At 53.1% G+C, this 54,670-nt stretch carries 67 protein-coding genes, 1 pseudogene and 1 CRISPR repeat array (1 of these 69 cut by a window edge); of the genes and pseudogenes, 39 read left to right on the forward strand and 29 right to left on the reverse strand.

Annotation, left to right across the window (positions count from 1 at the left end):
* Positions 1-21: 21 nt before the first annotated feature.
* From csx2 to MW898_RS22475, 8 genes are all read left to right on the forward strand, one after another.
* Positions 22-1,236, forward strand: coding sequence for a TIGR02221 family CRISPR-associated protein (gene csx2 / locus MW898_RS22440; RefSeq protein WP_248910487.1), 1,215 nt, complete (start codon positions 22-24; stop codon positions 1,234-1,236).
* Positions 1,233-3,662 carry a type III-A CRISPR-associated protein Cas10/Csm1 gene (gene cas10, locus MW898_RS22445; RefSeq protein WP_248910488.1) on the forward strand — a complete coding sequence of 810 codons (2,430 nt, stop codon included), beginning with the start codon at positions 1,233-1,235 and terminating at the stop codon, positions 3,660-3,662. Before csx2 ends, cas10 begins: the two co-directional genes overlap by 4 nt.
* Positions 3,663-3,669: 7 nt before the next feature.
* A complete protein-coding gene (csm2, locus tag MW898_RS22450) occupies positions 3,670-4,044 on the forward strand; it encodes a type III-A CRISPR-associated protein Csm2 (protein WP_248910489.1) in 375 nt (124 codons plus the stop codon).
* Positions 4,044-4,781 (forward strand): type III-A CRISPR-associated RAMP protein Csm3, encoded by a 738-nt coding sequence (gene csm3 / locus MW898_RS22455; RefSeq protein WP_248910490.1) that lies wholly within the window; start codon positions 4,044-4,046, stop codon positions 4,779-4,781. Before csm2 ends, csm3 begins: the two co-directional genes overlap by 1 nt.
* A gap of 6 nt (positions 4,782-4,787) precedes the next feature.
* Positions 4,788-5,900 carry a type III-A CRISPR-associated RAMP protein Csm4 gene (gene csm4 / locus MW898_RS22460; protein WP_248910491.1) on the forward strand — a complete coding sequence of 371 codons (1,113 nt, stop codon included), beginning with the start codon at positions 4,788-4,790 and terminating at the stop codon, positions 5,898-5,900.
* A complete protein-coding gene (gene csm5, locus MW898_RS22465) occupies positions 5,897-7,024 on the forward strand; it encodes a type III-A CRISPR-associated RAMP protein Csm5 (RefSeq protein ID WP_248910492.1) in 1,128 nt (375 codons plus the stop codon). Before csm4 ends, csm5 begins: the two co-directional genes overlap by 4 nt.
* Before the next feature lie 91 nt (positions 7,025-7,115).
* A CRISPR array of direct repeats spans positions 7,116-7,735; the repeat unit is 37 nt; unit sequence ATTTCAACTGTGCCAGAGCGGTCGAAGGCATTGAAAC.
* Between the two features lie 441 nt (positions 7,736-8,176).
* Positions 8,177-8,344, forward strand: coding sequence for a hypothetical protein (locus MW898_RS22470; protein WP_248910493.1), 168 nt, complete (start codon positions 8,177-8,179; stop codon positions 8,342-8,344).
* 47 nt (positions 8,345-8,391) lie between these two features.
* Positions 8,392-9,609, forward strand: a complete 1,218-nt coding sequence (locus MW898_RS22475; RefSeq protein WP_248910494.1) for an SAVED domain-containing protein — start codon at positions 8,392-8,394, stop codon at positions 9,607-9,609.
* A gap of 205 nt (positions 9,610-9,814) precedes the next feature.
* Here the strand turns inward: MW898_RS22475 and MW898_RS22480 are convergent, their stop codons facing one another.
* The 6 genes from MW898_RS22480 to MW898_RS22500 all read right to left on the reverse strand — a co-directional run bounded on the left by MW898_RS22480 (position 9,815) and on the right by MW898_RS22500 (position 12,657).
* On the reverse strand, positions 9,815-10,255 hold the full coding sequence (locus MW898_RS22480; RefSeq protein WP_248910495.1) for a DUF4231 domain-containing protein: 441 nt from the start codon (positions 10,253-10,255) through the stop codon (positions 9,815-9,817).
* Between the two features lie 384 nt (positions 10,256-10,639).
* Positions 10,640-10,933 (reverse strand): hypothetical protein, encoded by a 294-nt coding sequence (locus MW898_RS22485; RefSeq protein ID WP_248910496.1) that lies wholly within the window; start codon positions 10,931-10,933, stop codon positions 10,640-10,642.
* Positions 10,934-11,517: 584 nt separating this feature from the next.
* Complete coding sequence (locus tag MW898_RS22490; RefSeq protein ID WP_248910497.1) at positions 11,518-11,856, reverse strand: hypothetical protein; 339 nt, start codon at positions 11,854-11,856, stop codon at positions 11,518-11,520.
* On the reverse strand, positions 11,849-11,977 hold the full coding sequence (locus MW898_RS25845; RefSeq protein WP_264556818.1) for a hypothetical protein: 129 nt from the start codon (positions 11,975-11,977) through the stop codon (positions 11,849-11,851). Before MW898_RS25845 ends, MW898_RS22490 begins: the two co-directional genes overlap by 8 nt.
* Positions 11,978-12,064: 87 nt before the next feature.
* A complete protein-coding gene (locus tag MW898_RS22495; protein WP_248910498.1) occupies positions 12,065-12,232 on the reverse strand; it encodes a hypothetical protein in 168 nt (55 codons plus the stop codon).
* A 2-nt stretch (positions 12,233-12,234) separates the two neighbouring features.
* Positions 12,235-12,657, reverse strand: a complete 423-nt coding sequence (locus MW898_RS22500; RefSeq protein WP_248910499.1) for a type II toxin-antitoxin system death-on-curing family toxin — start codon at positions 12,655-12,657, stop codon at positions 12,235-12,237.
* Between the two features lie 53 nt (positions 12,658-12,710).
* Here MW898_RS22500 and MW898_RS22505 point away from each other — a divergent pair, with 53 nt between their 5' ends.
* On the forward strand, positions 12,711-12,875 hold the full coding sequence (locus tag MW898_RS22505) for a DUF1931 domain-containing protein (RefSeq protein ID WP_248910500.1): 165 nt from the start codon (positions 12,711-12,713) through the stop codon (positions 12,873-12,875).
* Between the two features lie 77 nt (positions 12,876-12,952).
* Here MW898_RS22505 and MW898_RS22510 read toward each other — a convergent pair whose 3' ends face one another.
* Together MW898_RS22510 and MW898_RS22515 are read right to left on the reverse strand one after the other, a co-directional pair.
* Positions 12,953-13,402, reverse strand: a complete 450-nt coding sequence (locus tag MW898_RS22510) for a type II toxin-antitoxin system VapC family toxin (protein ID WP_248910501.1) — start codon at positions 13,400-13,402, stop codon at positions 12,953-12,955.
* Positions 13,399-13,779, reverse strand: a complete 381-nt coding sequence (locus MW898_RS22515) for a helix-turn-helix domain-containing protein (protein WP_248910502.1) — start codon at positions 13,777-13,779, stop codon at positions 13,399-13,401. Before MW898_RS22515 ends, MW898_RS22510 begins: the two co-directional genes overlap by 4 nt.
* 180 nt (positions 13,780-13,959) lie before the next feature.
* Between MW898_RS22515 and MW898_RS22520 the strand changes: the two genes are divergently transcribed.
* Positions 13,960-14,286, forward strand: a complete 327-nt coding sequence (locus tag MW898_RS22520) for a hypothetical protein (protein WP_248910503.1) — start codon at positions 13,960-13,962, stop codon at positions 14,284-14,286.
* Here MW898_RS22520 and MW898_RS22525 read toward each other — a convergent pair.
* Entirely contained in the window at positions 14,267-14,620 is a 354-nt protein-coding gene (locus tag MW898_RS22525; RefSeq protein WP_248910504.1) for a hypothetical protein, read from the reverse strand. The two genes, MW898_RS22520 and MW898_RS22525, sit on opposite strands and share 20 nt — an antisense overlap.
* 205 nt (positions 14,621-14,825) lie before the next feature.
* Positions 14,826-15,269: a DUF7124 domain-containing protein gene (locus MW898_RS22530; RefSeq protein WP_248910505.1), complete on the reverse strand. Its 444-nt coding sequence runs from the start codon at positions 15,267-15,269 to the stop codon at positions 14,826-14,828.
* Between the two features lie 136 nt (positions 15,270-15,405).
* Here MW898_RS22530 and MW898_RS22535 point away from each other — a divergent pair, with 136 nt between their 5' ends.
* Positions 15,406-15,897 carry a cupin domain-containing protein gene (locus tag MW898_RS22535; protein ID WP_248910506.1) on the forward strand — a complete coding sequence of 164 codons (492 nt, stop codon included), beginning with the start codon at positions 15,406-15,408 and terminating at the stop codon, positions 15,895-15,897.
* 324 nt (positions 15,898-16,221) lie between these two features.
* On the opposite strand, the gene MW898_RS22540 is transcribed toward MW898_RS22535, so the two are convergent.
* The 4 genes from MW898_RS22540 to MW898_RS26130 all read right to left on the reverse strand — a co-directional run bounded on the left by MW898_RS22540 (position 16,222) and on the right by MW898_RS26130 (position 17,729).
* Positions 16,222-16,536, reverse strand: coding sequence for a transcriptional regulator (locus MW898_RS22540; protein WP_248910507.1), 315 nt, complete (start codon positions 16,534-16,536; stop codon positions 16,222-16,224).
* Between the two features lie 173 nt (positions 16,537-16,709).
* Positions 16,710-17,165 (reverse strand): type II toxin-antitoxin system VapC family toxin, encoded by a 456-nt coding sequence (locus MW898_RS22545; RefSeq protein WP_248910508.1) that lies wholly within the window; start codon positions 17,163-17,165, stop codon positions 16,710-16,712.
* Positions 17,158-17,466 carry a type II toxin-antitoxin system HicB family antitoxin gene (locus MW898_RS22550; protein WP_248910509.1) on the reverse strand — a complete coding sequence of 103 codons (309 nt, stop codon included), beginning with the start codon at positions 17,464-17,466 and terminating at the stop codon, positions 17,158-17,160. Before MW898_RS22550 ends, MW898_RS22545 begins: the two co-directional genes overlap by 8 nt.
* Before the next feature lie 11 nt (positions 17,467-17,477).
* Complete coding sequence (locus MW898_RS26130; RefSeq protein WP_248910510.1) at positions 17,478-17,729, reverse strand: FaeA/PapI family transcriptional regulator; 252 nt, start codon at positions 17,727-17,729, stop codon at positions 17,478-17,480.
* Between the two features lie 180 nt (positions 17,730-17,909).
* Here MW898_RS26130 and MW898_RS22560 point away from each other — a divergent pair, with 180 nt between their 5' ends.
* The 8 genes from MW898_RS22560 to MW898_RS22590 all read left to right on the forward strand — a co-directional run bounded on the left by MW898_RS22560 (position 17,910) and on the right by MW898_RS22590 (position 20,148).
* Positions 17,910-18,233, forward strand: coding sequence for a hypothetical protein (locus MW898_RS22560; protein WP_248910511.1), 324 nt, complete (start codon positions 17,910-17,912; stop codon positions 18,231-18,233).
* A complete protein-coding gene (locus MW898_RS22565) occupies positions 18,233-18,478 on the forward strand; it encodes a hypothetical protein (protein WP_248910512.1) in 246 nt (81 codons plus the stop codon). Before MW898_RS22560 ends, MW898_RS22565 begins: the two co-directional genes overlap by 1 nt.
* Positions 18,475-18,651 carry a hypothetical protein gene (locus tag MW898_RS22570; protein WP_248910513.1) on the forward strand — a complete coding sequence of 59 codons (177 nt, stop codon included), beginning with the start codon at positions 18,475-18,477 and terminating at the stop codon, positions 18,649-18,651. The genes MW898_RS22565 and MW898_RS22570 overlap by 4 nt, the downstream gene beginning before the upstream one ends.
* Positions 18,648-18,782 carry a hypothetical protein gene (locus tag MW898_RS25855; protein ID WP_277999976.1) on the forward strand — a complete coding sequence of 45 codons (135 nt, stop codon included), beginning with the start codon at positions 18,648-18,650 and terminating at the stop codon, positions 18,780-18,782. Before MW898_RS22570 ends, MW898_RS25855 begins: the two co-directional genes overlap by 4 nt.
* Entirely contained in the window at positions 18,779-18,919 is a 141-nt protein-coding gene (locus tag MW898_RS22575; RefSeq protein WP_248910514.1) for a hypothetical protein, read from the forward strand. Before MW898_RS25855 ends, MW898_RS22575 begins: the two co-directional genes overlap by 4 nt.
* Positions 18,920-19,171: 252 nt before the next feature.
* The gene (locus MW898_RS22580) at positions 19,172-19,462 is read left to right on the forward strand and encodes a DUF433 domain-containing protein (RefSeq protein ID WP_248910515.1); all 291 of its coding nucleotides are present in this window, start codon (positions 19,172-19,174) and stop codon (positions 19,460-19,462) included.
* Positions 19,459-19,800 carry a DUF5615 family PIN-like protein gene (locus MW898_RS22585; RefSeq protein ID WP_248910516.1) on the forward strand — a complete coding sequence of 114 codons (342 nt, stop codon included), beginning with the start codon at positions 19,459-19,461 and terminating at the stop codon, positions 19,798-19,800. Before MW898_RS22580 ends, MW898_RS22585 begins: the two co-directional genes overlap by 4 nt.
* A 66-nt stretch (positions 19,801-19,866) precedes the next feature.
* The gene (locus MW898_RS22590; protein ID WP_248910517.1) at positions 19,867-20,148 is read left to right on the forward strand and encodes a hypothetical protein; all 282 of its coding nucleotides are present in this window, start codon (positions 19,867-19,869) and stop codon (positions 20,146-20,148) included.
* A gap of 25 nt (positions 20,149-20,173) precedes the next feature.
* On the opposite strand, the gene MW898_RS22595 is transcribed toward MW898_RS22590, so the two are convergent.
* Complete coding sequence (locus tag MW898_RS22595) at positions 20,174-20,653, reverse strand: hypothetical protein (RefSeq protein ID WP_248910518.1); 480 nt, start codon at positions 20,651-20,653, stop codon at positions 20,174-20,176.
* Between the two features lie 475 nt (positions 20,654-21,128).
* On the opposite strand from MW898_RS22595, the gene MW898_RS22600 reads away from it, so the two are divergent.
* The 4 genes and pseudogenes from MW898_RS22600 to MW898_RS22615 all read left to right on the forward strand — a co-directional run.
* Positions 21,129-21,407 (forward strand): hypothetical protein, encoded by a 279-nt coding sequence (locus MW898_RS22600; protein WP_248910519.1) that lies wholly within the window; start codon positions 21,129-21,131, stop codon positions 21,405-21,407.
* Positions 21,397-22,179 carry a M14 family metallopeptidase gene (locus MW898_RS22605; protein WP_248910520.1) on the forward strand — a complete coding sequence of 261 codons (783 nt, stop codon included), beginning with the start codon at positions 21,397-21,399 and terminating at the stop codon, positions 22,177-22,179. The genes MW898_RS22600 and MW898_RS22605 overlap by 11 nt, the downstream gene beginning before the upstream one ends.
* Positions 22,173-22,733, forward strand: coding sequence for a PadR family transcriptional regulator (locus MW898_RS22610; RefSeq protein WP_248910521.1), 561 nt, complete (start codon positions 22,173-22,175; stop codon positions 22,731-22,733). Before MW898_RS22605 ends, MW898_RS22610 begins: the two co-directional genes overlap by 7 nt.
* Positions 22,726-23,226 (forward strand): annotated as a pseudogene (locus MW898_RS22615) (Gfo/Idh/MocA family protein); the annotation flags it as partial. The gene MW898_RS22610 and the pseudogene MW898_RS22615, both read left to right, overlap by 8 nt.
* A 123-nt stretch (positions 23,227-23,349) precedes the next feature.
* Here MW898_RS22615 and MW898_RS22620 read toward each other — a convergent pair.
* Positions 23,350-24,732, reverse strand: a complete 1,383-nt coding sequence (locus tag MW898_RS22620; protein WP_248910523.1) for an ATP-binding protein — start codon at positions 24,730-24,732, stop codon at positions 23,350-23,352.
* Positions 24,733-25,000: 268 nt separating this feature from the next.
* Between MW898_RS22620 and MW898_RS22625 the strand changes: the two genes are divergently transcribed.
* Positions 25,001-25,168 (forward strand): hypothetical protein, encoded by a 168-nt coding sequence (locus MW898_RS22625; protein ID WP_248910524.1) that lies wholly within the window; start codon positions 25,001-25,003, stop codon positions 25,166-25,168.
* A 214-nt stretch (positions 25,169-25,382) separates the two neighbouring features.
* On the opposite strand, the gene MW898_RS22630 is transcribed toward MW898_RS22625, so the two are convergent.
* The 10 genes from MW898_RS22630 to MW898_RS22675 all read right to left on the reverse strand — a co-directional run bounded on the left by MW898_RS22630 (position 25,383) and on the right by MW898_RS22675 (position 35,137).
* Complete coding sequence (locus tag MW898_RS22630) at positions 25,383-26,057, reverse strand: hypothetical protein (protein ID WP_248910525.1); 675 nt, start codon at positions 26,055-26,057, stop codon at positions 25,383-25,385.
* A 138-nt stretch (positions 26,058-26,195) separates the two neighbouring features.
* Complete coding sequence (locus tag MW898_RS22635; protein WP_248910526.1) at positions 26,196-27,044, reverse strand: SDR family NAD(P)-dependent oxidoreductase; 849 nt, start codon at positions 27,042-27,044, stop codon at positions 26,196-26,198.
* Between the two features lie 218 nt (positions 27,045-27,262).
* Positions 27,263-28,930 (reverse strand): type IV secretory system conjugative DNA transfer family protein, encoded by a 1,668-nt coding sequence (locus MW898_RS22640; RefSeq protein WP_248910527.1) that lies wholly within the window; start codon positions 28,928-28,930, stop codon positions 27,263-27,265.
* A gap of 293 nt (positions 28,931-29,223) precedes the next feature.
* On the reverse strand, positions 29,224-30,585 hold the full coding sequence (locus tag MW898_RS22645) for a ComEC/Rec2 family competence protein (protein ID WP_248910528.1): 1,362 nt from the start codon (positions 30,583-30,585) through the stop codon (positions 29,224-29,226).
* Positions 30,586-30,606: 21 nt separating this feature from the next.
* Positions 30,607-30,945 carry a DUF3006 domain-containing protein gene (locus MW898_RS22650; RefSeq protein ID WP_248910529.1) on the reverse strand — a complete coding sequence of 113 codons (339 nt, stop codon included), beginning with the start codon at positions 30,943-30,945 and terminating at the stop codon, positions 30,607-30,609.
* Positions 30,946-31,188: 243 nt separating this feature from the next.
* A complete protein-coding gene (locus MW898_RS22655; protein ID WP_248910530.1) occupies positions 31,189-31,557 on the reverse strand; it encodes a hypothetical protein in 369 nt (122 codons plus the stop codon).
* A gap of 117 nt (positions 31,558-31,674) precedes the next feature.
* A complete protein-coding gene (locus MW898_RS22660) occupies positions 31,675-32,037 on the reverse strand; it encodes a hypothetical protein (protein WP_248910531.1) in 363 nt (120 codons plus the stop codon).
* Between the two features lie 150 nt (positions 32,038-32,187).
* Complete coding sequence (locus MW898_RS22665) at positions 32,188-33,768, reverse strand: coiled-coil domain-containing protein (RefSeq protein WP_248910532.1); 1,581 nt, start codon at positions 33,766-33,768, stop codon at positions 32,188-32,190.
* 5 nt (positions 33,769-33,773) lie between these two features.
* Entirely contained in the window at positions 33,774-34,511 is a 738-nt protein-coding gene (locus tag MW898_RS22670) for a hypothetical protein (protein ID WP_248910533.1), read from the reverse strand.
* Positions 34,512-34,732: 221 nt separating this feature from the next.
* Entirely contained in the window at positions 34,733-35,137 is a 405-nt protein-coding gene (locus MW898_RS22675; protein WP_248910534.1) for a hypothetical protein, read from the reverse strand.
* A gap of 231 nt (positions 35,138-35,368) precedes the next feature.
* Between MW898_RS22675 and MW898_RS26585 the strand changes: the two genes are divergently transcribed.
* Both MW898_RS26585 and MW898_RS22680 read left to right on the forward strand, forming a co-directional pair.
* Complete coding sequence (locus MW898_RS26585) at positions 35,369-35,581, forward strand: hypothetical protein (protein ID WP_507237223.1); 213 nt, start codon at positions 35,369-35,371, stop codon at positions 35,579-35,581.
* A 325-nt stretch (positions 35,582-35,906) separates the two neighbouring features.
* Positions 35,907-36,791, forward strand: coding sequence for a hypothetical protein (locus tag MW898_RS22680; protein ID WP_248910535.1), 885 nt, complete (start codon positions 35,907-35,909; stop codon positions 36,789-36,791).
* A gap of 470 nt (positions 36,792-37,261) precedes the next feature.
* Here MW898_RS22680 and MW898_RS22685 read toward each other — a convergent pair whose 3' ends face one another.
* The gene (locus tag MW898_RS22685) at positions 37,262-37,681 is read right to left on the reverse strand and encodes a hypothetical protein (RefSeq protein ID WP_248910536.1); all 420 of its coding nucleotides are present in this window, start codon (positions 37,679-37,681) and stop codon (positions 37,262-37,264) included.
* Positions 37,682-37,998: 317 nt separating this feature from the next.
* Here MW898_RS22685 and MW898_RS22690 point away from each other — a divergent pair, with 317 nt between their 5' ends.
* The 5 genes from MW898_RS22690 to MW898_RS22710 all read left to right on the forward strand — a co-directional run bounded on the left by MW898_RS22690 (position 37,999) and on the right by MW898_RS22710 (position 43,407).
* Positions 37,999-38,619 (forward strand): helix-turn-helix domain-containing protein, encoded by a 621-nt coding sequence (locus MW898_RS22690; RefSeq protein WP_248910537.1) that lies wholly within the window; start codon positions 37,999-38,001, stop codon positions 38,617-38,619.
* A gap of 642 nt (positions 38,620-39,261) precedes the next feature.
* Entirely contained in the window at positions 39,262-39,738 is a 477-nt protein-coding gene (locus MW898_RS22695; RefSeq protein ID WP_248910538.1) for a cupin domain-containing protein, read from the forward strand.
* A gap of 358 nt (positions 39,739-40,096) precedes the next feature.
* Positions 40,097-40,381 carry a type II toxin-antitoxin system HicB family antitoxin gene (locus MW898_RS22700; RefSeq protein ID WP_248910539.1) on the forward strand — a complete coding sequence of 95 codons (285 nt, stop codon included), beginning with the start codon at positions 40,097-40,099 and terminating at the stop codon, positions 40,379-40,381.
* Positions 40,382-40,833: 452 nt separating this feature from the next.
* Positions 40,834-41,514, forward strand: coding sequence for a hypothetical protein (locus MW898_RS22705; protein ID WP_248910540.1), 681 nt, complete (start codon positions 40,834-40,836; stop codon positions 41,512-41,514).
* Positions 41,515-42,483: 969 nt separating this feature from the next.
* On the forward strand, positions 42,484-43,407 hold the full coding sequence (locus tag MW898_RS22710; protein ID WP_248910541.1) for a sulfite exporter TauE/SafE family protein: 924 nt from the start codon (positions 42,484-42,486) through the stop codon (positions 43,405-43,407).
* A gap of 18 nt (positions 43,408-43,425) precedes the next feature.
* Here MW898_RS22710 and MW898_RS22715 read toward each other — a convergent pair whose 3' ends face one another.
* Positions 43,426-43,857 carry a hypothetical protein gene (locus tag MW898_RS22715; protein WP_248910542.1) on the reverse strand — a complete coding sequence of 144 codons (432 nt, stop codon included), beginning with the start codon at positions 43,855-43,857 and terminating at the stop codon, positions 43,426-43,428.
* Positions 43,858-44,315: 458 nt separating this feature from the next.
* On the opposite strand from MW898_RS22715, the gene MW898_RS22720 reads away from it, so the two are divergent.
* Entirely contained in the window at positions 44,316-44,795 is a 480-nt protein-coding gene (locus tag MW898_RS22720; RefSeq protein ID WP_248910588.1) for a dual specificity protein phosphatase family protein, read from the forward strand.
* Between the two features lie 80 nt (positions 44,796-44,875).
* Here MW898_RS22720 and MW898_RS22725 read toward each other — a convergent pair whose 3' ends face one another.
* Complete coding sequence (locus MW898_RS22725; RefSeq protein ID WP_248910543.1) at positions 44,876-45,832, reverse strand: D-2-hydroxyacid dehydrogenase; 957 nt, start codon at positions 45,830-45,832, stop codon at positions 44,876-44,878.
* Between the two features lie 665 nt (positions 45,833-46,497).
* Between MW898_RS22725 and MW898_RS22730 the strand changes: the two genes are divergently transcribed.
* From MW898_RS22730 to MW898_RS22760, 7 genes are all read left to right on the forward strand, one after another.
* A complete protein-coding gene (locus MW898_RS22730) occupies positions 46,498-47,682 on the forward strand; it encodes a hypothetical protein (RefSeq protein ID WP_248910544.1) in 1,185 nt (394 codons plus the stop codon).
* A gap of 1,558 nt (positions 47,683-49,240) precedes the next feature.
* Positions 49,241-49,597 (forward strand): hypothetical protein, encoded by a 357-nt coding sequence (locus MW898_RS22735; protein ID WP_248910545.1) that lies wholly within the window; start codon positions 49,241-49,243, stop codon positions 49,595-49,597.
* Complete coding sequence (locus MW898_RS22740) at positions 49,594-49,992, forward strand: hypothetical protein (protein ID WP_248910546.1); 399 nt, start codon at positions 49,594-49,596, stop codon at positions 49,990-49,992. Before MW898_RS22735 ends, MW898_RS22740 begins: the two co-directional genes overlap by 4 nt.
* Complete coding sequence (locus MW898_RS22745) at positions 49,989-50,210, forward strand: hypothetical protein (RefSeq protein WP_248910547.1); 222 nt, start codon at positions 49,989-49,991, stop codon at positions 50,208-50,210. The genes MW898_RS22740 and MW898_RS22745 overlap by 4 nt, the downstream gene beginning before the upstream one ends.
* A 325-nt stretch (positions 50,211-50,535) precedes the next feature.
* Positions 50,536-53,574: a helix-turn-helix domain-containing protein gene (locus MW898_RS22750; protein WP_248910548.1), complete on the forward strand. Its 3,039-nt coding sequence runs from the start codon at positions 50,536-50,538 to the stop codon at positions 53,572-53,574.
* Between the two features lie 243 nt (positions 53,575-53,817).
* The gene (locus MW898_RS22755) at positions 53,818-54,591 is read left to right on the forward strand and encodes a DUF8758 domain-containing protein (protein WP_248910549.1); all 774 of its coding nucleotides are present in this window, start codon (positions 53,818-53,820) and stop codon (positions 54,589-54,591) included.
* Positions 54,592-54,650: 59 nt separating this feature from the next.
* On the forward strand, positions 54,651-54,670 hold the beginning of the coding sequence (locus MW898_RS22760; protein WP_248910550.1) for a hypothetical protein. Its footprint extends 319 nt past the window's final position; the window shows 20 of its 339 coding nt (coding positions 1-20); it begins with the start codon at positions 54,651-54,653; the stop codon falls past the right edge of the window.

Below are 54,670 nucleotides of genomic sequence, written 5' to 3' on the forward strand. Positions count from 1 at the left end.
CCGACATTGAAATATCCACTAATGTGTGATGCATTTCTCGTATCGAGTACCGGAAGGGGTCCATATGATTCGACGACGTACGTGCTCGATGAGGATTCCACATACGAAACAAAATTCAGTCCAGTAGCGCTAGCAGAACTGTTCGAGATCGATCGTGTTTTCCTTGCGAGAACGGACGGGACGGCTGCATACGACGACGAGATCGAACGTGCATTCGAGCGTATAAACGTTCCCTGTGCGTTCGAGACGATTGCGGAGATACACAGTCGGGACGACATCGATCGCCTTATGCAGCAGTTGATCGAGGCAATCCGTGAGCACGATCCTGAAACGGTTATCCTCGATATTACACACGGATTCCGCTCGCTTCCGATGGTGTTTTTTGCCACTGTTCTCCACCTCGATACCCTCGATGACGTAGAACTCGGCGGTATCTACTACGGTAAATACCGCACGGATGTCGAGGAATCACCGATTATAGACATGACGTATCTCCACACCCTCATGGAGTGGTACCACGGGATTAACACGTTCGAGCGAACGGGGGAATTGCGGCCAGTCAGCGACTTACTCGACGAACGGAAAAGCGAGTTGTTCGAGAAAAATGAGCGACCGACCGAACTCGCGAATCTCGCAAGCAGACTCAATGGTGCCAGTCGGTCGCTCGACGCCGGACTGCCACTCCAAGCAGGAGTGGCGGTGCGGAATGCGCTCAACGCTATGGACCGTCTCGACGATAGCCAGTTTATCGGGCCGGAGGAGCGATTCCTCGCACCACTCACGGAGATGCTCGAACGGTTTTCGGTTGATCCAAGCATCGATGACTGGACGGATATCGAACTCGACATGGCCGAGTTGCATCGCCAGCGAGAACTCGTTGAGTTTTACAACGCTAACGATAGATACCGAGTCGCGCTCGAATGCGCACGTGAGCTGTTCATCAACCGTCTCGTACTCGAAGAGGGAACGGACTCTGACGACTGGCTCGATAGAGACGTTCGAACTGATATGAGTGACCGACTCGGTGAACGTTCGGGCAAACAAACGAATCCGGAAGCGAACGAAGAGACGCCAGAGGCGATCGATCTCTGGAACAAAATCAGTACTCACCGAAACTGGTACGCGCATTCCGGATTCAAAAATGAGGGAAGACCGAGCGAGCAGAAGATCGACAGTGCTCTCACCGAACTCTGTGAGAAACTCGACGACAAGAAGTTCTGGCAAGGGATCGTATGACGGCGTCGATTCCGTCCCATCGGTTGGCGTGTGTACTCTCCGAGATCGGGCGACTCCGGAGCCGATTCGAGGCAGAACGCGAAGCCGGAGGTGAAACTGCGATCGATCCATCACACGATCACAGTGCGCAGTTTATTCGTGATCATTTCGGGGACGAGACAGCGGCCCGACTCGTGGAGATTCATCATTCCACAGATGAGGTTCCGGAGAAGGCAGCACTCCCCGAGAGTTTTCGGCGCGAGACGTACCTCCTGATGGCGGCAAGTCGGCTCGCTTCGGCTCACCATCGAAACGATAAATCAGAACCGGTGATGCGGCTTCAGAACGTTTTCAACGTCGTGGATGGGAGCGACACCCGTTCAAAGACGTATCCGCTTCGACCGTTGTCTATCGACCGAGAGACGTTATTCCCGCGGGCTGGTGACGAACACACGCAATCAGACGTGGAGGGGTATGAAGGCTTGTGGAACGGTCTCACTGAAGCGGTTACGGAAGTCCATCGATACGAAACGCTCGTTCATTTACTGGAAAAATACACGTGGTGTATACCAGCTTCTCCCGACACTCCCGATCTACCCCTCTATGATTATCTACGAACGACTGTCGCCATCGGCGACGCACTCTACTACTCCGATCTAACGACCGCCGATCTCCGATCACTCGCGGCTGGGGATACCATCGACCAGCAGTGTTTCTCTCTCGTGAAGGGCGACCTCTCCGGTATTCAGTCGTTTTTACATCGGATGAAAAGTCCCGACGAAGCTCAGGATCGCATTTCAAAGCGAATGCGAGGCCGAAGCACGCAGTTGTGGCTGCTCACTGAGAGTCTCAGTACATTGTTTCTCCGACATCTCGATCTCCCGTGTACGAGTCTGATCTGGAGTGGGGGCGGGCAGTTCTACGCGCTCGTTCCACCGAATTCCTCCAAATCGGCGGCGTTAGATGAGTTCGAGCAGGCGGTCAACACCCGGTTGTTCGAACGTTTCGGTGGAGATCTCTTTTTCATCCTCGGGTGCGCCAGCGCTAGGCAGTCAGCTGCATCGTTTCCCTCGCTCTTTCAGCGCGTGGCGCGCGATACCGACGAGCGAAAGCTCCGAAAAGGGTCGTCGGTGGTTTCAGTGCTCGATTCACCGGTTCTCGAGAAGGGTGACGAACCAACGGAACCGTGTCCCGTCTGCGGCGGTGAGAAAGCACACGACGAGGAGCGGTGTTCGGAGTGTCTGAGGCAAGAAGACATCGGCACGGACCTCCCCGAGTCAAACTATCTCCGTCTCGATCACGCACAGCGAGCTGATGCTCATTTCAGTCTCGATCTTGAATCGCTTGGGGAGCGTCTAAGCTGGCGATTCGTAACGGAACCCGAGCAGGCGGATCATCTCTACTCTGTGAATTCGACCGACCGGCCCGAGAAGGCAGATCGATGGGGCTTCGTTTTCACCGGGACGACAGTTCCGTACGGCGGAGGGATCGATCGCGTTTGGTCGTTTACAGAGCAAGCAGGGTTCGCACGGAGCGATGCGTCACTCAACCACGTCGTGAAGATGGACATCGACGATCTCGGGAAGACGATTGCTGCCTGCATGGACGACGGCGTGTCGAGACTCGCTGCCATTAGCCGCATGCTGTCGGTCTTTTTCGGGGGATACGTCAACGAATGTGCCAACGAGCAGTCATACGCCTTCCTACTCTCGGATGCCTGTGAGGACTGTCACGACCAGTTTCACGATATGGAGTCTCGAACGGTAGAACATAGGCGATCCTCCGAACCCGACAGCGCAGTCTACAATCGACCGACAGACGAAGCTGAAAAATCGCTTCATGATGACTGCATCGAACGTATCTCACCGATCTACATCGGGTTCTCGGGCGGTGATGACATGTTCTTCGTCGGTCCGTGGGACGAGGCGGTCGAATTCGGACGACACATACGCAGGGAGTTGCGTGCGTACTGTTCGGGGACGCTCACAATCAGTGCTGGATACTTCTTGTCACGCGAGAAATACCCAATCGGGAGAGCCGTTGAACACGCCGAAGAGCGACTCGAAATGGCCAAAGCGTACTCAGATGACGGCATCACCAAGAACGCAGCGTGGCTGTTCGGAAAGACGCGTGCGTGGGAATCGACTGATACGTCTCCTGGGATGACCGAACTGATCGATCTCGGTATCGAGTTCGAAGAGTTACTCGAAACGGGGGAACTGTCCCAATCATCCCTTCACGCGTTTCTCGAACTCGGAACGGAAACCGACTCGGAGACGATTGACCCCAACGACGCGGCCGTTGGCGTACAAAAAGAATGGAAAGTTAAATATATTCTCTCTAGGAACGTTGATGAAGAAATAATGAGTGAACTAGAAGAAAAGATTCCGAAGGCGCTCCTGTGGATTACTGTGCCCATCTCGTGGGCATCACTAGCAACGAGGTGAACTAGCTATGACGACACTAACATCCGAACAAGCACAGAAAGTGAATAATACCGGTGATCGGATTGGAGAAATGTTTGTTGAACAGGGCGTGAGCACAAGTCAACTCCGGAAGGTGTATGGCGAAATTAAGCAGGCAGAAAACGAGTTCAAATTCGAAGACAGTCCTGAACAAGCGAAACGAACGCTGCTGCTCCTCAAACCACATCTAGCTTACGCAGCGGCGCGAAAGGAGAATATGAGTGTCGTTAATAAGAAGATCTCTAATCTTATCGACCCTGTTATTAAAAATAACAGTAGTGAGGAGATGGAGCTTTTCTTCCGACTCATGGAAGCGATCGTTGCGTATCACGCGTACTACGATAACAAGAAGGGTGATAGCTAATGGAACTGCTCGGTCACGTCGTGCTCAGCGGTGACGTCGAATGTTTGACGGGACTGCACATCGGTGACGAGGGAGCGTTAGAGATCGGTGGCGTCAATGGGCCCGTGGTAAAAACCCCTACGAAGGGTCATCCATACATTCCCGGATCGTCGATCAAAGGAAAGATGCGTTCGTTGTTGGAGTGGGACGAGGGCCTCGTTGAAAGCGATGGCAAACCGCACACCTGTGAAGGGGATGCTGCCGTCGAGTGTCCCGTCTGTCGTGTCTTCGGGACGCCCGCTGAGACGGACGCAGAGACCGGCCCGACGCGTCTTTCAGTTCGGGACGCGTTTCCCCGCGATGAGACGATCGAGCAGTGGAATGATCAGAACACGTCGCTTCCCTACACCGAGGTGAAAACGGAAAACACGATCAACCGAATCACTGCACAAGCAAATCTGCGGGACAATGAACGCGTTCCGAAAGGATCACGGTTCGGATACGAACTCATCTATGGGGTGTATGATCTCGATGATGGAGGACGACCCGATCTCGACCATCTCGCTACGGTCGAGCGAGCGTTGTTTCTGTTAGAGGATTCATCACTCGGTGGCAACGGTTCCCGTGGCTACGGGAAGGTCGAGTTTCATGAAGATGAATACAAGGTCCGAACCTCTGCTGACTACCGTTCGGGAGACAAGGATGGTAGATCAGCCGAGACGCTTGAGGAAGTCGGAGAAATCCTTGGGGTCGAGTAGTCGACGATGAAATCGGTACTGCTCTCGCCTGCGGGTCCATTCAGCGAAGTCCCGCGCTCGGACACGCTGTTCGGAGCGATCTGCTGGGGGATTCGGCTCGCACGAGGCGAGGAGTTCCTCGAAAACGTTCTTGCACGCTTTCGATCCGGTGAGCCACCGTTTCTCATCTCCTCTGCGTTTCCGATGCTCGATGAGACCGATCAGGAGAGCGTCTTACTGCTGCCAAAACCGTACGTCCCCTGTCTGCAAGCCGGAACCGGTGAGATGACTGACGAGCGACTCGACGCACTACGAGCGTGGCAACGGATCGAATACGTACCGTCGTCCGTCTTTTCGACTATCGTAACGGGCGCGTTTTCGGATGGCGAACTGCTGGATGGATACGGCCATGACGATGGTGATGACACCATCACGATCGGAGACCGCACGTACAGCTGTAAACGTCAATGTTTGCTCCCTTCAGAACCGGACTGTACGCGTCCCTTCCGGAAAACGGAGCGGACGCGCAACGCCGTCAACCGACTCACGAGCGCAACCGACGAGGCGCTCTTTCACCGTGACGCTGTGTTTTTCCCCGACGATGCCGGGTTACACGTCTGCGTCGAGGGCGACATTGAGACCGTAATTGACGGGCTCTCGGTACTCCAAAACCACGGCATCGGGGGTGATCGATCCATAGGATACGGTCAGTTCCGTCTCGACGGGGTCGAAGAACTCGAACTCCCGGCTCCGGACGGCGATCTGTTCTGTTCGCTCTCGCTGTGTATCCCGCGAGCCGAAGAGATGGACGAATTCCTGACCGCAGGGTATTACGAAATCGAACCACGGAAAGGAATCGTCGAGAATTCGTTGGCGTCCCCGGACAACATCTGGAAAAGGCGCGTCCTCGCACTGGCAGAAGGGTCGATCTTGCCACGTTCTGGTAATAAGGAAGAGACGACGGAACGGGAAACAGAAGCGGATAGGGACACACCGATAGCACAAGAGGAACACGAACGGTACGGGTGCAATCCGATCGTCGCCGATCATTTCGAGCACGGCGTTCAACACTATGGCTACTCGCTCCCGGTTGGGATACGTCGAGAAGCGGTCAACGGTTCGACCGGTGATCGGAAATGAAGATAGATCTGAAAGTACGATCACCGATACATATCGGCTCCGGTGACGAACTTAGCAGACACGAGTACCAATTCGAAGACGGTCTGGCATTCGTTCCAGATATCCGTACGTACTTCCGTGATAACCCGAACGAGGTCGACGCGTTCGTTACCGCGATAGAGCGCAGCGAGCCGGTGAATCACATATTCGATGACGGATATTCGCGGTACACGCTCGATTCGTCGTGGGTTAATCCCGATTCTATCAGAGGGTCAGTCTCAGTCGCGCTCAAGGATGGGTCTGACGTGCCATACATTCCCGGAACGAGCCTAAAAGGATGGATCAGAACTACGCTCGCGTATCGGGCGCTCGAAAACGGAGCATCGTTGCATCGAGTGAACAAGCAGGCGATCAATGATCTCTTCAGAGTTGGTAAGGGGGAGACGAGAGACGATCTGCTACGGTGTGTGACCGTTCAGGATGCGCACCCCGTTTCGGAAGCCGAGCTAGCCCTCTGTGAGATCAAGACGTACTCGTTGGATCGGTCGGGAACGCTGCGAGAAAGGGGGTCGGACTATGCCGAGTGTCTCACGCGCGGAACGGAGTTCACGACCGATGTCTCTGTGAATAAAAAACTACTTGAGAAGCTGATCGACGAGCACGACGGGGATGCAACGCGAGTGTTTGGGGATGACCTCACGAAACGAGGGATTCTGGCAACGATTTCGGAGGCGTCGGTGGACTTCCAAGAGGCCGTTATTCGTGAGGATCAGCGGTTGTTCGATCATCGGAGCGTTGGGGCGATCTACTCCAGCCTTTCGAATAGTGGTCCGTTGTTCCGGCTCGGGTCCGGTACCGGTCATCACTCAAAGACCGTCGCCATGGCGCTTCCGGAGGCGGATCGAATTCGGGCGAACGTTGGGGCTGCCAATAACAAATTAAAGCACGCAAAATGCGGGGGAGAAGTGGAACACGGTAGGCGTGGTGACAGAACACTATCCTGCAAAAGGTGTGACGAGACGGGGATTCAACCCGATTTCGACAACGTGATTCGATTCCCGAAGACGAAGCGATTCGTCGTCTACAACGGGGAACCCCTCCACCTCCTTGGATGGGTCAAGGCATCGTTTCGTGGACCTTTATAAAGTCTGTGTACAGTGGGGGTCCACGAACGGAGTGGACTGAGGGACCGACTGAGAAAGCTTTATTGGGCCGCTCGCCCGAATTTTGCATACCATTTCAACTGTGCCAGAGCGGTCGAAGGCATTGAAACACTTGCGTGTCCTCACCCCACGCTTCGATAGCACGATTTCAACTGTGCCAGAGCGGTCGAAGGCATTGAAACAAGCGGTGGGGGTCGTTAATCGACGGATCGTGATTCATTTCAACTGTGCCAGAGCGGTCGAAGGCATTGAAACGTCTGTTCGACTTGAATTGTTACGTTATCGCTCATTAATTTCAACTGTGCCAGAGCGGTCGAAGGCATTGAAACGGAGCGTTCTGGTTAGCTAGCGCCCCCGTTGCTTGATTTCAACTGTGCCAGAGCGGTCGAAGGCATTGAAACACGTCCTCTTGTTCGACTTCCCAAATCGATCAGAGATTTCAACTGTGCCAGAGCGGTCGAAGGCATTGAAACCACCTCGATATAACCGAGATATCGACCACAGACCGCATTTCAACTGTGCCAGAGCGGTCGAAGGCATTGAAACTAGCGGGTAACATAGTCATCAAGAGTTCCATTTTCGATTTCAACTGTGCCAGAGCGGTCGAAGGCATTGAAACCGGTCCGAGTGCTTCTCTCTGGAACGTTTCGCCGCAGATTTCAACTGTGCCAGAGCGGTCGAAGGCATCGAACTCGACAACGAGGAGCGTGCTCTAACCATTCTTCGACAGATTTCTCCAACCCATTCAGAAACAGTCTGAGCATACGATTACACTCTCAATCGAACAATACAAGAGAAGGAGCGCCAAGCAGCGAGAGCACCAACCCAACAGCGCAAGCACATCGAGAGCGAATAAGTCCGTGTTCGCACTCGCGATATCGTATGCCACCGGCGAGAGTACGTACTCCAGCAGAGAGAACGGAAGGAGCGGCTGTAACCGTCTCTCGTGAGAATATTACTGACCATGTGTAACAACACGCCGCCCAACTCACAGCCCGACGACTTTTTTTGGAGAGACGATTAGGAAGACGAGTGGCTGCGAACAGCCAGAGAACACCTAAGAATTCATTACCCGGTGTATGGCACTACCTCCCATCAGTATCATCTAGAGCGAGTGGTGATGACCAAGCTGAAATGCACTCTATCGCAGAAGATGAGACGTATCATTGTCTCGATCCAATCCTCCTTGTGATTGGCGAAACGCCTCCCGATGAGGTCGCAGTAAATGCCTACGTCTTCCACCGTGAAGGGGACGTTGAACGACTACACCGTGGGAACACGGGATACGAATCCGAAAGATAGTCAGTGAAACACCAATAACAGTTTCTTTAGATCGACGGTGTACGAATATGACTAACCTGACGGGAAAAATGTTTTTCAGCTATCGTCGGAATCAGGACGATGTCGCCGAATTTCTCGTTGAGTCACTGCATGAGTACGGGATACGGACCTGGCAGGATATCTCCGATCTGAAGCCCGAACCTACCCAGGACGAGATTAGAACGGTATTAGAAGTTGAGAACTCCGAACTCGCTGGTGGTATTGTACTGGTGAGTGATGATGTCTTCGACTCCGAATTCATCCTTGAAGTAGAGCTCCCCCACCTACATAACCGCTGGAAAAACGAGCAACAGTTCTTCGTCGTTGTCGCGCTCTGTCCCGGGGTTGAGTATGACGATGCCAGTGAAATTCTCTCTGAGTCGCCGACAGTACTTGATTTCTCCAATTGGAACAAAATTAAATTAGGATCGAAGGCTGACACGCCAGTAGCGGCCGATGACGTCGCTACAGCGGTTCTTACCGAACGGATCCGTCTCAACCATAAACAACTCGATGCGGACCAGCCGCTCGGTTGTTCCCTCAATACCTACGGTTCTTCCTCGTATGCTACTCAACCGGTAGTTACAATCGATTGGTCATCGCATTTTAAAGATGGACTTCCTGCACCTCGTCTTTGGAACCAACGCCTTATCCCACGACTGCACAGGGTTATTGACATCTTGGAGGGAGCAGCTCCTGGGAGATCGGTCCATGTCCACGGGCAAGCCCACTTGCCAGCTGCGTTTGCACTGGGACGGTGTCTCCGGACGACAAGAGGGATAGACGCGACCTGGCTGCAACAAAGCAATGGCAAACAGGAACCATGGAGCCTCCACATTGATGAGCAGGAAAGTGGGTTTGATGGTGACCTGCATGTGAATGATATCGCGGGTTCTGATCTGGCAGTTCTGGTCAGCGGCACGAATGAGGTAAACGCAGTCGTTGGGAGATCCAAACAAACGCTTCCTGATTTTGCCGGAGTTCTAGAACTCTCACTCGGTGACGATATTGGATCGTTACTCAGCGCTCCTGAGGCTGTACATGCCGCTCGTCTCTTTCAACGAGAGGTCCAGTCGGCGCTAAACGAGCTTTCGGCCACGTCGACAATACATCTCTTCATGGCAGCTCCAGCAGGTCTCGTGTTCTTGTACGGACAGCAAAGCAATACATTCCCCTCGATCCAGACGTATCTCTTGGAGACGACGGACGGAGAAAGAACATATCGCCCTGCGGCCTTATTGAAGTAGACAGCTCATCAGCAAGACGACCACATCATCTCCCCCGTAGATCTTATCTAGACCGTGCCCTCTATCCAGCAAATACTCTCTCTCTCGCAATCTATCCAGTCGCTGTCTTGTGTGTTCTCCCCAGAAAGCACCACGGTGATCGATGTCCCCCTTCAGCTGGTCGTTGATACAGTTTTAAAAAATATATTTATGATTAATAGTATAGTTAGGCTTCTTGTGACTTCCGCGTAGTGATTTCCCAATAGCGATTCTCTTGGCTGGTCAGAGCCAATACTCGATCAACGAAGATCTCTTCAGGAGCGCCAGCATCTTCGTACTCTCCGGTTTTCGTTCTGAACATATGACCCTCTCTACGGAGACCTTCAGCGGTTGTCCGATAATTCATCCATTTCTTTTGATAATTCAAAAAGGATTCGAGTGCTTCTAAGATAACGAGCAGGACAGATGCCGCAGTAATCACGTGCTGCCAATATGGATTCATCGTCACCGAAAACACCGAGACGGAAACGGGAAGCGTGGCAGCCAAGACAATCTGAGTGACCTTCATAGCACGGTGTCTAATCTTATTCCGTTTCGCTTTCTGATCGTACCAATTAAACTGTCCTTCGTAGAATTCATCATAAAACTCGTCAAAGTTTTCAACCATTAGTTTGCCACCTGTTTCACAGAATCGAGTTTTCTTCGGTTACGGTCCAGCGAGTGTTCAAAACCTCACCAATCTCACGTGAGGGGCTATCTAATGCAATTGATAGAACATTGGAGCCGTGCTCTTGCTGCAGTTTCTGAGAGTTAAGTAATTCTGCCATCCGTTTTATCATTGATACTTGCATGCCTATATCATTACAGTTCGGGTGTCACTTTAGCGAATGCTTGGATTCCATCTCATGACCTCATTTCAACCGCTCTAACTCACCTTCAACGCTCGGCACGCTCGTTGAGTCGCTGATTATGCCGCACTGATGATGATCAATACCGGTCCCTGCCCATCAACCGACTGGTCGAAGTCGAAACTAGCGATCACCGGACGTGATCACTCGTTCACAAGTAACAGAATCGGCGAGGTCGATGGCATGGGTGGCGGTGCACTTGAACCGACACTGGCGAATGCTTCGGATGTCTCCGGTCTCAAGGACAGTGAATACTCTCGAATGGGTCGTCGGGCGTGCTCAAAGTGGTCGATTTGGCTGGAGAGGCGAAGAAAGACTGTGGATTCGATGACTTCGCGGACCGTTATAAAGTCCGTGTACAGCGGGGGTCCACGATCGATGATGGCTGAGAGACCGACGGAGAAAGCTTTATTGATGCTCTCGGCCGAATTTTCCATACCATTTCAACTGCGCCAAAGCTGACCCAGGCATTGAAACTCCCTGTGGATGGCGTAGCAATAGCTTGCTTCCGGTATTTCAACTGTGCCAGTAATCGGTAAGGCACCGAACACAGCAATGGGGAGCGTTCTCTCCAGTGCCATAAAACAGATCGACGGCACGGATTGGGTCGTCAGTCATTCGATGCCCCCAGTGTCAGTTGCCTTGTCTCCTCTCGCTCCGTGACTCGGTATCGGTATCCTGCGCTCACAGCACTCGGTCAGTTCGAATAGGGATAGCACCCAGAAATCCACCTTATAGAACCCAATTGGTGACGAACTCCGATCCATGGGCTTCGGACGATTCACATCGCTTCAGCGGCCGCTCTCGGGTTTTGAGTAGGTAGGTGTTGAAAACGAGCAGCTGAAACGCTTACACGGTGACATGGGTTGCTCAGTCGATTCGTGTAATCGTCCACTCCTCACCCAGCTCGATGTGCTCGCCGAAGAGCTGACGATGCTCACAGCCATTGCCGTACTGGGTGCAACACTCGGCGGACGGTTGCCACTCCGGCCCGATTGGTGGGGTGGTCTCTTGGGTCTGTTCAAGGAAGACTTCGAGATCGCCACCACAGTGCCGACAGCTCTCCTCCTGTCGGTACGTCGCGTGTGTTCCCGACATCATAACAGTCCTCAATCTCGATCGAGGTGCCATTCGGGAGGACGCCCATCCCTCGGGTTTCCGCAAAGCGAGCCGATCGCTTTGAGGCACAGACGTAATCGGGATGGTGCGGTTGATCGCAGGCGTCGCACTCGATATGGCCACCGTGCTCCGGACACCACCAGCCCATGTAGTGCGTCGTGGCGTTCTCGTTGCCGGTCTCGGTGATCACGTCATGCTCTAGTTCCGTGCCGCAGTCCGGGCATGGCCGTGTATTACTCATCGTCGTTCATCCCTTTATCGTCAACAGCGAGTTGGTGCATGTCGCCGTCTTTATAGACCGTCTCACCGACCGTGATCGGTTCATCGAGTCTACCGGCAAAACTCTCCGAACTCGTTTCCACCTACATCGTTGGCGATGACGCAAAGCGTGCCGATCGTTATCAATCAACGAATTTGGTAAAAATTAGCGATTGAACTACACTTCTTTGTCACTTGCGAGCGAGTCGGTCGTAGACACCTTGGTGACGTTCGATATTGCGCTTGGCCAGTTCGCGCACTGCCTTCCGGCGCTCTTCTGGAGTGGATGCGTCTTTGATCGCTGCAACCAGTTCCTCATCGCGGGTGGTGGAAGTCATTGGCCGGTGTTCGTCTTGCATCGTCATGTGTTCTTCGCTGCGTGGGCGTCTAGGTATGCTACAATGCGACCGATATCGACGTTCTCAGCGTTCCGGGCGATATCTTCGAGCATGTCCTCAACCTCACTACCGTAATCGAAGTGGTAGCCGTTGAGTCGATAGAACAACTCGACCGTATTCAAAGCCGTTCGCTTGTTCCCATCAACGAACGGATGCCCGCCAGCAATCAACCGCATTAGATGCGCAGTTTTCTCATGGATTGTCTCGGGTGCTTTCCCGTAGTATCCCTTCGAGATATAGTCAACCGCAAACTCAATATCCCCCGGTGATTTCACTCCCGGATCTGTCTCCGTATCGCTGGTGACAACAACCTCGTGTCTGTCCCCGTGGCGATCAGAACGGCGAACACGGTTGCCGGGGACACTCACGAAGCAGACGTGATCCATTGCTGGACGACGAAATCACCAGTTTTAACGCTCATTGGTTGGAAAAAGCGGGTATGGCAGATCTCATTGTCAAAGCAGCAGTCAGAGACGCAATCGACGGCAACGTCTCGGGCGACTTCTACGACGCCCTCGATGAGGAGGTCCACGAGCTCCTCAACGAAGCAGCGCGGCGTGCTGAGGAGAATACCCGCAAAACTGTCCAAGCACGCGATCTCTGAACAGGTAGTCACACACGGTTACTGATTTTGCCTGAAACGTACCCTCGTGACAGTCAATCGACTTACGACGTGGAGAATTATGGTCCACCCGTATCGACAGGCACACGAGTGAGTCCAAGCGTCGCAAAATCACTATCGAACGCAAACACGTGCTCGACATTTCGTTCATCGGCGAGCACGCCGGTGAGATGGTCGACAAGCGAAATATCGTGGTCATCGTACTGCTCGAATTGCTCACAGGCAGCATCGAACGCCACCGCATCGGGGTGGAGCACTGTCACATTCGGCGAGGTACGGACGGTCTGGAGGACCTCAGCGGCAACAGCGGTGCCAGTGCGAGCGAGAATCAATGTCACAAGTTCTGAGAGTGTATGCGCACTCATGTAGATCGGGCGATACGCGAGCTCACCAGCTCGGATCGCATCGAACACTGCCTGTGCACGGGCGTGTTCAGCATCATCCTCATCGAAGACGGCATAGAGACCGCCTGTATCAATAAATAGCGGCGTGGCTCCCCGCTCACTCATGGATCATGGTTATTCGCAACCGCATCAGCGACATACTCATCAACGTTGTGCGAGACATCGCTCACCCCGCTCGCGAACGTCGGCGGATTGGCAAACAACGGATCGTCCGGATCGAAAGCTGTCGAGACTGGGGGAGACTCCGCCGTGAGCCACCACACCACTGCACCCCCGCCAACTTTCCGACGAGCGACGGTTCCCTCATCAAGTAACGTCAGCAACTTCTGCCGTGCGGCTTCGGACGTATACCCGAGTTCTTCACCTACCTCCTTCGCAGTGACGACCGGCGTCTCTGCCCGACGAAGAACATCAACGACAGCTGCTGGTGTGATCGTCTCAACGAACTGACCACGGTCGTTGCGTTCACGACTATTACTCATAGCTCTAGTGTCGCTCGCTAGCCCTATAACCCTATTGATGCGCAGCAAATGGGGAATTTTATATCCTATTGGTGCGTAGCAAGTGGCGGGGACACACCGGCCTCTTGGGGCGTTTTCAACAGAAGAATGCCCGCGTGTTGGAGCACGCAGGCCGGTTGTCTTGAATGAACTCCGACAACCATGACGAACTCACCGACGGCAGTAGTTAAAGCCGACGCATCGACCGACGACGACCAGCGCGCCGATCAGGCATCCGACGCTTTCATGATCGGTGTCGATACCAACGGGCGCGAGCACTACTGCTCACGCATTCGTGACTGTGTAACCGTCATCGACGACGACGGAGCCGAGCAAACACAGGCGCTCAACGACCGTCCGCTAAAGAACTGGATGGCATTCGTCGAGCAGGAGCTCGGTGGCTGGGACGAGACTAATGTCTATTCGGGCTCCACCTTCACGCACCTTGTGCGACAACTCGGGAACGCGGTCACCGTGGGTGAGGCGTAATGAGCCGGACTCGACCCGATGACTGCGAGTGCAAACACGCACCGATGGGCATGCCCTGTCCGGAATGTGTCGATGCTGGCTTCGATACGCCCAAAAACGGCGTTGTACAGAACGGGAGGCTCAAGTGAGCGACGACGTCACCGAGGTCCTGACTGACGACGGCCGGCATGTGCTCTACAGCACCGATGAAGACGCTGACGAGCCCGCAGACACCCGCGAGTGGGTCGCCAGCGACGCTACCGTCTCTGGCAGCGACCAGGAGTAACTGATCGTTGGCGGTCTGTCTGTCCTGAATGGGAGTGGCTCGCTCCGATCCATGGACGGCGGCGGCCACTGCATGCTATAACGGGGATGTGACCATACCTACGACAAACAACACGATCGACTCGTCTAACGACAGGCCGACATCTCTATTTTCTAGTCTGATCGAGCACTTTCCGGAGGGCTCTTCTCTAACACAGTAGAATAGGGATATTTACCTGAGTATTGTCAAGACTCGTCCTGATGAATCCAACGCACATATTCAGCATGGAGGTCATTCAGGGCCGAATGGGAAATAGCCCGTCCGAGACAGCCTTTCGGAGGCGAGTGAGGACTCCGCCCTCGGATTCTCCATCGGAGAGGGCCCATCCGGCCTTTTCGGCGGCCTCAGTGACGGAAACGAACTCCCAGCCGAGGTGGGTGGACACCCGGCGGTCCTCCCCGGCCGTTCCGACATACACATGCCGTCGCGTGGGCGTCGCCCCGCGTATCTCCTCCAAGGCGAGCCACTTGTCGCGGTCGTCGAGGTCGAAGTCCTGCCGGAGCCCATATTCCTCGACGGCCCTTTCAACCGCGTCGAGGTCGTTGTCGACGACGCCAACGTGCTGGCTCCAGTTCTGAGCGTCTTCAAACACCGCCATGGAGTCCTCAAGTCGCTCGACAGCCGAGAGCGAGAACGCGAGCGTCATCGCACCCCTGTTACTGTTACCATCAATGCTCATACTCGGTCGTTCGGACTCGCACGGGAAAGCCGCTCGGGGACAGATTTGTCCCGTTCCCCTCTGTCCTATCGTCTGAATCAGTCTCCCCTCTGGTGGACCAAGCGTTCATGCACCTGCCAGTCGAGATGAAAGATGGATGCAGAAAATCACAATCGACGACATCGATCCGATGGTACCGGGCGGTGGGGAGAGTAGTCTCGATATGCGCAGGCTTGCAGAGCCACTCAACACGAGCGAGCTGGCGATCAATTACTACGCGCTCGATCCCGGCCAAGCGTTTTCGCCCGGGATTCACACGCACCTCGATCAGGAGGAAGTGTTCTATATCCTCGACGGTACGGCAACGTTCGAGACGAAACCCGAAGCGACTGCTGACAGCGAGCATATTGAGGTACGTGCTGGTGAGGTCGTTCGATTCGCGCCAGGGGAGTTTCAGCAGGGTCGCAACGAGGGTGATGCCCCGGTCGTCGCGTTGGCACTCGGTGCGCCACGAGGACCTACGGAGGGGCGCGTTCCCCAGCCCTGTCCGGAATGCGAAGAGAGCGACGTGCTGGCAGTCATGCTAAACGACGGAGAGATACAGCTCCAGTGTCCCGAGTGTGACGCGGAAATCGACACTGAGATGTGACACGGCGCCCCAACGTGCCGGCACGGAGAGTGGTCCACTACAGTCTAGCCTCAGCGTCCGAAATCACGCAGAAGAGGATGGAATCCGTGTGTTCACATCAATCCAGCTTCCTTAAACGCATTGTTGACAACCCCCGGCGCTCTTCTATAGTTTGACGAAATAGCGTGCCATTCGTGTTTCCGAGGCGTACTCCAAGGCGAGCAACATCACATAGTGTATGTTTTGGTCCGTGGCTCACTCGTGTACTCAGCGTTCAGGTGATGAGACATCGAGATGAGCGTGTCACAAGACAGTATTCAAATTTCCTCATTTCAGCAATCTACTCTACCCAGAGAAACAGCAATCACGAATGCAAAATATCGAGATCATGACGAGCGATTCGAGCGTTCGGACGTATGCTTCAAACGTCTCACGCCCTGTTCCCGTGAGGTGGTAAGTCGTCTGTGGCATGCGATCAACAAACTGTTTTTCGACCGTGACGCAGTCTGCGTCTTTCATCTTCTGGAGGTGTCTACTGAGGTTTCCACCGATGACATCTAACTCCTCCGTGAGATCGGTGAAGCTCGGCTTCCCGTTCGCGTACAGATGTGCAAAGATGCGGAGGCAGGTCGGCTGGTGAACGAGTTTGTCGAACTCCATTGTTACACCCTCTGCAGCACGAGATACGATCCGATGCCGTGAACGATGACCGATACGCCGAGGGCCGCATACGCCCAGTACTGGAGAAACGGAATATGAGTGATCGCGGGGGCAGCACGAACAGCCAGAGTCCACCTGCATAGATGGGACAAGAGAGATACCCACAACAGTGCTCACGTACCACCGGTATCGACCGGAACACGCGTCAGCCCAAGGGTTGCAAAATCACTATCGAACGCGAAGATACGAGTGATATCGTGTTCGCGGGCGAGGACTGCTGAGGACTGATCGACGAACGAAATTTGATGATCGGAATATCTCCCGAACTCGTGCCGAATTGCTGCGAACGCTGTTGCATCGGGATGGAGAACGGTGATGTTCGGGGAATCGGCGACTCGGTGAAGCGCCTCAACGGCCCCGGCGTGGGTGTCTTTCCGGAGTGTGAGTGTCGCTAGTTCCGAGAGGACGTATCCGCTGGTATACAGAGGACGATACGCGAGATTGCCCGAACTGATCCCGTCGAACACAGCTGTCGCTTGCTGGTGGTGGTCGTCTTGGTCGTTAAACCGGGCAAAGAACGCGCTCGTATCGATAAACAACGGATGGGCGGCGTGAGCGGCGTTATTCATCGTCTTGGGTGTCCGCGTCCTCCACAGGACCGTACAGGACATCATCGATCGTCTCATCGCCCATACCGACGCTCATGATTGGTCCGCCACTAAACAGCGGGTCATCAAGAGTGATTTCAGACGGCTGTTCGTTGCTCTCGGTTTGCTTATCACGCTCTGCAATCTGTCCGACCGCTTCGTCGAGTTTTTCAAGCGCCTCATCACGAGTGAGACCTTGCGTGACCGCATGGGTAGCGGTGTCGTACGCTGTCCACCGACCGTCAGGCGTCTCTGTTAACGTGATCTGTCTCGTTGTACTCATTCTATCACCTCTCAGTTAGTCGCTGCTGGAAGCCACCAGACCACGACAGCCCCACGCACATCGCGGCGCTCAATCTGTCCCTGTTCATGCAACTCGGTGAGCTTCAACCGTGCTGCTTCCCGGCTACAGCCGAGGGCATCAGCCACATCGCCTGTCGCCATGAATGGATCACTCGCACTCCTAACTACATCGAGCACGCGATCGAGCGTGACTGTCTCCACATATTGTCCCTGTTGGTTGCGCTTTCGCTCTCCCGAACTCACGGAAATCATTACGACAGCGAGCGTAATAAGCCTATTGCCGTACGGCAAATGGTGGGTTTTATTCCTATGGCAGCACTACAATTGGATAGAGACATACTGGCCTCTTGGGGTATTTTCAACAGAAGAATGCCCGCGTGTTGGAGCACGCAGGCCGGTTGTCTTGGATGAACTCCGACAACCATGTCGCACTCAACAACGACGGCAGTTAAAGCCGATGCATCGACTGACGATGACCAGCGTGCTGATCACGCATCCGACGCCTTCATGATCGGTATCGACACCGATGGGCGCGAGCACGACTTCTCACGGATTCGTGACTGTGTGACCGTTATCGACGATGGAGCCGAGCAAACACAGGCGCTCAACGACCGTCCGCTGAAGGACTGGATGGCGTTCGTCGAGCAGGAACTCGGTGGCTGGGACGAAACCAACGTCTACAGCGGAAGTACATTCGCACACCTTGCCCACCAACTCGGGAACGCAGTCACCGCGGGTGAGGCGTAATGAGCATCCTCAGTTCGCTCTTCGGCACGTCCAAGCGCTCGACGGGCACCTACACGTGTGACTGTGGTGCACCGATGGAGAACACGGCCACATACTTCAGGAACGAGTACCGGAAAGAACTCTGGGAGTGCACTCGGCCGAAGGAAGACTGTCTTGAAATCGCGGCGGTGTTCCTCTTCGAAGACGAGAGCAAAAGCTACGGCACAGGGTGTCTGAAGGGAGAGATCACGGGGGAACGCAAATGACGGCGCTCATTCCGTGGCTCACCGGAACGTTCGGGCAGCTCGGGGCCACGCTCATTGTTATCGTCGGACTGGTGCTCCTCGTCCGATACGGATTCTGGACTATTATCACGCTGTTCGTCGCGTGGAAGGTCCGCCGTGACTGGACCGTCACGCCACGGGAGGGTGATCGATGAGCCGAACTCGACCCGATGACGATGAGTGCGAGTGCAAACACGCACCGATGGGCATGCCCTGTCCGAACTGTACCGATGCTGGCTTCGATACGCTCAAAAACGGCGTTGTACAGAACGGGAAGCTCAAATGAGCGACGACGTCAAAGAGGTCCAGACTGACGACGGTCGCCACGTCCTCTACAGCACTGACGAAGATACCGACGAGCCCGCAGACACAGGCGAGTGGGTCGCAAGCGACACCACCGTCTCCGGCAGCGACCATCAGTAACTGATCGGTGACGGTCTGTCTGTCCTGAATGGGAGTGGCTCGCTACAACAAAAAACACGATCGAATCGTCTCACGACGGGTCGACTTCACTTCTCACAGTTCGTCGCAGTGCTGTTTCACACTCACTCTCGGTAAGTAGCCAGGAATCGCTTCGAAGGCGAGCGCACGAGTGCTCACTCTCAAGGTTCCCCCAATCGATTCGAGTGCTTCGACGAGAAATGATAAAGGAGGTGCACCACATACATACCGCCAATGACTGCTATCGTCTCAACCGACGACACGCTCGGTGGGGAGCCACGGATCGATGGGCGGCGCATCGGTGTTCTCCATATCGCTGCCCGAGTGATCGATACGGGTGACCGGCCGGAGGACGTCGCGACCGACTATCAACTCGATCTCGCCGATATCCATCACGCACTCGCGTACTACTACGAGCATCCCGAGGAAATGCAGCACTGGCGCGAGCAGAAACGGGCAGCGGGCCAACGTGCCCAACAACAACAGCTCGATCCTGAGCACTACCGGCACACGGAAACGGCATGAAGATTCTTACTGATGAGCACGTCCCTCAAGCAGTCGCGACCACACTTCGGAGTGAGGGTCTCGATGCGATCACCATCTACGAAACCGATCTCCTTGGCGTGCAGGATCAGCCACTCCTCAACTACGCCCACCAGCACGACTATGTGATTCTCACCAATGACCAAGATTTCGTCTCCGAGCCATTTGTCGATCAGAACAACCATGCTGGCATCATCTTCTACGAAGACCAGCGCATCCCACGAAGTGACCTCGTTCGCGCCGTTCACAACGCCCTGAGTATTCTCCAGCCGGAGGATCTCAGAAATGAGATCGTCTACGTCCCCAACGGCTGGATCTAATCTGAGTGTCAATCGATTACGCAAACGGTTGGAGGCTTAAGATGCAGTACTGTGACTCCACACCGTATGGAGCCTGCAGCTTTCGCCATTGGTGAACGTGTTTACGATCGCGAGGACGACGAAATCGAGCCGACTGTCTCTGTGTCGACTGGGTTTGATCGAGTGCTCCTTAGAGATGCGAGAATGGTGAACAGAGCTAAACAAAAGACGCTCGTGTCATCCGGTAGGGACGAGGTATACACCTGTGAAGACAGCGAACAAAAATTTTCATTAACACAGGTGCAGATCAGGGCTGATTGGACGGTCTGCGGCTCCTGTCTGGCCGCTACAGAGCGCCTCACTGAGTAATCCATCGGTCGATCGGCAGAGGGCTTCACTCGTCATGAACGAGCACCATCTGCGTGCGATAGGTGTTGAGTAATCGCTGTTCGACTACCCGAAGCCAGTCGGCATCCTCGATCGTGAGCGACGTGCGGAACAGCCGGAGAAACGAATCGATGGCATCCCGGTCTCTCTCAGGGAACTCCGTGCTGAGCTCCTCGCGGACGAACTGCAGGTTCTCTGGCGTGTATGGCTCGTGTCGCGATTGGGCGAACGCACGAAGCGTTGTTCGAAATAGCATCCCATCCGTGTCCCCGAGGCGTATTCCGAGGCGGGCAACGTCACGCAGCGTATTGTCCTGATCCATGTGTGTGGCGGCTCTGCTAATCGCCTCCATTTCCGTCTCACCCAGCCCCTCGATCTTTCCATCTCGATCCGAGTACGTCATAGGCTTCAGATACGCCCGATAATTCGCATCGGAATAGGGCGGTTCGTCGATCACAAACGTGATCTCACGACGCTCCTCACTCATTCGTCGCCAGCTGAGACCGCGTCGAGTAGTCGTAGATAAACACCTGATCGAGGGCTTCTGCACCGAGAAAGAGACAGATACGGAACATACGATCTCGATTGTGCAATCGACTCCTTTGTGTCATGCTATCACTGTCCGAACCATCTAACTAAATAGGTGTCTATGGTATCGTCGTGAAAGTCCCGATAGACGACTCAATTCACCAACAAACAGCGTTTGAGGATCGATACAATAGTGAGGCTGACTGACGAGTATCGATGTCGGTCCACTCCCATGAATAATGACAAGCGTGCGGCGTATCTCCTCTCCATCATCACTGATTGCTGGCGCTCACCGTGGTAAGTCGCCATTACGAGAGGTAGTAACATTTACCACAGATCCGTCAGAATACCCCAACGGAGCGCGGCAGACGCGTGTTTTGAAACGCGTCGGGTGGTCACAACACCCAACGCCGCTGTCTCCTGCTAAGACAGCAATGAGAAACAATCATACCGAGAGCCATCAGTCTGACGAACCGTACACCGACTATCCACACACGATCGATCGACGAAGCACCGAGTGGCTGTATACAGCCCTCGTCCTCGGGGGGGACCCCACGGCAGAAACGCCATCGACGATGACACAGCCACCAACACAACGACTTCAGCGTGATTTGGCAGCCTCTGATCTCCAAGAGCGCTACGGCGCACTCAAGCAGATCACGCTGTTTCGCACAGCAACCACGACCACGGAGACGAGTGACGATGCGCATTGAACACATCGGTAAGGGCGAGCCCGAGCTCGCGATTCTTGGCGCTGTTCACGGTGATGAACTGTGTGGCGTCCACGCGATCGAAGCGCTGCTCGACGAAGATCCTGACGTCCAGAAACCGGTGAAGTGCATCATCGCGAACGAGCCAGCAGTCGAGCAACACGTCCGCTACATCGACACTGATTTGAATCGGGTGTTCCCCGGCGATCCAGCGGCCGAGACATACGAACCCCGGTTGGCATATCGACTACAGGCGGAGTTAGAGGGCTGCACCACCCTCTCGATGCATTCGACACAGTCGGACGGTCGGCCGTTCGCGATCGTCGATGAGTCGGGGCCACTCGCTGAGACGATCTGTCCACAGCTCTCAGTTGCGGCTGTCGTCGAGGCGGCTGATGAGTTCCCGCACGCACTCGTTCACCACGTCGACGTCGTCGAGGTCGAATGTGGCTTACAGGGTACCGAGCAGGCGGCTGACAATGCCGAACAACTCGTCTGGGAGTTCCTCGCTGCCACGGGCGCACTCTCCGATAGAAGCGAGCCGAGCGAGCGGGCGCTTCCAGTGCTCTCGCTCAAGCGGTTGATCCCGAAACCAGACGGCGGCTCATATGAAGTTCACGTTGAGAATTTCGACCGCGTCGAGAAAGGGGCGGTGGTTGCCACCGTCGACGGCGAGGAGATAACCGCCACGGAGTCGTGCTATCCCGTTCTGGTGTCCGAGCACGGGTACGACCAGCGTTTCGGGTATACAGCCGAGTTGATCGATCAATGGTAGCCCACGACCCGCATCCATGTCCGGAACTTCGGGGCTTTCAGCGCGATCTCTTAGCCGTCGTGGCCGGTGACGGCCCCCACAAGGGTCTAGACCTTAAATCTGAGCTTGAGGAGCGCTGGGCGATCAGGATCTCCCGCAGTCGACTGTATTCGAATATGAATGCGCTGATCGAGCGCGGACTGATCGAGAAAAGCGAGCTCACCGGGCGGGCAAACCACTATGAAATTACAGCGCCCGGCGAACACCTGCTCCGGGCCTACGCCACCTGGATTGCGGAGAACGTGAAGATCGACATTTTCGGGACAACAATCAGTGAGGAGGCCAAGCGCTGTACCGAATTTACGGCCGATCACGGTCTGACACAGCCGCCCACCGACAGATTCTGCTTTGGCGTTGTCTGTCCACACCCCGGTTGCGAGATGAAAACACCAGTCCTCGTCGATTCTCCAGCCGTGGTCCCACCGGTGAATGACTGTCTTCGCTGTCAACGACCGGTGATCCTCGATCGAGCCGCACTTGAGCAGTTTGCGACGGAGGTGCGCACCAATGAGTGAGCACACGATCGGTATTGTCGGTCTTGGGACCATCGGACGGTTCCATGTCGAGCATCTCACCACACTTGCCACAGAGCACAACATCACTCTTGCCGGCGGGATGGATATCGCACCACCAGCACGCGACCGGTTTGAAGAGCAGTTCGGTGCGCCGGCCTACGGAACCTATGGAGCGTTGTATGAGCACGCCGATGTGGCGATCATTACGACGCCGAACCGGCACCACGAGGCGTACGCCGTCGGCGCGCGTGACGCCGGACTTGACGTACTCATCGAGAAGCCACTCGCGCATACCCTCGAGAGCGCAGAGCACATTGCAACGGTCGCTCAGGCGTCCGAGCTGGTCTGTATGGTCGACTTCCACAACCGCTTTGCACACCCCGTGCAGGTGCTCATGGAATATCTTCGAGAGGGACGGTTCGGTGAGGTGTATCACATCGAAGCGACGTATGTGCGCCGACGTGGGATGCCCGGCCGAGGCTCGTGGTTCACGCGTGAACCAAATCAATCTAAACGTTCGGGGGTCAGTCGATCGTCGTCTCGTGGTTTGTGTCGTACATTGTCGCATTCCCACCCGGCCTGAAGGGCGGAATTCTCTACTTTCAAGATGGTGTTTTCAGACGTGTTGTGTAATGTCTCTCAGATCGAACAATTGTAGATCATCGCGCTTGGACACAGCTTCCCGTACGGATTGTGTTGCGCCGCTGCGTGTGAACAACGCGTACTCCTTGTTGCTGTTGCTAGTGTCTGGCGTCCATCGTATTTCCGCAGCATGGTCTTCGAGTGAGGCGAGCGCACTGTAGTCGAGTGGTTTATTCGTGAACTTACATTCCCCCACGACCATCGTCCCACCAGTGGTGAAGCCGACGACGTCAACCTCGTGCTCCTTGTACCACCAGCGGCCGATATCGAGGAACATCTCTTCCGGATACAGCTTCGGCAAAGCATTCTGACACAGTTTCTCGAACTCCTGGCTAACGAAGTCGGGGAGTTCTGGCTCAATTACCGCCTCGTAGGCATCCTCACCGAGACGTTCGTATCGATCTTCCTTGCCGTAGACGAAGCGGTACCAGAAGCGAAATAGGGAATCCAAGATCCGATAGCGTCCGCGGCGTGACTTCGCTTTCTCTTCGGTGATCGGGACCTCACGCTCGATGAGCCGTAGACGTTCTAATTTCTGGGTGTATGTCGATATCTGCTTTCCATCAATCCCCACCGCTTGGGCGATCTCGTTCGATGTCGTCTTCCCCGCGGCAATCGCGGTGAGGATTGCAAAGTACCGATTCGGGTTTGTGAGTTCAGTCCGGAGCACGTACTCCGGTTCGTTGTGGAGATATCCCTTCTGGGACAGCACTTCCTTGGTGAGTGCTGTTCCGAGCTCCCGACCGAGACCGACGCTGTCGAGGTAGTAGGGGACACCACCAAAGATTCCCCATGTGAAAATCCGCTCTTCAGTCGAGGCGTTATCCGGAACGAACTCCTGTGCAGCGGTGAAGTCAAGGGGCCGAAGGTCGAGCTTCTCTGTGAATCGTCCGTACAGAGGACTGTTCCCCAGAAGCGTTGCTTCTTCCATCATACTGATCGACGACCCGATCAAAATGAGCGTTCCCGAGGTGTTCTGAAACCGCTGGTCCCACAACCGCTGGATGACTGACGGAAGGCTCTCGTCGGCGTCGATAAGGTAAGGAAATTCGTCGAGGACCACAATCCCGTTTTGGTCACCGAGGTATCCGAGCAGCGTTTCCCAGTCCTGTTTGATCTGCGTGATGCCAGGGAAGGTCTCGGACGTCACGTCGACGAACTCGTCGAGTTGTATCTGGGAAGTGGTTTCCGTAGCCTGATAGACGACGGCGTCGTCGCGGTCGGAGAGCGAGTGCTGGACAAGCTGTGTTTTCCCAAGGCGTCGCCGACCGAAAATGACGACCATCTCGGCATCGTCGGATTCGTAGCACCCCCGTAGCCGTGAGAGTTCGTCTTCCCGATTCACGAAGTGTTCCATGCGCTTACTCTAACCCAATCGAAGATAATACTTCCGAATAGCCTATTTCTGAATAGGCTAATTCAAAATTGGCTATTTGAGAATCTGTTCGTGGCGTCTTATATTAACAATCAAGTACTCGGTGGTCTCCCAGACAGCTACCTAATGAGTATCGTTACTTCGAGATCGTATCGTCTATAGTGGCGTCACTGATCTGACAGTCTTCGCTGTCTGTAGCTAGTGATTCTCAACCGGACAGCGCTCAATCCGGTTTCATCGTCAGTTCGATATGATTGTAGTTTCGAACGCGCCAGTTATGTCTCGACCCCAACAGAACACACAGCTCAGTGATGCTGCTATCGCTGTTCTCACGTGTGCTGCGTCCAATGACGGTGTCGCTGTGATGGACAAAACATATGGACGAGATGTTGCTGCGACCGAAGGAGTCACGACTTGAGGGACGGGATACATCATTCTACTTTTTCTCAAAAGAGACATAATCCATGTCGATGAGGCACGAACAGCCATTGATGCGATGATTGATGAGGGGTGGTATTGTGCACCCATGTCTATGCAGCGATCATCCGTAAACTCGACTCGCTTGAAAACTGAGTGACGGAACGTGAAAAAGCATAAATCCCACAGCTCCACTCTACAGTGTGCAGAAATTACTATTCAGGTGACGACTCAGAGTTAGGGTCACCTTCATCCGCTGCATAGCACTTCGCACATTCCCAGTAAGTGTACTCACTGTGGTCACCAGTCCACCGGACACCCTCGTGGCCTTCACCATCTCGATCAGCCTCCGCATACTCTCCGTCTGACTCGGCGTCGGGTACTTGCATCCGTCCGAAGTAGTACCGCGGACTCTTCGCACCACACACCGAACATGCCGGTGGATCCTCCCAATGCTCTTTCGGTGCCTTCCTACCTACCTCCTGATAGCACGAGGCGATACGTCGTGATAGGTCTACTTCATCGATGTCATCGGTGTAGCTCACTGCCGCAATCAGTCCGTCGAGTGCATCCTCAAGATCTACATCTTCGTTCTGGGACTCAGTGGCACGGTTGGCACCCCTGATCGCTGCCAACCGTTTGTCGATGTCATCAACGTCGGTAAGATACGCGTGTTCCACGAAGCGACGGTATTTCCGGCGTGTCTGCTCAGTATATACCTGACCTGCTGGTGCACCCCACTTCTCTTCGAAGGAGTCGTGGGGTGCGTCTTCTCCGAACACTGCCTCACTTGCTTCCTGAAACGCCTGCCCGAAATCGTCCGTTACCTTGCCCAACAAGGACAGGAACAACAGCGCTTCTTCTTCGGTGAGTCGTTTTCGATCAGTCATCTTCTGGATCCTCGATTTCGGCTTCGACTAGTGGTCGGTTCCGTTAGTGAAGACTGCTCGGTTCAATCGGCCTTCGTATCCGCTTGCGAATCGGAAATCGAACCACGATTTGCTGAAATACATCCCCCACGAGCGACACTATGGGATCTCATCTCGGACTGGTTGCTCGTCAATATTGTTTGCAGTGCGGTGGAACACCTGACTCACACCAGCAGTGAGTCCGCCATCGGCCGGAATATTCGCCCCTGTGATGAACGAGCTGCGGGGGGAGGCTAGGAAAAACACGGCGTCAGCGATCTCTGCAGGCTGTCCGAGACGGCCAAGTGCTGTCTCATCGCACAGTTCCTGATAGGGATCGCCATCGGCCTCCTCTCGTGTCTCCCGTCGTGATTCAGTCAGAATCGTTCCGACCGAGAGCACATTTGACCGGATATTGAACGTCCCGTAATGGACTGCGATCGACCGTGAGAGCGAATAGAGGCCAGCTTTCGCCGCCGAGTATGCACTCGCTCCGATACCGATCGCTGCGTTGGCCGTACTCACATGGATAATGGAACCACCATCCGCATCGGCCATCGGTGGGATGACCTCGCGAGAACAGAGATACGGGCCGGTGAGATTCAATGCTATATTGTCTGCCCACGTGTCCTCGCTGACCGTATGGAGTTTTCCATCATTGCCCCGTGCGCCACCAGCATTGTTCACGAGAATATCAATTCCATCGAAATCCGCGAGGGTCGCGTCTACTAATGCGCGTACATCGCTCGCACTCGTTACATCGCATTCGACAGGATGGACCGTTCCGGGGGTGTCATCAGGGAGAGCGTGTTCAATCTCAGCGGCTGCTGGCTCAATCCGGTTGGCAGAACGTGAACAAATAACCGTCATTGCGCCTTCAGTTGCAAATCGATGAGCGATGACCTTGCCAATTCCCCGAGAGCCTCCAGTCACAATCGCGGTCTGACCAACGAGAGAATGCTCTTTCATAGGCTATCACGGGCAAAGATGCCAGTTAAGTGTTGTTCATAGCACAGTATCCAATATTCGGAATAGACCGGCGAAAACAGTGAAGCGAAACTAATGTCCCAAGTTAGAGCTGGAAGAGAACAGTTGCGGAACGATCCAAAAGCGTTCGCCAGTCCTGAGATTCCGTACGATTGCGAGACACTCCTCGGAGCGTCTACCCGATTAGGTGTGGGAGGATCTCAGGCATTGTCTGTTTCATTTGTCCCTTCCAGCTGTGGCCGTTCATCAGCCTCGATCGATGGTTGGGCAGGCCGTTTGATGAACTGCCGCCAGACGCGCTCACGGAGTCCAAGTCGGTCAGCTGGAAGAAGTCGTCCCTCGATATCCTCAAGCAGATAGAGCCGGCCACGCTGACGGCCTGATGGAGTGTGGACGATCCCTCGGCCAGCCTCGAAGTTCTGGAGGGTATCCTCACCGATTGGGTAGTCTTCGAACACTCGCTTATCATTTTCGTCAACCTCAACGAGCCATTCGTCTTCATTATCCGGCCCAACGTTGCGCTCAACGCGTTCTCGGCCGATTCGTTGGCGGCAGTACTCAACCGAGCCCTGCCCGACACGGAGGTGGATTTCTTGGGCCAACCCACTGAGAAGACTGTCGGCTCCATCTTTCCCGTAGGTATCACGAAGCTGGGGAATCGCCTGCACGCCTAAGATTGCATAGCAGTTGTAGGCACGGCCCGCATTAATCAACCGTTCGAGCATGTCAAGCTGGGGCAGCGCCGCGAATTCATCGAGAATGTAGTACGAGGGACGTTCGTCTTCTAAGCCAAACCGAATCGACCAGTCGATTAATAATCGGAAAATCGGCTGGACAGAGGAGGACTGCTGAATTGGGAAATCGAGAATCAGGATCTGTCCGCGTGGATCGGCCATATACTCACGGACCGAAAACGTCCCCGCATCGGCGAAGTCGCCGCGAAACACCGCTTTAACCCGTTCTTCGAGGATTGACACAATATTACTGCTTGCTTCTACTCCCGCCGGTAGGTGTTTTTTAGCCGAAAGATCTTCTGCTACAAATCCCTTGTGGAGGAGTTCCACGTCAGCCCCGTCGAGAAATGAGACGAGATCCGCATTCGTCAGCGGTCGAGTGGCCCGTCGTTGGAGCAGACGCAGTACGTCCGCAAAGACCTGTGAGGCAGCATTGGTAAAGTAATCATTCTCCGTTTCTGCACCCGCGAAGATTGCTTTGGCAATCTCATCATAATCACCGTCTTCTTCGATTTCCCGAAAGACATTCCAAATCACGGTTGAGTCGCGTGAGGAGAGCCGAACGACGTTGTTCTCTGTAAAGAACGTCTGGTAGTCTCGCTTGTAATCGAAGATCACAAACGCCTCGTCAGGTTCAGCCTGTAATTGATGAGCGAGCACTCGAATGGCCTCGGTCTTCCCGCTGCCAGTTTCTCCAAGTACGAGGACCGAACGGTCCATTTCGAGCTGGACTGCCCGCTTCGAACCGGGAGGGTCACCGTGGCGTTCCCCCGAATCCGAGAGAGGCACAAGCATGATGTCCTCATAGAGCTGGTGACGTAGTTGATATTCAGTTTGACCGAACTGCCAGTAGATTGTGAGTATCCCAAGCCCGACGAGGAGAATTACCGGGTGGATTACCACACCGATAAAGACAGGTTGCGAGAACAGTCCAATAGAATGTTTTTCACCGATAACAAGCGGTGCAATCCCGATATCCCACCCGAGCCATGGGATCAGTAGTGAGCATATCACGATGAGTACAGCCCAGTACCGGAGACGCATCCGGAACTGCAAGAGAATCCACTCATAACCCCATCGAATCCCTTTGAGAGCCCGTTGCCAGAGCTGAGAATTGTGATCAGATATTGTCATACGTGATTGGTCGAGTCCCATTTTCTGGGACATTTGTCTAGAGGGCAATACTGTCGGTTCGATCGCATCGTGCTCATTCTGTGGTGATGGAGGACTGTCGAGCGGAGCGAATCGCCCGATTCGGTACAGAGGACAAGGGCCGACAGTAACGAGGATCCGCGAGCCCACGACGAGCCGGCTTCAAAACAACAGCACATAGTTCACATCTTACATACTATCCAATAAAACACTACGATTTTCAGGTCGAGACAGATAGGGAATCTCCTATAATGACAATATATTTGAAGAAGTTGTTATCGGTCGGATAGCGATTTTTCCATTCCCGTATCGCTGTGCGTGTCTGTGCCTTCGCTCTTACTCATACCGGTTCCATTCTCGATCGTCATGGAACGGAGCTCTTCACGGATTCGGATGCCCTCTTCGCCTGCTTCGGTTATCTCCTCGGAGGCGTTAGTCTCTGTGGCTGGCACGGCCTCTTCGGCCTGTTTTTGCATAGACTGGAGCACTTCCTTGACAGACATGTCTTTCTCGTCGGCGTATGTCTGGACCACTTGGAATAGCTCTTCATCGGTCTGTGGCAGTTTTCTCGTCGACTCCTCATCCGACTGCGTTGCTGTTTCTTCCGTCGTTTCATCGACCGTCTGGTCTGTCGTGACGATAGCTGACTCTTCGGCCCAGCTGGGTATCTCTTCAGGGAGGTCGGCAGAATCGATCTGTTCGATTTCGGTTAGTTGCTCGTTGTCTAGGTCATTGCTTCGCCCGTAATATTTCAGAGCGACGATGTCTGCTGCTGACAGTGTCCTCTCTCCTCTGGCGGTCTCGATTTGTATCCCATCATCGTCGATGGTCGTGCTTGTCGTTCCATGGAACGGTGTCCAGTAGAGATCACTGTCCTCTACCTGTTCGTGAACGCGTTCAAGCATCTCATCGTGAGGATGGGCATCGTATTCGTTCTCATCTGGATAATATTGATTATTTAAACTACTCGAAATGATCAGTGATTCCGAATCGATATGAGCAAGCGAGTTAGATCCAAATCCATTTTCTGCTCCATGATGAGGAACTTTGGCGACGTCAACGGCACTAAGCTGCTCGGGATACTGTCCAGATAACCGTTCTTCGGCTTCACCCTCTACATCGCCGGCAAGCAAGACACTGTTATCGCTTTGAGTAACCTGTAGGACGACACTATTCTCATTACGATCTGTGCTATCGATTTCCTGAGATGGATTGAGAATATCGACCTCGGCATCACCAAGATCAAACGAGTCCCCCTCCTCTATCTGATTTGGTTTAATGCCATTTTCGATCATTGAATCTTTAAACTGATTCATTGCCTTGGTGTCCGGAGGTTCAACCCCTTCTTGATGAGGAGCATGAACTGTGCCAATCCGATCGGATCCATACGCTTCGATTACATCAGAATGTCCTCCGATATGATCTGCATCGAAGTGGGTCGTAACAAAATGATCGAGATAGTTAATGTCGCGGTTGTCAAGATGGTCGAGAACCTGGTCACTGCTGTACCACGGACCGGAATCAACGAGCACAGTTGTCCCGTCTGAACCTTTGAGAAGGATACTATCACCCTGACCAACATCGATCACGTCGACACAAAGTTGGTCCTCATCCCTGCTATCGTTTGGTTTCTCCATCGCTATCTCTCCGATAATATATCAATTATCCGTCTCACTTTCGTCGTCTCCAAAAAGATCATCAAGTTGCTGTTGTGCCTTTTTGTGCCGCTGTTCGGAAAGTTCTGGATCGTATGTTATGTCGACAATTTCACTGTCTTCAATGATTCCGTGAAATATTCGCGTCGTAATCGGATCATCAGGATCAAGACCAGGGACATCGTTGGCTGGAAGAACAACCTGACCAACAATTTCATCAATCTCTCGGTCGACAATGAGGAGAACAGCTTTGTTTGATTCAAAACGGTCGAATTGAAGTTCGTATTCCCCGTCGTTTGGATCCTCTTGCCAACGGTAGTGAGCCTCGTCGAACGTTGTCATGATCTTATTATTTACCAATGACTATCGTCATTATAAACATTGGTGAAATTGGGGCGAACAGTCGTTACTAGTTAGTATACAGAAATAGAAAAGTACGGAATATAGCACTATAGACAGTTTTTCCACTATATAATTCTAACATGTCTACTTAAGACTTAGAAAACCGTGCTTGTTTTCGTCGTTGGTGTCTCGGAAAAGTTCATCAATTGGCGTCGGCGTAAATAATTATCGATATAAAATATGTCAGTGACCCATTTCGCTTCCCGTATCGGTATCGGCATGCAGACGGTCAAGGCGACCTTGGAATTTCTCATGACGGTTCTTTGACTTTTCCTGATCGAACGTCATGGCTTTGATTTTATTGTCTTCAATTATTCCGTCATAAATTTTCGTCGTAGCTGGGTCATCGGGATTAAGATCTGGGACATCAGCGGTTGAGAGGATAACATCACCCACAAATCTCCCTTCCTCATCAAGGCATTTTTCCGTATCAACGATGAGGAAAACGCCTTGATCGTGATGATTTGTAGTTGATTCAAAGCGGTCGAATTGGAGTTCATACTCTCCATCATCAGGATCCCGATCCCATCGATAACGGGCGTCTTCGAACATCGTTATAATATATTATTTCCCAACAACATAATTATTATAAATGTAGGCGAAAATGATATATCTCACGGTTGTTGACATCTATACAAAGACTATCATTGCTAGCGTGAACCGCCATTCCTATTGATTCTCAGACTCGCCTACATCTTGAGTGCCATTTTCATCGTCAGGAGTAGCTCGGACGCGTTCGTATCGTTCCTCGGCTTCTCTGATTCGTTGTTCGGTGATTTGGGGATCGTACACCAACTCAACGAGTTCACTACCATCGATTGTCCCGTGAAAAATCGCTGTTCTAACTGCGTTATCGGGATCTATCCCGGGAGTATCGGTTGCTGGGAGGACGATATCTCCGATGGGCCAATCCTCCGTTTTATCAACAACGAGGAGAACGGCCTTATTCGATTCAAAACGATCGAATTGGAGTTCGTACTCACCGTCATCCGGTTCATCTCGCCAGCGATAGTGAGCGTCATCGAACATCATTATTAGCCGATGTGTGCAGTTACTATAGATATTGGCGAAGACGACGCAGATCGTGGTTAATGACAAAATATCTATAGAAATGGTAGATAGATTCAAAAAATCGCCTCCGAATATTCGTGAATTAGTTAGTGTAAAGTCCGCGTATAGCATTCAAACTGAAGACCCTGAATCTTCGGGCTTTTCCTCAATGTTTTGTGTGCTTTCTCCGTGACCGTTCTCGATAGGCTGTGACTCAATCTCCTCCATGATTCGGTCTCCCTCTTTGCCTGCTTCCGCTATTTCAGGTGGTACGCCATCCGAGTAAGGAGCTGAGGACCCTCTTTCTGATGACGCTCCGGTCGCTTGTGCCGGGTCAGCTGTCGGTTCGGCCGCTTTCTTGGCTGTCTTATCACCAACTGTGCCGTCCTCGGCTTCCTCTTTGGCTGAATCAGTTTCGTTGTCCATCGTAGTGGTCGACTCCGTCTCCTTCTTACCCGCCTCAGTGGCTTCGGCCGTTGACGCTTCCTTGTTTGTCCCATTCACAACAACAGTCCCCTCACTTTCCCCGGCCAGTGCAGTATCCTCACTCTCTTCGGCTGATTCTGTCCCGTCGTTCTCCTGAGTCTCGTCTTCCGCACTCTCTTCACCGACCGCCTCATCCTCACTTTCCTCCGACACCGATGCGGTGGATTCGGCTGTCTCCGCTGCTTCTTCGTACTCTTCGTGCCCCTCTATACGGTCTTGTAGTTCACTCTTCTCCGCTCGAAGATCGTTTTTCTTCTCTCGAATATTTGTCCGCTTCTCTAGTAATCGATCTCTTTCATCTAAAAAATATTCCCTCTCCTCTATGGATCCCTCTCCGATACTGATATTCTCCTTATTTTGTTCTAAAAGTTCATCATTCTCTTCAAGACGGTTGTTGACAGCTTCTATCTCATTATCAAATTCTTCGATTCGACCATCAAGATCATCTCTCTCCTCTCGAAGCGTATCGATCCCCGCTTGAGGTTTCTCTAGTTCTGGGTTCTGTTCGACGTCCATCTCCCAGTCATCAACGAGGGCGTTATTGGAATCCGTTTTATTGTAGGTTTTTCGTATGTGAAAATCGCCCATTCGGAGAAACGCTCGTCTGGATACGGTGGCGTCGGTCGGTTCAACCCGGCATGAATAGAACGTCTGGGTTCTGCTCACAGTACCAGTGGCCTGGACCGTCTCCTGCTGTGTTTCTCCACGTGTCCGTCCAGCCTTGGTCGAGACCTCACCGGTCGTATCAATAGTTCCAACACCGGGGACACTGACCCCACCACCCCCACCCACTTTGCTGCCGACTTCGGTTTGTGATGTTTTAGAGGAACCCTGTGTTTGGCCAATCGTTTCTTGACTCTCTAGCGTCTCTGTCTGTGCCTGTAACCCTTCTTCGTGACATCTGCAAACTTCGGTCCCTTGTTTAAAATCAGTTTGTGGAACGTCAAGTCCCCAGAAATTTTGCTGTTTAAGATCATTTTCAATCACGGACCTCATCTCTCTCCATTTCTCCTCAGATATATTTCCATTCCTAACAAATAAAAATCGAGTCTGCTGCTCCATCCGAGCGAAGGTGTCGGCAATGTCCTCGGGCGGCATCTCCTCAATCTCGTCAGGCAAGTCACCGAATTGATCCCCCCGACGTTGGCGATCGAGTTCTGCTGCCTGTTCGGTTAGGGTTGGCTCGTCGTCTCGAAAGTACGACCTGATCTCATCAAGAAGGTCCATTACAGCTACTCCTCCGCGTATCCCGCTCCGACTTCAGTGATGTTGATCATTTTCTCGACACGCTCAGCTGGTAGGTCGTTATAAGAGCGCAATTCCTTGAGTCCGGCTAACACTTCATCGACATCGTTGAGTGCCTCAACGTCCTCGTAGGCAACGGTCGTCAGCGTTTCGGCGGCACGCAAGCGAGTTTGGGATCTAGGATCATCGAGCACTGAAACAAACGCCCGAAGCATTGAGGGAAACTCACGAGGAGCAGCTTTGACGGTGTCATCAAGATTTATTGCGGCAGTTTCCCGGACGTGTCCCTCTGCGTCACGGAGCAGACTCGCAAGTGCTTCGTCGGCCTCACTGATTGACTTATCTGTTTCTCTGTCGATAACACCGAGGGTGGCAATACCGTCCATTTGTGAACTACCTGTCAGCTCTTCGTCGGTGAGCGCGGTGGCAAGGTGGGGGACGAAGTCGGTACCTTCCTCAGGGATAGTCTTAGTGATTATGGCGACGACATCAATAGCCAATCCCCGAACGATGCTATCCGTGTCGTCGAATGCGAGTTCCAGCAGCTCAGGATGCCGAGTCCCGATCTGAGGATCCAAACCCGCGACGTCACCGAGAAGTTTCGTGACCGAGCGGCGTGCATCGGTCTCACCCGATTCAAGGATCGTCCGGAGGTCTTCAACGTGTTCGTCGAACCGGCTCGGATCGCTCTCAATTGTAGCAATTATGTTGTCTGCGTCGGTCATGTGTAGCTCACCTGTCGATCAATCGTTTCTGTCTGGATGACTTTGTAATCGTCTGCAGAATGGTTCATACCAAATTATCTCAGGATACTATTGTAGTAGTTTCGGTACTCTGAACCCACACAGCAGTTATTCCACTTCATTCGTGGTGGTGTATCACAGGCAAGTCAGTGCACCGATGAATTCTATTCCGACCGTTTCTTGCTTCTGTCGCGTCTTGTGCTCTATTGTCTACCGATGTGGAGCTCAGCATCCTGTTCGAATCGATCCACAGGCGGGCCTTCAGCAAAGTCTCCATATTCGTGCACAGGAACGGTCACGCTTGCCTGCACGTCGTAATGCGCAAAATACGCGCTAATATATTTGAGCATCCCAACCTGCCACGCACTGACAGCTCGCTCCGGTGGCAGCCATTCATTGAGGCCGAGAAGATACTCGTCGGTCGCGGTGGCTACGTATCGAAAGCTGAAGGTGTGAAAATCAAGCCGATCAGCAGTTGGCTTGAATGGCCGAAACACCGCCGTTAGATCGATCATCCCTTCCTCTCCCTCAATCGGATCGACAGCGATGACTCGCCTCGTTCCCGGTGGGAGATCATCATCAATGGAAGCAGACGAGAACTCAGTCATTGGGTCTCACCTGATAGGTGTCGGTGGGGCGTCCACATGCACTCGAACATAGTTGCTCGAGGAGAGGCGCTTAACTAGTTCTTACGGCCTCGCTGTGTCTGGAATTCTTAGGACTGATTCGTACAATTCAAACAGATTCCTTTCCTCGATCACGGTTCGTCGGAACGATCCCCGATTCAAGCAGTCGAAGAGCTTTGCGTCGACCGCGTTGAGCGAAAGGATGGCATTCGGATTCGATTGGCTGAGTTCGAATTAGATATGCACTGGCAAGATGCACTCTCGATGTATGCTCACCACGAGGACCATTGCAGAGCGTTGCTTCCGCAGTGCTTGAACAGGCAGAGTGAGAATATCTCCTCGATCAATCAAGGCCAACAAAGCAGACCTTCACCACATATCTGGAGAGTAGGCTCGTTGAGCGAGACTTTCAAAATATATTTTTAATTAGTCGCGAAGTTCTGCAACTGAGTGTCCAACTGCTCGGACATGCTTACTTCGCTCAAGGTCAAATTCCTCGGCGAGGAAATCAACTGTCTCTTCGCCTTTCTGATTCTAGTCTGGCCGACGGCTCCCGCTGCGATCCTTGGTGTTTGGGATGGGCTAATACTCAATTGGTCCGTCCAACACATCCCCCGCTTGAACACTGGCTAGATTAAACAGACCGAATGTCTCACAGCCTACCTCCATGGTGATTCACGATAAGTATACCTACAAATACATAATAATATTACAGAAAGTTTATACTATCATCGATCATATGAGACCTTCGATGACTTCTGTCGTCGATGCGGAATTAGGAGAACAGCAATTCAGTCGCCGAACAGTATTGAAACTCGGTGGAGCGGCCGCTCTTGGGAGTCCGTTCCTTATCGGTCATGCGAGCGGTGCATCAAGAAAATCCGCTCCGCCAGTGTACTTTGACCGGCAATATGATGTGTCTAGTACCAATGGAGCCTTCCCGATGGGGTTGGCCGAGACAGCGGCGGGTGGGTTTATGATCGCCGGATTTCGCGTTCACAGCTCCAACTGGCTCGTTAAAACAAAACCGAACGGACGCTGGCTCTGGACACGCAGTCTCCACCATTGGCCAGACGGTTCAGTATACCCCTTCGCCACTCCTCGCGATATCATCCCTGCTCATGGATCTGGCTTTATCGCCGTTGGATCCAGCCGAGAGCATCCACAGGAAGGAGGAAAGAGTCACCGTGGCTTCTGGATCCAGAAATTTACAGACACGAACGAGCACGTCTGGTTTCGCGACTTCGGACATGGGTTCCGTGTCGCACACTCAGTCGCTCGTGCACCCGACGGTGGATACGTTATCGTCGGCAGCCGAATTGATTCCGACCTTGATGAGAATGTCGCCTGGCTCGTGAAAACCGACGAACACGGCCACAAGCAATGGACTCGCACCTACCACCATCAAGGGAGTGCGTCTGGCTACAAGATCGTCGCTCTTCCCCAGGGGTTACGCCATTCTCGCGAGTGTTTCCGATGGGACGAACGAGAGTTGGGTTTTCAAGATCTGTCCCAACGGCCGGAAATACTGGGAGTGCTTTTTCGACGACGAATTCACCGATCTCATCCCCGTCTTCAAGGGGCTCCTACTCTTTGGGGTGAATCGGAGCGAGCACTTCCACCTCGTGCGTCTTAACAGACATGGCGCACGACTCTGGACGCGTCACGTGGCCTATCCTGGCATGGAGCATTCGTCAGGGACACTCGTGAAAGTACATGGTGGTTACCTGATCAGTGGCTCACTCTATCCTGGGAGCTCGGATCCAACCGGCGTGGTTGCACGGTATTCTCTTGGTGGAAAGCAACGCTGGGAGTACACGTCGACTCCGTTAGTGATCAATGAGATAATCGCGACTCATGATGGGAACGTAGCGATCGCTGGCCACTCGCCGAATGAGAATGATATAGACACACCGATACTTATCAAAATTCTGTCGACAAGAGCGCTCAGTTTCTGATCCACGACAGATTTTCACTCCGGACACGGGGTATCCCCACACCGATCACGTCGAAGTATCACCCTGTCGGCAATTAAGTGGCCTGTTACAGCATGTCATAGAATTCTCACACACCTATCGAAGCAACCGAAATGATAGATAAAGAGCGTCACTGTTGTGATAAACGGTGCTGAGCCCACGGACCACGGTACTTCACCATGGAGTGAATCATCACCAGTACTAAGAAAATTGCACCACCATCAGTGATCAGGCTCGGCAAGATGCCCCAAACGCCGTATGTAGCAATGACGGCAGACCACATCGAGGAAGGAATCAGAACGAAGCCAAAGGCTTGGGTAATGTTCACCATAAATACAGTCCACCAGAGGAGTCGTGACTGGCTTCGCAGAGCTAAAATGCCTACTGAGTTGCCGAGGATGTAGAGGCAGCCGACAACCCGGAACCACATTGTGAAGCTAGGGGCTGCACCAGCTGGATCCGCGACGTTCTCCATCCACATCATCTTCTCAATCAACGACGTGTTGATAATAACAAAATTTTGCAATGTAGTGCCAACGGTGAAGATCACCGAGCTCAAAGCGATAGCGATCTGTATCTTTCTAGTGGTAGAGATGGTTGTCAGCTGTGATTTTCCACTCCTTATGTGCATACGAAATCATCCTCGGAAATAGTCAGAATGAGACAGACAAAAGTGCCAGCCAGAAGTAGTTCTCTTTTCATAGATAGCTCGACAACTCTCCGCCACAATAACTCGGTATCTATTGTGTCTGGGATATGGTTCATGGTTACCGCTTGAATATATCTCGGAGAGAGATGATAAGATCTGATCAAAACATGTTGCAATGAGTCAAACCGCTCTTGTACCGGCGACCAGTAATAAAGCGCATGCCTGAAGTGGAGCTGAAACTCAAACCATCTAACGAAGAGATAGCCGCTATTTCACGTGATTATCCGGATGTTGGGTTCCAGCTGCTAGATTCGTTTAGAATCGAGGAAGGGGCTCTCATGAGCATCCTTTTCGAAATACAGACACCGAATCCCGAGTCCATTGTTGAGTCGTTCGACGAAATGACGGAGTTGCATTCGTATGAAATTCTACATACTGGTGAAACGATGGTTCTCATTCGGTGTCTAATCGACGAGCCAGCACCGTCGCGCGCGGCGCGTGCCTCCAATAACCTCGTCAAACCTCCTCTCGTGCTTCACAATGGCTGGATCTTTGCCACGTTCACTGCTTCGGACGATAATATATCCCAGTTCAAAGATGAGTTGGAATCGGCTGGTGTCACATATCACGTCATCTCGATTGGTCCGCCATCTGACCCAATAGATCGTCTTACGAAGCGCCAACAAGAGGTACTTGATGAAGCGGTCGACCGTGGCTATTACGAGACACCGCGTGAGTGTTCAATTACTGAGCTCGCAATAGGTCTTGGGGTAACAAAGGGAACCGTGAGCCGGGTGCTTCATCGCGCTGAGTCAGCTATTATCAAGGAGATCGTTTAGAATGTTACAAACAAATTGGGTTCGTAATTTCATATAAATTTAAGCAAAGAATGAATTAATAATGGGGAAGATTGCCCTCTTATTACAGAAGATTGGTTGTTTTCACTGGTTAGGATTTTAGGCGGTAGGAGATCCACACCATACTGTACAGAACGCGTAATTGCATCTGTGTCGGGATAGAGCCGAGTTATCCATCAAGAAATTTAAATAAATTTGTTTTAACCTATTGGTTTGATCTTACCAATAGTTCGCTCTTGATCACGCCGTTGAGACTCCCGATTCTAATGAAACATCTGTACGAATAGATGGACAACGATCGCCAGCGTAGATCAATCGATTATTCTCTCACATCGAGCATGCGAAGAGAGGAGTTGACCAATGCTTTCGTTCGTTTAACCCGTCTGTTAACTGCGCGAAATTCGGACTCACGGAGAAGACATCCGTAGACGACACATGTTCTTCCAATCCGCCAGTCTCACACTTATGGTGTTTTCAGTTACAGTCATATGTATTCTGTCATACGCTCAATAGAGATAGTACGAGTTGCGGCAGCGAGTACCGAAGCCATCGATCTCAACCCTGTCTGTCATAACTATATATAATCTACGTTCATACAATTCAATCGAAGGGAAAACAGACACCATGACACCAAGAGTAGTCAATGAAGATGACGCAGAATCAGTCGAACGATCACATGGCAAGAAGTTCGCTAGTCGAGATATAGAACTCGGTCTCACAACAGGAAGCGAAAAACTCGGATGCACCCTCTATGAAGTACCACCGGAACACAGTGCGGCTCCCTATCATTATCACACTGCCAATGAGGAAGCCCTCTACGTTCTCACAGGTACCGGAACGCTAAGAACGAAGTCTGGAGAAGTGGAGATCTCAAAGGGAGATTATGCGACATTTCTCGCAGGAGATGTGGGAGCCCATCAGGTAACCAATACGTCAGACGTAACACTACGATATCTCTGTTTTTCCACAATGCGGGATCCTGAAGTTCTCGTATACCCGGACTCGGGCAAGATTGGTGTCAGAGGGGAAGCACCCGGCGCACCAAACAAGAATCTTCGAGAAGACGCCGAACTCGACTACTGGGAAGGAGAAACGTCGTGATCGAGACTCTCTCGACTGATTAGTTATCGTCCGTTGTAGCTCTACAGAGACTCCAACACCGGAGCACCAACATACCACGTTTGGCTATAGCTAACATCCCGTCGATGTCTCTTCGCAATACGTTATCTCAGCCCGAAATCGAGCTCGACTGCTTTGAGAAAGCGTCATATACCGATAGAACGATAGGAGATCTCCTTTGTGGATCACTCAAGCGCCGTGTTCGCCCGGAAACACAACGTCGAGCATATCTTTACCTTCGACAACGACTTGATATACTCGGGTTCACGCTCGTTCCGTTTGAACAGGGCTGAGGGCAGGTTGAAGCTATGTCGCCCACCAACGTTCCATACCCATCCCAATGCGACACATCACGCTCACCGAGAACCCCGACGGTCGATGGACAGCCTACGATACGGCCACCGAAACAGTGACTGACGGGAACACCCGCGACGACGCGCTCAAAAAACTCGATGCCGCACTTGATGAGCAGACCGAACCGGACACACCTCCCGCCGCACCACTCAAAGAGCTCGTTGGCCTTGTCGATGACGAGGGAGCTGAACGGGTGAAACAGCGGTCACAAGAGTTCCGTGAAGAGGTTAACGAACGGACGGACAGACGACGAAACGACAGGAGAAAGTGAACGCTCCTCGATACAACTTTTCTGATCGAGGAGAACACACCGATTGTTCTGTCGGTATATGAAACCGGGATTGGGCTAACCGACAATGAACGCGAACAATTCGATTCGATCGTCGAGCAAGTAACCGTCGTCTCCCTGAAACGTGGCGACACACGGCGCGCGCTATCGATCCAGCGGACACTGTTCGACCGTGGGCAACCGATCGGAGACATCGATTCGATGATTGCCGGGACTGCTGCCGAGCGTGATGAGACGACACTCACCCGCAACGTCGATGAGTTCGAGCGTATTGAGGCGATTGACGTTGAAACGTACTAACAACGATACTACAAAGCGGAACAGACCAGATAGCACATACTTCTCGCAGTAGCTGGCGCAGAGAGGACGCGTATCGATCATGTATTCATTTGACTTTCCCAACACGTTATCCATGTCTATCTTATATTGAGTCTATGGAACGTCGAAAACTACTCGCCACGCTGGGAGGAATTGGTGCAGTAGGGTTGGCAGGCTGTCTCAGTGAAAGCCGGTCAGCTGATACAGATCAATCTCCCTCCTCACCTGAACAAACGCAGTCCCCGACAGCAGAGCACAGTACCATCCAGCGCCATCTCTCTATCGTTGATCAGGATTCCATCGCCGATAGTCATGAGCTTCGAGTCCACGTCGAGCTACTTGAATCGACAACGACGAACACACAACCGGCCACACTACGTGTCAGTACGACTAACGAGGGGCCCAAACGAGCAATTTCAGTAGGGACTGACGGCTGTGATCTGTTTAACCGTGATCGTGGGGGTAGTAAGGAGCCGAGAGGGCTCTGGCTGTATCGAGTCGAAACTATGGACGCTGTAGACCGGAAAGCGAACAAATGGGTGCCAGCGAAGTCACCGGAACAACCACGCGTGTACTCGACGTATGGCTGTACTCCAATGGAATACGAATCGAGAGAGTCAGTATCGACAGAATACGGGGTATGGGACGATTACCAAGTGTCAGGATATCTCCAACCCGGCACTTATCGATGGGAAGAGGAGATTCACATTTGGGAAGACGCAACTGCGACGGCGAGAGAGCCCTCAAGTACCACGATTAAATGGGGCTTTTCGTTGGCCGTAGAGAAGCCCGACTAAGGAGTGGTACGAGTTCAGTACGAAGGGTGATTCTTCTATTCGTGCGGTGTTTCACCAGTAGACGCGGCTCGTATTGAGTGAAATACACACCGATCTCGTGCTACAGCTATCTCCGTATCTTGCATGCTGGTCTGCTCGGCACCGTCGCTGCGATACGAGACACTATTGATTCGCCTCATTATTCGATCTGGGTTCCCCTCGATGGGTTTTGAGGTACCGTCAGAGTAAAGAGCAAGTGTTAGCAACCTTCTGTTGGTTGTGACGGATACAACCACGAAAGGGGTTCGACTTCCAAGTGTGGCCCCTTTCTACCTTCGTTGCTGTCTAAGCCGGGTGCAGGGTTTTGCGGCGTTGGGTGTTCTGATAGAACGTCCCGTAAGTGATACGAAGGGAGTTGTATCCGTTTGGTATGGATGGTGCAGGATTATTAGTGTTTTCGGCCTGTTCTGAGTACGACAGGGCAGTGGGATAATAGCAGATCCTATCCTTTATAGAGAATTTCAGGACGTTATTCTGTGACAGTGATGGGGAGACTGGCTTGTTCGTCCGCTCCATCGCTTTGAGAGCAAACCTATCATTCAGAGCATTTAGAGAGCGAGGGCTCTGCCTCGGGAACTGGCGAGCCGCCGACACAACGAATCACGGTCAGACATTCGACTACGTTTGATTGCCCACTCTATAGGGATTGGCGTGACCAACTCAGAGATTCTATATAGCAGAGCATCAACGACAGAGCACCGTGTTACCGGTGTTTGGAACACGGTTTGCTTCCATTTTTTGCCGCTATCTACGCTAATCCCTATATCCATATTGTAACGAGTATTCGACTCACAGAGACTGTATCCTTTACTTCCTGATTAATCAGTGTCTGTGATTCATCCGTTTGTTACCGACGCAGACAGGAAAAAGAACGCTGGAGTCTAACCTTCTGTAGTAGATCAGGAGTTCTACACACGCTTCGGTTCATCTATGAATCCACACCAATCTCAACTCAACACGGCACAGTTCCTCAAGAATCTGCGCGACTTTCGATACCGCGAAGTGATGATGGTCGTGGCGACTCTCGCGGTGGTCGCCGGATCAATTGTGTTCTTCCCCGGCGTGGAGAATATTACGAAAGGCGTACAATCGAACGTCTCAGTCGGACTCCTCACACTATTCGTCGTTGTCGCGATCGTTGCCGGTGCGGTCAAGGGTATGATCGGGTTCGGATACGCCCTTATTACGACGCCAATCTTTGCATCGGTGATCGACCCGACGCTCGCGGTGGTCGTCCTCGCGATCCCTCCATGGATGATCAACATGTTCCAGATCGGTGAGACCAACACCGGACTCGCGTTCATTCGTGAGGAATGGATGTTGGTGGGCCTCGCTGTCGTCGGGTCAATCCTCGGCGTATTCTTCCTCGCACAGTTCCGTACTGGCCCTATCGTCCCGTTCCTCATTGGACTCGTTATCTTTGGGTACGTCGTGTTTCAAGTCGTCAGGAACTTCGTGACCATCGAGGAAGCCCATCATCCGATTGGCCTCAGCATAGCTGGATTCCTCGAAGGGTTCCTATTGGCGGTCGCCAATCTTGGCCCATTGCTTCCGGCCTACTTTCACACCTTTGAGCGTGACGTCGATCGGTATATCGGCGGACTTTCGATGGTACTGGGAACGATCTTCACAATTCGAATTCTCCAGATGGTGTTCTTTACGGATCTCATGACGACATATCGCCTCTGGCTCGGGTCGATCATCGCGGTCGTTACGATCGTCGGGCTCCTGCTTGGGACGTACCTGCGGCGACTGGAGATCGATCAGGAAAAGTTCAACTGGTTCGTCATCACCCTGCTGTTCGTCATCTCGCTCAATATCTTCCGGAACACCATCCCGACGCTCTTCTTCTAATCGAGGTCGTGCACGGTTTCAGATACGCGCATCCGTTGGCTTGTAATCGAGACCGTTCGCCCATGCCCAAAGACACGAACTCGACACCGTCGATGAAATCTGTCTCCGTTTCGTGAATTTCCTGAATCGTGTTGCTGCACTGTTTGAACTGAACGCTCCGTTGTTGTGACTCGAGGACCTATTCGCGCTGAGGAGAGCCTCCTTCGCTACGGATGCTTGGCTATTGACCTCCTCCCGCGCCTGAAGAACGGGAATCCGACCATCGGATTCAGACTGTCGCAGTCCTTCGGTTCCAACCCGCACTCGGAGGGAACCGGCGACACACCGGGGGAACTCTCGTTTGTCTCCCTCGTAGGGCTGTGGCCCGGTCAATGAGGCCCCATCGGAGTCCATGTCATCGCCGTGGGAACCACCGCTGATTCCCCACCCCTTGCGGTTCGGGGACGGCATCTCACCGAATCCGTAGCATCCGTGCAAACGAGGGGCACAGGTATAAACGATCTGTGATAACCAAACTGAGTGTCGCTCGACCTCCGCCTGATGACGGAGGTATGCGCTTGAATCTCTATCAACAACCGGCCGTCTTTTGGGACAGGTGCGCTATTACACTGACAATAGTATCTGATCGATAGGATTTCAATAGAGCTGAATTCAATGGTAAGACGCTCATTCTCCATTATTCTCGTTACCTAACGATCGATCGGACACAACCGACGAGTACTGGTGAGTAATTAGAGCACATTCTACGGCTGGATATAGCTGTTTCAGAAGCCTTTGCTCAGAGATCGAGAGGAGTGTACGCCCGAACTCGGGAGTCAGGTAGGCAAGTAAAAGAGCCGAAAATCAGATGTTTGACGATAAACAAGTAGTGGATCACAGCCGTGGATTTAACAAAGCACGACGGCTTGCTGGCAGCCGTCTACCAGACCGATGATGGAGGAGACTGGATCGTTCGACCACTCCATCACATCGAAGACGAGCCCATCATCCGACCCATCGGGGAACGTGATTTATATCTCGGAAACTGGCGTGCCGCCGATCCAGCGTATCACGATCGGACATTTGACCACGTTCTGTCGGCCACTTCCAGCACTCCGCCCATGACGACGCATCACTGTCCGCTCACCGATGGCCCTGATAATGAATGGAGGGCCTTCGAGCGGGCTGTCGATACCGCGAGGCAGCTCTATCAGCGAGACGGATCGCTCTTGATTCACTGTACAGCTGGGATCTCTCGGAGTAGCACGCTCATTGCGACGACGATTGCCGCTGAGGAAGATCGCCAGCTCCACGATGCACTATCAATCGTCAAACAGGTTCGGCCAATGGCGAATCCGAATCCCGCACTGCATGAATGGGCGGTGATATATCTGGCAACCCAAGAGTGATCAACGGATGTTGCTAGTCAAACCGGTATGTGCTAGTCGGATTGAATCCTGGTAGCCTATGCTCCGTATCATTGTAGCGTTCACACGATGCGGTTTTGCATCGCATCAAGGTCCCCAGCGACGAATGTACGATAGTTCTGGGCGATGATGGCAGCACTCCGTTCCATGTAATGTGGCGTCAATCCGGCCATGTGTGGCGTAACGATAACATTTGAGAGCTTCCACAGCGGCGAGTCCGCCGGTAAGGGCTCAGTTGAGAATACATCGAGTGCGGCCCCACGAATCCATCCGTACTGTAGGGCATGGATTAGCGTTTCTTCGTCGACTACGTCACCGCGTGCGATATTGATGAGAACACCCCACTCGTTCATCGTCTGCAGTTCCTCGCGGCCGATGAGCCCACGCGTCTCGTCGGTGAGGGGACAGGCAAGCACCACGTAGTCTGCTCGGAGCAAGAGTTCATACAGTCCCTCGGGACCGAACAATTCATCGACACAGTCACCACCTGTGTCTGGATTGCGCTTAATCCCGAGTGTCTGTATGCCGATTGCGCTGGCGAGTTCCGCGATGCGCTGACCGATCGCACCAACACCGACAATACCGAGTGTTGCATCGGCGAGCTCGCCCACCGTGTAGCGTTCCCAGACGGCCCGCTGTTGCTGTCTGATACCCGTGTGAATCCCGCGCTCGAACGCGAACATGTACCCGAGCACCTGCTCTGCGATGGGCTGGGCGTGGATCCCAGAGACTGTCGTGAGCATCGCATCGGCAGCAGCGATCGCATCCACATCGTAGGTATTGACGCCAGCACTCAACGCCTGAACCCATTGGAGTTCTTCGGCGCACGCAAGCAGGTCGTCAGGCAGACCGAACGCCACAACGATCGGTGCTGTTTCGATCGCGGCTCTCGACGCGGGTGGCGTGGAGGCATGCTCGATTGTGACATCCGGGAGCTCTGTGGTAAGTACCGAACGCAATGGTGCCACCCATTCGCTGCTCACCGTGTATGGAAGCAAGATCGGTGGTTTATCGTCCATGTGTGATGGTATTTGCCCGGGACTGTATACTCTCGGAGAAAAAGACTCGTGAATATTTCACCTGTACAGAGCCTGTATCAGCGGGAGAGACGGTCAGAAGATGTCGAAAACACATGAAGCTCTACCAAGAACGTGTCAAGATTCTTCTCCAGCCTGACTACATGCGTTGAGAAACTCAGTCAACTATCTCACCATAGCCTGCATTGAGGTTTTTGCATCATATTGTCTTCCATGTTTACAGAGTGCAAATGACAGTCACGGACTGACGAACATACTACCGCACCTCGAAGGTATATCGAATACCCAGCCCACTAAACCCAATAATGTAAGTTGGCAGGACTACATGAGGTCAATATGTAATGGACAGGGAACACAGCGCAGAGATTTCAGATAGAAGTCCCTCTCGTCGACGTGTTCTTACTTCATTAGTTGGAATCGTAGCAACTGGTCTCAATAATTGGTTTCGAGGAGATTATCATCAAGATATAAGCCCTTCTGCAAACAGTAACAAATCAATGAAGGGAGGGGAATACGCCGTCCCCACGCGATCTACAGGAGAGCAGCGATTAGCATATGTAACGCTACCTGGACTATCGACAGCGTCACTGCTTGCTAATCTGCCGTATTTGATGAACGGATCAAGTACGTTGAGACCAATTATCTTGATGGATATCCATGATTATAACCGACTTCAGGCAGTAGCGCTAAAGGAAACAGACTCCCCCTGGAATCAGAGTCTCGCAATGGCCTATGGGCATCTCCTTCGGCGAGGAGTGGTTCAACTCATTGATTACGGGGAATTTTACACGAACCACACTCAGAAGAAAATCCTCAAACAAAATCAGGAAGTTCTCGAAAAAGTGCCCAATGATGTTCAAAAGCGCGCTGCAATAGGAGCAGCCCAAGGCAGGATTAACTACCAACGCGGAGAGTACCAAGAATCGTTTCGTGAGAATCTTGGTGAAGACTTAGAAGTTTTCATCGGTGGTCGAAAAACTGAGAAAAAGAGGCGACGCAAGCTGAAACGGGGCAGTGCTGACCCGTTTGAGTGGAATGAACAGATATTCAATCAATATGCTGCCGCTCTTGAAGTCCGTGGTGTGGCAGATGAGATCTTCGACCACCTCAATGTGAAATATGTCATTGGGGAGGGAGAGTCTATGATAATCGACAAAGATGGCCTTGCGGAAAGGGCATCCCATCTTCCAGACCGATCTCATATTGAGAAGCTCCCTCCTAAGGAACTCAAATATACTCGTGAAATTTTCGAGACAGTTGGCCAGTTGGCCGTTGAGAGCACTGGTGTTCAACACGATGACTGGACACTACTTGCCCCGACGCTAGCCATACCACAGTACAATAATATATTTAATATATCTGCAATACATAATGAAGTAGAAGGAGGACTAAATTCGGAGAAGCTTTCAAAAGAGGTGGCAGATGTCGTCACTCGTCTTGAAAACCAGACAGGGAACGGCCCGGATCCGACCTCCACAGTTGATTGGTTAATGGAAAGTGACATCATGCCATTCACTGCCGGTCAGCAACAGAGGCAATGCCTCACCAAAATGACCACCTATGCGACGACCCTATCGCAGTACTCAGATGCACTCCGTCCCTTAGTTAGAGATAATAGAGTATCACATGTAGCTGGGCTAATCGGAGCCAGTATTGTCAGTGATCCATCTCCTTACGATGATCTTGACGCTCTTTATCAACAGGGTGAAGATTTGATTAGGCGACTTGATCCACCCTCAGTCAATATGGAGCAACTCACGGCGATTCGGAGACGGAAACAAGGATGGGACGAGTCGCTTGATTGGTACGAAATGACCGACAGAATGCGCTGACATCTCTTCCATTGTCGTACAGCTATCTGTGTTGTAGCTCTAACATGCCAGATATGTCCGAGCTCGTAGAAGCCAACGGATAGAGCCCAGATTCTGTTTGGACCATCCAATCCAACACTAACTCCGTCTCCCCATTATATTCAGTAGCTAGTTGATTGACACTGGCGGCGAGTTCTTCAATCGTCATCCTTGCTGTAAGTGGCAGTATGGGTCCTGACCATTCTTTTTCCGTATCAGCGGAAGAGTGTAAGGTATATACGGGTATGATACTTGGGTGCTCTGAGATATCGTTCTGTTCGATGGCGGATTGTCTCCCCTCACGAGACCCTTCCGATACGATCTGTTGGGGCGTATTTTGTGGACCGTCTGACCGGCCAGATTCACGACCTGGTATCGATGGAGAAGCGATATAATCATCTAAATTCCCCGTGGTAGTTTCAGTATCAGTTATCGCGATCCCCGTGTCTCTACCACTATCAACCCTGTCTTGTTTCTTGAGATATTGTATTAGTTCATTCCATAAACAAGCATGCTGATGTCCCTTATGGAGCAGTGTGACTTTCCCTCCCTCGAAACGGGCAGCATCAGTGTCATTGAAGCGAAGTTTGACGGTCCTACGGATTTCTTCCGTAGTTGTACTTTTTTCCAAATCATCGTATCGACTCTCGACATCACGTACAATATCGTCGAATCTAACCGGTTCAGGTGTGCCAAGAGGACCGTCAATCCCACTTCGTTCATGCAACGAATCAAGAATGAGATAAGGTCTTATGACTTGTGAGTCGTGCAAAGGGGTGAGAAACGCGTCGACAGTATCTCTGTCAGTTTCATTATCCCAGGTGGTGGATCGCAGCTTATGATCACATCGACGAGACAGATCATTGACCAGACTGATAACCTGCTTTCCAGTACTCGTAACAATGTAATACTTCCCACGTTTTCCTGTGAGGGGAGGGGTAAGACCGCCTAGCGACTGGAGATATGATGAGATTGTGGATTGAGGACGTCCAATTAGGTCGGCGATATCTCCCTGGGTCTGTATATCGTTGTCGTGGATAACGACCAGCAATCCCAATCGAGAAGGGCTCAGTGCTTGCAGGATATTCGAAGCTGTGATAAGGATTGAAGTTGGTCGATTTTCATGATTTGATGTAGACATAAACCAATCGTGTCACCTTGACTCAACTTGTTTCGGTCAAGGGCTCATGTCCTATTGAATCCCATTGGATATGTAATTTAGTCTCATCAGGTCCGATATTCCAACACTAACCCAATATTTATGTGGGTGTGAGTTGGATATAGAAAAGACGTTAGATGAGCACGAGCTCATATGCGATGATCATCCAGAGAAATGGAGATCACCCGAGTGCGAATCTGACAGGATCCCTCGGGCAATCGATGCGGCGCTGAACCGCTCAGCGCGTACATAGCCGTTCATGCCCCCCGATCTAAAGGTTGACGGCCTTTCGGCGGGCTTCTGGGTCCCTAGCCCAAGCGGCTGCGAACGCGCTACGGTGCGGTGTCGCTGAGGTTGGTGCATTTCTGTCGACACACAACTATGCTGAAGACACACCAACGTGCGACAACGCAAGCATTGGTTGACGACTACCTTGAGGGTGACGCTCCTCACATCGACACCCAAGAGGGTGACAATACTCGCCCAAAGGAGACGTTCGAACGACCGGTGAACGTTCACCCGGACGTTGATCCCTCACAAGAGGTTTTTCGCAGCGATCGTCGGTATCACACCTGCGTGTGCGGTATTCCAGGCTGTCCAGAAGCCCGTGATCTCTCTCGAACCTCGATTGCAGTCTGTGCGAGACTTGGGATCGATCCCTGTGAGAAATGCGACCCTGTCGATTATCGAATCGAGAAAGACGAGCTCCAGAACGCGACCCTGGAGGACTTTCGATGATCGCTGGCACCCCCCGCATTCTCGATCGCGACGGAACGCGCGTGCTCGTCGACGCGAACGGTGACAAACTCGTCTGTCGGCGACTGTCCCCGTATGCGCACGGCTGCTACCATCGTGTCGATCTTGAGCGCTACGCCTGCGATAAAACCGTCAAACCCCGATGTGGGCACGTCACTGGCCACGATGACACCCACTGGGTGCTTCGACGGCACGCCGTACTGGCACAAACGTGGGATGGCTGTCTGTATAGCGGGTGCTACGGAAACAACGAGGCGACAGCCACTGGTGAGACCGGTCCACAACTTGCGGCGGCACTCGCGGACATGTCTGTGACGGAATTCGAGGCGGCCGTCACTGACCAGTCCGTCGATCGCTCAGGTGGTGAACAAGCGTGACGCCGGAGCAAGCGCTCGAACGCTGTCGAGCCGCTGGCTTTTCCGAGGGAACGTGGTGTTGTGATGTCCGGGCTGGGCGCTGTCAGCTCGAAACCCTGTCGCGACAGATCGTGACGTTCACGACAGAACACGGCCAGACGCTGGCGATTGGTGACGCCACGGATCTGTACGACAGTTATCAGAACGGAGGAATCCAGCCAGTAGATCACACACCATGACTGGCAGCACCCACCGTCAGCTGAACGGCGGACAAACCGAGGGACAGTTCCTGGTTTGTCGACCGTCACGAAGAGGGACGGCCCTCACGGCAGATAGCCGACACAGACGACACTCACAGCGTCAAGAAACCACAGAACAACCGCCGGAGGTTTCGGGTGTAACAGCACCCATTGCACCTCTGGCGGTCACTAAGCATCTGTGGTATCTTGCTCAGCGGTTATAATGATTGGGTCTCGGGAGCTATTGCACTGGCTCACCGGATCTAATCGTTCTGCGCACGCTGGGCGGCTCTGAAAGTGAGTCGACGCGCCAGCAGGCGTGTCTATGCACGACACACACGAGACAGAGATACCCACACACATCCATCCGGCGGCGAACACGACGAAGAGCACTCCCGGTAGTGCGACAACGACCACCGGGCAAGAACAGCCTGAGCGAGGCGAATCCGACAAGTCAGCGGTCGGCAGCAGCACCGAAGCCATCACGACATCCTTTCAGGAGCGCACAGCAGCCGACGAGTCGAATCTCACGCTCACCACGCCCGAGACGTTGCCCGCCGACGTCGACGTACGCGTGCGTGAGCCGGATACTGGAGCGACCGATCTCTGGAAGACCCTCTGGCAGATCGACCGCTTACACACCCGTTTTCGCGATGCGCTAGACACGCTGACTGGTGAAACGTACCAGTCGGCGTGGGCGACACTCGTCGAAGACGGGGGTGTGACGGCCCCTGCGAGCACACCAGCACCGAGCTACGCAGAATACCTTCTGGATGGATTGAAGCGCCCAACAGACGCGACGTGGTTCGATAGCCTGCGTGTGACCCGCCAGCTTGGTGGGAGCACACCATTCGGGAATACGGAGCGGGCAGACATCATCAACGGCCCTGTGGCGATCTTCGCTGCGTGCGACGTAACGCCACGGATCGCAATCCATCTCTCTCACGACTTTTTCGAGCACAAGCGCATCCAGCGCGTGCGATTGCTCGACTTCCTCGTTGAGCTGGGTCGGGGAATGGATGTCCGAATTGTTTGTCACGGCAGTCTCGTACCGAAGAAGCTCCTTCGCCTGCACGAGGCGGATCTGCCGAGCCGCTGTGTAACTGAGGCCCCACAGCCGTACCATGACGCAGCGAAGCAGGCTGGCGCAGCACCACGGGAGGTTGCCGAGGCTGCACTCGCGGATCTCGGCCTCGATCACCCGGCGATTTCGGTGCTCGAACGACTCTCTGAGGAATCCAGCGAACGGCTCGCGTACGGTGCGCTCAAAGCTGATACCGCGTTTTCCGTCTCCGAGGCGGCAGTCGGCAAACGGGTGCGCACGCTCATCGAGTATCGCTTGGTCAGTAAGGATCAGTTCAATACGACGAACTATATCCAGTTGCTTCCAGCGGGGACACGCTTTTTGGACCGACGCGAGCAGGAACTGGACGCCCAAGACGTACAAACGGTCCTTGACGGATTTGCAGCCACAGAAACCGACGATGCAGCGACTGAGACGGGCGATTCAGTTGATCTAACTGACCCCCCAAAACACTCCCACGGAACCGTGTACACCGGCGCAAGCACGAGAGGGGAGTCTGGTGGGGATGGCCCAGTGAGTACAGAGGAGTCGCTTGCCGTTGCTGGTGTGGACGATGACGTTGTTGCCTCTGGAGCGTGGTTATCGCTCGATCAGCAAACGGCCGTATCGAGTGCTGTCTCGGGTGATCTCGATATAGCCCTCGCTGATGAAGCCGCTCCGACTCGCGATCACTGTGGAGACTATGCTGTTGGGTTCAATGAAACGGATAACGAGATCGTGGTCTCCCTCCAACCGTCGCCGCTGGCTGCTCGGACAGTGACTCGGTTGTGCGCTGCCTTACTGGACCCCCGCCTCCTGAACACGCTGTTGACGCCGGAGCGGTTGGACGGTGAGGACGGCGAGGATCTTGGAACACTGCTGGACGACGCGGTGAGTCCGGCGGTCCTTCGAGCCGCACGCCAGCTCGGCTGGCTCCCCGATCAGGCTGCGACGGGTGAGGACTATCCAGACCAGCTCATCGCGGCGATGAAGACACTCTTCTCCGACGTTGATGACATCGGTAGTGGGGAGGACTTTGATCCCGAGTTGGCTCGCTCGGTGTGTCGGCGCGGCCAGGGACTCGCTGGGACGATCACACACATCTACGACCTCCTCGGATGGGACGTGGTCCGCGAACTCACGTTTCCGGAGTATTCGCGCCACTTCCATGAGGATCGCTCGACACACCTGCAGACGCTCGCAACACAGGTGGCAATCACGTCACGGTACGGGCATTATCCGATGTCACGGATCGTCTATGAGGAGCGCGCCGACAAACGCGAGGGCTCGCTCGGTGCGCCTTCCGTCGACGATATCGATCCGTCGGGTGATCTCATCGGCTCGTGGGTGCTTCGTGGTCCCGGAATCGATCGATTGGCGAGCAATCTCGCCCATCTCGAAGCGTATGCCAACCTGGATGTCCAGGACGAGGGTGTGAATTTCGCGGCCTTTTACACGGATATCCAGATCGGGCAAGCCACTCGCTTAGAGAGTGTTCGAGAGACGGTCCGACGGCTCTGTCACATGAAGCAGTTGGAGCCGACGCGTCCGGCAACGGCACTGCTCTACGCCCTCACTGGCAGCATCTACGAGACGGTGAACGCGCTGTCGGGCTTAGCAGCGGAGACCGACCCGAGCCGCCGGACGATCACGCTCGACGAGATCCGCTACGCATTGGCCACACTCGATCCCGAGGCCCTACTCCCCGAGCTCGATGCGGATGAGGAAGGTACGCGGCGGAAATCAGCCCGGTCGAAGTTGCTCTATTCACTCTTGACAGCGGGTGAACCCTTAGCACAGGGTGAGTGGGCTGGCCAAGCAGGAGTCTCGACCGAATCGATCCGGACGCATCGCGACGATCTCGCCGCACTCGGCCTGCTGGAGATCGACGATCGTGGGACGGGGAGGGCGACGTACTACCGGCTCCGGCTGCCGTTCAGAGACGAACGTGGCGATGAGGACGCCCCTCGACCAGCCCATCTCATGGCTCCGGAAAACGAGTCACAGCCTCGATCGATTCGGGATGTGCTCTGTGACCTGCTTGAGGCGCGAGGGCTGTTTGAGGAGGCGCTCAACGATCAAGCGATCTCAGATGGGCTTGTCGGGTGGCCGCCGACGCTTGAGCCAGCGCTCGAGCGCTGGCCGTGGTTACGACCGTGGTGCGACGTGATCGCTCGGTTGCTCGGCGTCGAGGGCGGCGGGAGTCTTCGTGGACCCGATGACTGGATTGAGGGACCGTATGAGCTGACGAGTCGATTCGGGAGCGAGCCAACGATGAGACAGGCACAACTGTCGGCATAGAATGGAATTCAGCAGCGAGCAGCGGTTGAGGATGCTGTGCGTATCGTTGTATTTCCTATTGTGGTTGAGGCTCCGTAAGCCAGCGATCGAACCATAGTCATGGGTACGGCCGTACTGCGATGTGATTGCTCGGCTCCTCGAAAGATATAGTATTACTACTCCGGTGAATAGTCTGTATATATTATAAATAATAGCATAGAACAAATATATAAATATTGGAAAATAAATATATCATATGGGTTCATGAGCGATACTACTAGAATTGACGATCTCGTCGTACTGGGACGTGCTGCCCCTGAACCAATATCAGATGGTCGCCACACCGTCTGTCTCGGGGGGTATTCGGAAGAAGTTGGATACGTTCGCTTGTACCCGACGCAAAAGCGGATGACCCAATGCAGGCGCTGGAATGTCGTGTCTGTGCTAGTTGAGCATGCTAAACCCGATGACCATCGGAAAGAGAGTTACAAAATACAGGGCTCAAAAGAGAATTGGGATCAGCTCCATACGAAAATCAAAAAAGTCGGCCGATTGAGTAAAGCCGAACGAATCCAGTTGGTAGATCAATTGGCCGGTGATTGTACTGGTCGGTTGAACGAGACCCATACGAGTCTTGGGATGGTCAAACCGTTCGAAATCATCGATTATTCACTTGAAGAACGAGACGATCCAACGTATCAGGTAACTCTCGACGGAAGACGGCAAGAGGGGAAGAACGAGTATCCGCACAAGCTCTACCTCACCTATCGCTGTGAGGAGTGTGCAATCAAGGGTCCTCATCGACAGCACTGCATTGAGTGGGGCATCTACCGGTATTGGGATAAGTACGACGACCCCGAAGGAGTGTGTGATGCACTCAAGCTTACGGATTCTCGATATCAACACTACTTCTTCGTTGGAAACCTTCGTCATCAACCAACTGCATACATTGTCATTAGTGATCTTCGTTTCAGCGAGAAAGACATGCTGAACGCTGGTATATCAGTCGACGATCAGTCGAGCCTTGATGATTGGTGAATAAAAAAACACTACGAACTACAGCAGTTTAATAAGCAACCCGCTGCCAGATATACATAATGACACACAGCAACTCAGC

Source organism: Halocatena marina, from assembly GCF_023276375.1.
GTDB lineage: Archaea > Halobacteriota > Halobacteria > Halobacteriales > Haloarculaceae > Halocatena > Halocatena marina.

What these genes read in the sequence shown, in the direction of transcription:
- MW898_RS22605 (WP_248910520.1), top strand. Translation starts at nt 21,397, where the DNA reads ATGCGCATTGAACACATCGGTAAGGGCGAGCCCGAGCTCGCGATTCTT.
- MW898_RS22725 (WP_248910543.1), bottom strand. Translation starts at nt 45,832, where the DNA reads ATGGACGATAAACCACCGATCTTGCTTCCATACACGGTGAGCAGCGAA.
- MW898_RS22625 (WP_248910524.1), top strand. Translation starts at nt 25,001, where the DNA reads ATGATTGTAGTTTCGAACGCGCCAGTTATGTCTCGACCCCAACAGAAC.
- cas10 (WP_248910488.1), top strand. Translation starts at nt 1,233, where the DNA reads ATGACGGCGTCGATTCCGTCCCATCGGTTGGCGTGTGTACTCTCCGAG.
- MW898_RS22565 (WP_248910512.1), top strand. Translation starts at nt 18,233, where the DNA reads ATGAGCATCCTCAGTTCGCTCTTCGGCACGTCCAAGCGCTCGACGGGC.
- MW898_RS22590 (WP_248910517.1), top strand. Translation starts at nt 19,867, where the DNA reads ATGGAGCCTGCAGCTTTCGCCATTGGTGAACGTGTTTACGATCGCGAG.
- MW898_RS22750 (WP_248910548.1), top strand. Translation starts at nt 50,536, where the DNA reads ATGCACGACACACACGAGACAGAGATACCCACACACATCCATCCGGCG.
- MW898_RS22730 (WP_248910544.1), top strand. Translation starts at nt 46,498, where the DNA reads ATGGATATCCATGATTATAACCGACTTCAGGCAGTAGCGCTAAAGGAA.
- MW898_RS22545 (WP_248910508.1), bottom strand. Translation starts at nt 17,165, where the DNA reads ATGAATAACGCCGCTCACGCCGCCCATCCGTTGTTTATCGATACGAGC.
- MW898_RS22670 (WP_248910533.1), bottom strand. Translation starts at nt 34,511, where the DNA reads ATGACCGACGCAGACAACATAATTGCTACAATTGAGAGCGATCCGAGC.
- MW898_RS22715 (WP_248910542.1), bottom strand. Translation starts at nt 43,857, where the DNA reads ATGCCGTCCCCGAACCGCAAGGGGTGGGGAATCAGCGGTGGTTCCCAC.
- MW898_RS22540 (WP_248910507.1), bottom strand. Translation starts at nt 16,536, where the DNA reads ATGGAGTTCGACAAACTCGTTCACCAGCCGACCTGCCTCCGCATCTTT.
- MW898_RS22650 (WP_248910529.1), bottom strand. Translation starts at nt 30,945, where the DNA reads ATGACAACGTTCGACGAGGCTCACTACCGTTGGCAAGAGGATCCAAAC.
- MW898_RS22680 (WP_248910535.1), top strand. Translation starts at nt 35,907, where the DNA reads ATGACTTCTGTCGTCGATGCGGAATTAGGAGAACAGCAATTCAGTCGC.
- MW898_RS22510 (WP_248910501.1), bottom strand. Translation starts at nt 13,402, where the DNA reads ATGAGTGAGCGGGGAGCCACGCCGCTATTTATTGATACAGGCGGTCTC.
- MW898_RS22665 (WP_248910532.1), bottom strand. Translation starts at nt 33,768, where the DNA reads ATGGACCTTCTTGATGAGATCAGGTCGTACTTTCGAGACGACGAGCCA.
- MW898_RS22710 (WP_248910541.1), top strand. Translation starts at nt 42,484, where the DNA reads ATGAATCCACACCAATCTCAACTCAACACGGCACAGTTCCTCAAGAAT.
- csm4 (WP_248910491.1), top strand. Translation starts at nt 4,788, where the DNA reads ATGAAATCGGTACTGCTCTCGCCTGCGGGTCCATTCAGCGAAGTCCCG.
- MW898_RS22630 (WP_248910525.1), bottom strand. Translation starts at nt 26,057, where the DNA reads ATGACTGATCGAAAACGACTCACCGAAGAAGAAGCGCTGTTGTTCCTG.
- MW898_RS22520 (WP_248910503.1), top strand. Translation starts at nt 13,960, where the DNA reads ATGACGAACTCACCGACGGCAGTAGTTAAAGCCGACGCATCGACCGAC.
- MW898_RS22645 (WP_248910528.1), bottom strand. Translation starts at nt 30,585, where the DNA reads ATGGAGAAACCAAACGATAGCAGGGATGAGGACCAACTTTGTGTCGAC.
- MW898_RS22640 (WP_248910527.1), bottom strand. Translation starts at nt 28,930, where the DNA reads ATGACAATATCTGATCACAATTCTCAGCTCTGGCAACGGGCTCTCAAA.
- MW898_RS25855 (WP_277999976.1), top strand. Translation starts at nt 18,648, where the DNA reads ATGAGCCGAACTCGACCCGATGACGATGAGTGCGAGTGCAAACACGCA.
- MW898_RS22475 (WP_248910494.1), top strand. Translation starts at nt 8,392, where the DNA reads ATGACTAACCTGACGGGAAAAATGTTTTTCAGCTATCGTCGGAATCAG.
- MW898_RS22595 (WP_248910518.1), bottom strand. Translation starts at nt 20,653, where the DNA reads ATGAGTGAGGAGCGTCGTGAGATCACGTTTGTGATCGACGAACCGCCC.
- MW898_RS22505 (WP_248910500.1), top strand. Translation starts at nt 12,711, where the DNA reads ATGGCAGATCTCATTGTCAAAGCAGCAGTCAGAGACGCAATCGACGGC.
- MW898_RS22755 (WP_248910549.1), top strand. Translation starts at nt 53,818, where the DNA reads ATGAGCGATACTACTAGAATTGACGATCTCGTCGTACTGGGACGTGCT.
- MW898_RS22740 (WP_248910546.1), top strand. Translation starts at nt 49,594, where the DNA reads ATGATCGCTGGCACCCCCCGCATTCTCGATCGCGACGGAACGCGCGTG.
- csm2 (WP_248910489.1), top strand. Translation starts at nt 3,670, where the DNA reads ATGACGACACTAACATCCGAACAAGCACAGAAAGTGAATAATACCGGT.
- MW898_RS22485 (WP_248910496.1), bottom strand. Translation starts at nt 10,933, where the DNA reads ATGGAAAATTCGGCCGAGAGCATCAATAAAGCTTTCTCCGTCGGTCTC.
- MW898_RS22735 (WP_248910545.1), top strand. Translation starts at nt 49,241, where the DNA reads ATGCTGAAGACACACCAACGTGCGACAACGCAAGCATTGGTTGACGAC.
- MW898_RS22610 (WP_248910521.1), top strand. Translation starts at nt 22,173, where the DNA reads ATGGTAGCCCACGACCCGCATCCATGTCCGGAACTTCGGGGCTTTCAG.
- MW898_RS22600 (WP_248910519.1), top strand. Translation starts at nt 21,129, where the DNA reads ATGAGAAACAATCATACCGAGAGCCATCAGTCTGACGAACCGTACACC.
- MW898_RS22585 (WP_248910516.1), top strand. Translation starts at nt 19,459, where the DNA reads ATGAAGATTCTTACTGATGAGCACGTCCCTCAAGCAGTCGCGACCACA.
- csm3 (WP_248910490.1), top strand. Translation starts at nt 4,044, where the DNA reads ATGGAACTGCTCGGTCACGTCGTGCTCAGCGGTGACGTCGAATGTTTG.
- MW898_RS22580 (WP_248910515.1), top strand. Translation starts at nt 19,172, where the DNA reads ATGACTGCTATCGTCTCAACCGACGACACGCTCGGTGGGGAGCCACGG.
- MW898_RS22515 (WP_248910502.1), bottom strand. Translation starts at nt 13,779, where the DNA reads ATGAGTAATAGTCGTGAACGCAACGACCGTGGTCAGTTCGTTGAGACG.
- csm5 (WP_248910492.1), top strand. Translation starts at nt 5,897, where the DNA reads ATGAAGATAGATCTGAAAGTACGATCACCGATACATATCGGCTCCGGT.
- MW898_RS22500 (WP_248910499.1), bottom strand. Translation starts at nt 12,657, where the DNA reads ATGGATCACGTCTGCTTCGTGAGTGTCCCCGGCAACCGTGTTCGCCGT.
- MW898_RS22575 (WP_248910514.1), top strand. Translation starts at nt 18,779, where the DNA reads ATGAGCGACGACGTCAAAGAGGTCCAGACTGACGACGGTCGCCACGTC.
- MW898_RS22470 (WP_248910493.1), top strand. Translation starts at nt 8,177, where the DNA reads ATGCACTCTATCGCAGAAGATGAGACGTATCATTGTCTCGATCCAATC.
- MW898_RS22480 (WP_248910495.1), bottom strand. Translation starts at nt 10,255, where the DNA reads ATGGTTGAAAACTTTGACGAGTTTTATGATGAATTCTACGAAGGACAG.
- MW898_RS22530 (WP_248910505.1), bottom strand. Translation starts at nt 15,269, where the DNA reads ATGAGCATTGATGGTAACAGTAACAGGGGTGCGATGACGCTCGCGTTC.
- MW898_RS22535 (WP_248910506.1), top strand. Translation starts at nt 15,406, where the DNA reads ATGCAGAAAATCACAATCGACGACATCGATCCGATGGTACCGGGCGGT.
- MW898_RS22705 (WP_248910540.1), top strand. Translation starts at nt 40,834, where the DNA reads ATGGAACGTCGAAAACTACTCGCCACGCTGGGAGGAATTGGTGCAGTA.
- MW898_RS22635 (WP_248910526.1), bottom strand. Translation starts at nt 27,044, where the DNA reads ATGAAAGAGCATTCTCTCGTTGGTCAGACCGCGATTGTGACTGGAGGC.
- MW898_RS22560 (WP_248910511.1), top strand. Translation starts at nt 17,910, where the DNA reads ATGTCGCACTCAACAACGACGGCAGTTAAAGCCGATGCATCGACTGAC.
- MW898_RS22550 (WP_248910509.1), bottom strand. Translation starts at nt 17,466, where the DNA reads ATGAGTACAACGAGACAGATCACGTTAACAGAGACGCCTGACGGTCGG.
- MW898_RS22690 (WP_248910537.1), top strand. Translation starts at nt 37,999, where the DNA reads ATGCCTGAAGTGGAGCTGAAACTCAAACCATCTAACGAAGAGATAGCC.
- csx2 (WP_248910487.1), top strand. Translation starts at nt 22, where the DNA reads ATGTGTGATGCATTTCTCGTATCGAGTACCGGAAGGGGTCCATATGAT.
- MW898_RS22495 (WP_248910498.1), bottom strand. Translation starts at nt 12,232, where the DNA reads ATGCAAGACGAACACCGGCCAATGACTTCCACCACCCGCGATGAGGAA.
- MW898_RS22700 (WP_248910539.1), top strand. Translation starts at nt 40,097, where the DNA reads ATGCGACACATCACGCTCACCGAGAACCCCGACGGTCGATGGACAGCC.
- MW898_RS22655 (WP_248910530.1), bottom strand. Translation starts at nt 31,557, where the DNA reads ATGTTCGAAGACGCCCGTTATCGATGGGATCGGGATCCTGATGATGGA.
- MW898_RS22660 (WP_248910531.1), bottom strand. Translation starts at nt 32,037, where the DNA reads ATGATGTTCGATGACGCTCACTATCGCTGGCGAGATGAACCGGATGAC.
- MW898_RS22490 (WP_248910497.1), bottom strand. Translation starts at nt 11,856, where the DNA reads ATGAGTAATACACGGCCATGCCCGGACTGCGGCACGGAACTAGAGCAT.
- MW898_RS22620 (WP_248910523.1), bottom strand. Translation starts at nt 24,732, where the DNA reads ATGGAACACTTCGTGAATCGGGAAGACGAACTCTCACGGCTACGGGGG.
- MW898_RS22695 (WP_248910538.1), top strand. Translation starts at nt 39,262, where the DNA reads ATGACACCAAGAGTAGTCAATGAAGATGACGCAGAATCAGTCGAACGA.
- MW898_RS22570 (WP_248910513.1), top strand. Translation starts at nt 18,475, where the DNA reads ATGACGGCGCTCATTCCGTGGCTCACCGGAACGTTCGGGCAGCTCGGG.
- MW898_RS22675 (WP_248910534.1), bottom strand. Translation starts at nt 35,137, where the DNA reads ATGACTGAGTTCTCGTCTGCTTCCATTGATGATGATCTCCCACCGGGA.